This is a genomic window from Paenibacillus sp. 11B, from assembly GCF_030487755.1.
Lineage (GTDB): Bacteria > Bacillota > Bacilli > Paenibacillales > Paenibacillaceae > Paenibacillus > Paenibacillus vandeheii.
The window spans coordinates 1,787,643-1,845,313 of the sequence record NZ_JAUKNS010000001.1 but is presented as its reverse complement, the minus strand read 5'-3'; the positions used below and the strand labels follow the sequence as shown (position 1 = coordinate 1,845,313).

55 protein-coding genes (2 of these 55 cut by a window edge) are annotated in these 57,671 nt (G+C 47.4%); 46 read left to right on the top strand and 9 right to left on the bottom strand.

All coding sequences use genetic code 11. From position 1 onward, the window contains the following. The 14 genes from Q0V21_RS08105 to Q0V21_RS08040 all read left to right on the top strand — a co-directional run. A protein-coding gene (locus Q0V21_RS08105; protein ID WP_285074762.1) for a phage tail protein crosses the window boundary here: on the top strand, window positions 1-2,077 show its 3' portion. It extends 941 nt beyond the left edge of the window; 2,077 of the gene's 3,018 nt are visible here — the last part of the coding sequence; its start codon lies beyond the left edge, outside the window; its stop codon occupies window positions 2,075-2,077. Window positions 2,078-2,089: 12 nt separating this feature from the next. Further along, window positions 2,090-2,449, top strand: a complete 360-nt coding sequence (locus tag Q0V21_RS08100; RefSeq protein ID WP_285074761.1) for a DUF6711 family protein — start codon at window positions 2,090-2,092, stop codon at window positions 2,447-2,449. Window positions 2,450-2,453: 4 nt separating this feature from the next. After that, window positions 2,454-4,514, top strand: a complete 2,061-nt coding sequence (locus tag Q0V21_RS08095; protein ID WP_285074760.1) for a bactofilin family protein — start codon at window positions 2,454-2,456, stop codon at window positions 4,512-4,514. A gap of 42 nt (window positions 4,515-4,556) precedes the next feature. Continuing rightward, the gene (locus Q0V21_RS08090; RefSeq protein ID WP_285074759.1) at window positions 4,557-5,138 is read left to right on the top strand and encodes a stalk domain-containing protein; all 582 of its coding nucleotides are present in this window, start codon (window positions 4,557-4,559) and stop codon (window positions 5,136-5,138) included. Window positions 5,139-5,199: 61 nt separating this feature from the next. After that, a complete protein-coding gene (locus Q0V21_RS08085; RefSeq protein WP_285074758.1) occupies window positions 5,200-5,394 on the top strand; it encodes a YqaE/Pmp3 family membrane protein in 195 nt (64 codons plus the stop codon). Window positions 5,395-5,466: 72 nt separating this feature from the next. Beyond that, window positions 5,467-5,628 carry a hypothetical protein gene (locus tag Q0V21_RS08080; protein WP_285074757.1) on the top strand — a complete coding sequence of 54 codons (162 nt, stop codon included), beginning with the start codon at window positions 5,467-5,469 and terminating at the stop codon, window positions 5,626-5,628. Beyond that, complete coding sequence (locus tag Q0V21_RS08075; RefSeq protein WP_285074756.1) at window positions 5,618-5,836, top strand: hypothetical protein; 219 nt, start codon at window positions 5,618-5,620, stop codon at window positions 5,834-5,836. The genes Q0V21_RS08080 and Q0V21_RS08075 overlap by 11 nt, the downstream gene beginning before the upstream one ends. After that, window positions 5,790-7,559, top strand: coding sequence for a tail fiber protein (locus tag Q0V21_RS08070; RefSeq protein WP_301878327.1), 1,770 nt, complete (start codon window positions 5,790-5,792; stop codon window positions 7,557-7,559). Before Q0V21_RS08075 ends, Q0V21_RS08070 begins: the two co-directional genes overlap by 47 nt. After that, entirely contained in the window at window positions 7,556-7,870 is a 315-nt protein-coding gene (locus Q0V21_RS08065) for a hypothetical protein (RefSeq protein ID WP_301878326.1), read from the top strand. Before Q0V21_RS08070 ends, Q0V21_RS08065 begins: the two co-directional genes overlap by 4 nt. 55 nt (window positions 7,871-7,925) lie before the next feature. After that, on the top strand, window positions 7,926-8,057 hold the full coding sequence (locus tag Q0V21_RS08060) for a hypothetical protein (RefSeq protein ID WP_278294822.1): 132 nt from the start codon (window positions 7,926-7,928) through the stop codon (window positions 8,055-8,057). Between the two features lie 13 nt (window positions 8,058-8,070). Next, window positions 8,071-8,544, top strand: coding sequence for a hypothetical protein (locus tag Q0V21_RS08055; protein WP_301878325.1), 474 nt, complete (start codon window positions 8,071-8,073; stop codon window positions 8,542-8,544). 1 nt (window position 8,545) lies between these two features. Further along, a complete protein-coding gene (locus Q0V21_RS08050; protein WP_301878324.1) occupies window positions 8,546-8,815 on the top strand; it encodes a phage holin family protein in 270 nt (89 codons plus the stop codon). Further along, complete coding sequence (locus tag Q0V21_RS08045; protein WP_301878323.1) at window positions 8,812-9,573, top strand: M15 family metallopeptidase; 762 nt, start codon at window positions 8,812-8,814, stop codon at window positions 9,571-9,573. The genes Q0V21_RS08050 and Q0V21_RS08045 overlap by 4 nt, the downstream gene beginning before the upstream one ends. A 534-nt stretch (window positions 9,574-10,107) precedes the next feature. Further along, window positions 10,108-10,335 carry a helix-turn-helix domain-containing protein gene (locus Q0V21_RS08040; protein WP_301878322.1) on the top strand — a complete coding sequence of 76 codons (228 nt, stop codon included), beginning with the start codon at window positions 10,108-10,110 and terminating at the stop codon, window positions 10,333-10,335. A gap of 18 nt (window positions 10,336-10,353) precedes the next feature. On the opposite strand, the gene Q0V21_RS08035 is transcribed toward Q0V21_RS08040, so the two are convergent. Continuing rightward, on the bottom strand, window positions 10,354-10,617 hold the full coding sequence (locus Q0V21_RS08035) for a hypothetical protein (RefSeq protein WP_301878321.1): 264 nt from the start codon (window positions 10,615-10,617) through the stop codon (window positions 10,354-10,356). Between the two features lie 1,202 nt (window positions 10,618-11,819). Further along, the gene (locus tag Q0V21_RS08030) at window positions 11,820-12,131 is read right to left on the bottom strand and encodes a hypothetical protein (protein ID WP_301878320.1); all 312 of its coding nucleotides are present in this window, start codon (window positions 12,129-12,131) and stop codon (window positions 11,820-11,822) included. A 127-nt stretch (window positions 12,132-12,258) separates the two neighbouring features. On the opposite strand from Q0V21_RS08030, the gene Q0V21_RS08025 reads away from it, so the two are divergent. The 14 genes from Q0V21_RS08025 to Q0V21_RS07960 all read left to right on the top strand — a co-directional run bounded on the left by Q0V21_RS08025 (window position 12,259) and on the right by Q0V21_RS07960 (window position 28,166). Further along, window positions 12,259-13,410, top strand: a complete 1,152-nt coding sequence (locus tag Q0V21_RS08025; RefSeq protein ID WP_301878319.1) for a cysteine desulfurase family protein — start codon at window positions 12,259-12,261, stop codon at window positions 13,408-13,410. Between the two features lie 163 nt (window positions 13,411-13,573). Continuing rightward, window positions 13,574-14,095 (top strand): PRC-barrel domain-containing protein, encoded by a 522-nt coding sequence (locus Q0V21_RS08020; protein WP_024633069.1) that lies wholly within the window; start codon window positions 13,574-13,576, stop codon window positions 14,093-14,095. Window positions 14,096-14,105: 10 nt separating this feature from the next. Further along, window positions 14,106-14,315: a hypothetical protein gene (locus Q0V21_RS08015; protein ID WP_024633070.1), complete on the top strand. Its 210-nt coding sequence runs from the start codon at window positions 14,106-14,108 to the stop codon at window positions 14,313-14,315. 317 nt (window positions 14,316-14,632) lie between these two features. Next, window positions 14,633-15,700, top strand: coding sequence for an AI-2E family transporter (locus Q0V21_RS08010; protein WP_079350678.1), 1,068 nt, complete (start codon window positions 14,633-14,635; stop codon window positions 15,698-15,700). Window positions 15,701-16,122: 422 nt separating this feature from the next. After that, window positions 16,123-18,744 (top strand): alanine--tRNA ligase, encoded by a 2,622-nt coding sequence (alaS, locus tag Q0V21_RS08005; protein ID WP_079350677.1) that lies wholly within the window; start codon window positions 16,123-16,125, stop codon window positions 18,742-18,744. Window positions 18,745-18,873: 129 nt separating this feature from the next. Beyond that, window positions 18,874-19,134 carry an IreB family regulatory phosphoprotein gene (locus Q0V21_RS08000; protein WP_024633073.1) on the top strand — a complete coding sequence of 87 codons (261 nt, stop codon included), beginning with the start codon at window positions 18,874-18,876 and terminating at the stop codon, window positions 19,132-19,134. A 125-nt stretch (window positions 19,135-19,259) separates the two neighbouring features. Next, on the top strand, window positions 19,260-19,676 hold the full coding sequence (ruvX, locus tag Q0V21_RS07995; protein WP_053779129.1) for a Holliday junction resolvase RuvX: 417 nt from the start codon (window positions 19,260-19,262) through the stop codon (window positions 19,674-19,676). A gap of 12 nt (window positions 19,677-19,688) precedes the next feature. Continuing rightward, window positions 19,689-19,988 (top strand): DUF1292 domain-containing protein, encoded by a 300-nt coding sequence (locus tag Q0V21_RS07990; RefSeq protein ID WP_024633075.1) that lies wholly within the window; start codon window positions 19,689-19,691, stop codon window positions 19,986-19,988. Beyond that, window positions 19,989-20,303, top strand: a complete 315-nt coding sequence (locus Q0V21_RS07985; RefSeq protein WP_024633076.1) for a DUF1292 domain-containing protein — start codon at window positions 19,989-19,991, stop codon at window positions 20,301-20,303. Between the two features lie 79 nt (window positions 20,304-20,382). Continuing rightward, window positions 20,383-21,423 (top strand): endolytic transglycosylase MltG, encoded by a 1,041-nt coding sequence (gene mltG, locus Q0V21_RS07980; protein ID WP_301878317.1) that lies wholly within the window; start codon window positions 20,383-20,385, stop codon window positions 21,421-21,423. A gap of 15 nt (window positions 21,424-21,438) precedes the next feature. Further along, window positions 21,439-22,368, top strand: coding sequence for a peptidase U32 family protein (locus Q0V21_RS07975; protein WP_301878316.1), 930 nt, complete (start codon window positions 21,439-21,441; stop codon window positions 22,366-22,368). Between the two features lie 17 nt (window positions 22,369-22,385). Further along, window positions 22,386-23,714 (top strand): peptidase U32 family protein, encoded by a 1,329-nt coding sequence (locus tag Q0V21_RS07970; RefSeq protein WP_301878315.1) that lies wholly within the window; start codon window positions 22,386-22,388, stop codon window positions 23,712-23,714. 235 nt (window positions 23,715-23,949) lie between these two features. Next, entirely contained in the window at window positions 23,950-26,232 is a 2,283-nt protein-coding gene (locus Q0V21_RS07965) for a methyl-accepting chemotaxis protein (RefSeq protein ID WP_443145374.1), read from the top strand. Between the two features lie 125 nt (window positions 26,233-26,357). Continuing rightward, window positions 26,358-28,166, top strand: a complete 1,809-nt coding sequence (locus tag Q0V21_RS07960) for a peptidoglycan D,D-transpeptidase FtsI family protein (RefSeq protein ID WP_079350674.1) — start codon at window positions 26,358-26,360, stop codon at window positions 28,164-28,166. Here the strand turns inward: Q0V21_RS07960 and Q0V21_RS07955 are convergent. Continuing rightward, window positions 28,145-29,341: an AI-2E family transporter gene (locus tag Q0V21_RS07955; protein ID WP_301878313.1), complete on the bottom strand. Its 1,197-nt coding sequence runs from the start codon at window positions 29,339-29,341 to the stop codon at window positions 28,145-28,147. The genes Q0V21_RS07960 and Q0V21_RS07955 overlap by 22 nt on opposite strands. Window positions 29,342-29,526: 185 nt before the next feature. On the opposite strand from Q0V21_RS07955, the gene Q0V21_RS07950 reads away from it, so the two are divergent. Next, window positions 29,527-30,927, top strand: a complete 1,401-nt coding sequence (locus Q0V21_RS07950; RefSeq protein ID WP_024633083.1) for a polysaccharide deacetylase family protein — start codon at window positions 29,527-29,529, stop codon at window positions 30,925-30,927. Window positions 30,928-31,037: 110 nt separating this feature from the next. Here Q0V21_RS07950 and ilvD read toward each other — a convergent pair whose 3' ends face one another. The 3 genes from ilvD to Q0V21_RS07935 all read right to left on the bottom strand — a co-directional run bounded on the left by ilvD (window position 31,038) and on the right by Q0V21_RS07935 (window position 34,451). Then, window positions 31,038-32,723, bottom strand: a complete 1,686-nt coding sequence (gene ilvD / locus Q0V21_RS07945) for a dihydroxy-acid dehydratase (RefSeq protein ID WP_024633084.1) — start codon at window positions 32,721-32,723, stop codon at window positions 31,038-31,040. A gap of 311 nt (window positions 32,724-33,034) precedes the next feature. Further along, a complete protein-coding gene (locus Q0V21_RS07940; RefSeq protein WP_301878312.1) occupies window positions 33,035-33,286 on the bottom strand; it encodes a KGG domain-containing protein in 252 nt (83 codons plus the stop codon). 112 nt (window positions 33,287-33,398) lie between these two features. Continuing rightward, a complete protein-coding gene (locus Q0V21_RS07935; RefSeq protein WP_079350672.1) occupies window positions 33,399-34,451 on the bottom strand; it encodes an acyltransferase family protein in 1,053 nt (350 codons plus the stop codon). A 221-nt stretch (window positions 34,452-34,672) separates the two neighbouring features. Here Q0V21_RS07935 and Q0V21_RS07930 point away from each other — a divergent pair, with 221 nt between their 5' ends. The 6 genes from Q0V21_RS07930 (at window position 34,673) to mgrA (ending at window position 39,949) form a co-directional block, all read left to right on the top strand. Beyond that, window positions 34,673-35,638 carry a sugar kinase gene (locus Q0V21_RS07930; protein ID WP_079350671.1) on the top strand — a complete coding sequence of 322 codons (966 nt, stop codon included), beginning with the start codon at window positions 34,673-34,675 and terminating at the stop codon, window positions 35,636-35,638. Window positions 35,639-35,724: 86 nt separating this feature from the next. Beyond that, window positions 35,725-36,390, top strand: coding sequence for a bifunctional 2-keto-4-hydroxyglutarate aldolase/2-keto-3-deoxy-6-phosphogluconate aldolase (locus tag Q0V21_RS07925; RefSeq protein ID WP_024633088.1), 666 nt, complete (start codon window positions 35,725-35,727; stop codon window positions 36,388-36,390). Window positions 36,391-36,480: 90 nt separating this feature from the next. Continuing rightward, a complete protein-coding gene (locus Q0V21_RS07920) occupies window positions 36,481-37,245 on the top strand; it encodes an alpha/beta fold hydrolase (RefSeq protein ID WP_079350670.1) in 765 nt (254 codons plus the stop codon). Between the two features lie 61 nt (window positions 37,246-37,306). Next, on the top strand, window positions 37,307-38,092 hold the full coding sequence (locus Q0V21_RS07915; RefSeq protein ID WP_079350669.1) for an HAD family hydrolase: 786 nt from the start codon (window positions 37,307-37,309) through the stop codon (window positions 38,090-38,092). A gap of 22 nt (window positions 38,093-38,114) precedes the next feature. After that, complete coding sequence (locus Q0V21_RS07910) at window positions 38,115-38,855, top strand: NAD-dependent protein deacylase (protein ID WP_079350668.1); 741 nt, start codon at window positions 38,115-38,117, stop codon at window positions 38,853-38,855. A gap of 86 nt (window positions 38,856-38,941) precedes the next feature. After that, complete coding sequence (gene mgrA, locus Q0V21_RS07905; protein ID WP_079350667.1) at window positions 38,942-39,949, top strand: L-glyceraldehyde 3-phosphate reductase; 1,008 nt, start codon at window positions 38,942-38,944, stop codon at window positions 39,947-39,949. A gap of 106 nt (window positions 39,950-40,055) precedes the next feature. Here the strand turns inward: mgrA and Q0V21_RS07900 are convergent, their stop codons facing one another. Next, complete coding sequence (locus Q0V21_RS07900; RefSeq protein ID WP_443145377.1) at window positions 40,056-41,021, bottom strand: AraC family transcriptional regulator; 966 nt, start codon at window positions 41,019-41,021, stop codon at window positions 40,056-40,058. 156 nt (window positions 41,022-41,177) lie between these two features. Here Q0V21_RS07900 and Q0V21_RS07895 point away from each other — a divergent pair, with 156 nt between their 5' ends. The 11 genes from Q0V21_RS07895 to ptsP all read left to right on the top strand — a co-directional run bounded on the left by Q0V21_RS07895 (window position 41,178) and on the right by ptsP (window position 54,792). After that, window positions 41,178-42,359 carry a galactokinase gene (locus Q0V21_RS07895; RefSeq protein ID WP_301878311.1) on the top strand — a complete coding sequence of 394 codons (1,182 nt, stop codon included), beginning with the start codon at window positions 41,178-41,180 and terminating at the stop codon, window positions 42,357-42,359. A 1-nt stretch (window position 42,360) separates the two neighbouring features. Then, window positions 42,361-43,350, top strand: a complete 990-nt coding sequence (gene galE, locus Q0V21_RS07890) for a UDP-glucose 4-epimerase GalE (RefSeq protein WP_301878310.1) — start codon at window positions 42,361-42,363, stop codon at window positions 43,348-43,350. 15 nt (window positions 43,351-43,365) lie between these two features. Beyond that, window positions 43,366-44,964, top strand: a complete 1,599-nt coding sequence (locus tag Q0V21_RS07885; protein WP_079350663.1) for a UDP-glucose--hexose-1-phosphate uridylyltransferase — start codon at window positions 43,366-43,368, stop codon at window positions 44,962-44,964. A 157-nt stretch (window positions 44,965-45,121) separates the two neighbouring features. Continuing rightward, complete coding sequence (locus Q0V21_RS07880) at window positions 45,122-45,709, top strand: MSMEG_1061 family FMN-dependent PPOX-type flavoprotein (RefSeq protein ID WP_301878309.1); 588 nt, start codon at window positions 45,122-45,124, stop codon at window positions 45,707-45,709. A 91-nt stretch (window positions 45,710-45,800) separates the two neighbouring features. Next, entirely contained in the window at window positions 45,801-46,964 is a 1,164-nt protein-coding gene (locus tag Q0V21_RS07875; protein ID WP_301878308.1) for an iron-containing alcohol dehydrogenase, read from the top strand. A gap of 260 nt (window positions 46,965-47,224) precedes the next feature. Next, a complete protein-coding gene (locus Q0V21_RS07870; protein WP_301878307.1) occupies window positions 47,225-47,761 on the top strand; it encodes an NfeD family membrane protein in 537 nt (178 codons plus the stop codon). A gap of 54 nt (window positions 47,762-47,815) precedes the next feature. Next, entirely contained in the window at window positions 47,816-49,372 is a 1,557-nt protein-coding gene (locus Q0V21_RS07865; protein ID WP_079350660.1) for a flotillin lipid rafts scaffold protein FloT, read from the top strand. A gap of 165 nt (window positions 49,373-49,537) precedes the next feature. Continuing rightward, window positions 49,538-50,392, top strand: a complete 855-nt coding sequence (gene glcT / locus Q0V21_RS07860) for a glucose PTS transporter transcription antiterminator GlcT (RefSeq protein ID WP_301878306.1) — start codon at window positions 49,538-49,540, stop codon at window positions 50,390-50,392. A 287-nt stretch (window positions 50,393-50,679) separates the two neighbouring features. Continuing rightward, on the top strand, window positions 50,680-52,734 hold the full coding sequence (gene ptsG, locus Q0V21_RS07855) for a glucose-specific PTS transporter subunit IIBC (RefSeq protein ID WP_079350659.1): 2,055 nt from the start codon (window positions 50,680-50,682) through the stop codon (window positions 52,732-52,734). Between the two features lie 77 nt (window positions 52,735-52,811). After that, window positions 52,812-53,087, top strand: coding sequence for an HPr family phosphocarrier protein (locus Q0V21_RS07850; RefSeq protein WP_024633102.1), 276 nt, complete (start codon window positions 52,812-52,814; stop codon window positions 53,085-53,087). After that, complete coding sequence (ptsP, locus tag Q0V21_RS07845; RefSeq protein WP_285078846.1) at window positions 53,080-54,792, top strand: phosphoenolpyruvate--protein phosphotransferase; 1,713 nt, start codon at window positions 53,080-53,082, stop codon at window positions 54,790-54,792. The genes Q0V21_RS07850 and ptsP overlap by 8 nt, the downstream gene beginning before the upstream one ends. Before the next feature lie 310 nt (window positions 54,793-55,102). On the opposite strand, the gene gcvPB is transcribed toward ptsP, so the two are convergent. Beyond that, a complete protein-coding gene (gene gcvPB / locus Q0V21_RS07840; protein ID WP_301878455.1) occupies window positions 55,103-56,581 on the bottom strand; it encodes an aminomethyl-transferring glycine dehydrogenase subunit GcvPB in 1,479 nt (492 codons plus the stop codon). A 95-nt stretch (window positions 56,582-56,676) separates the two neighbouring features. Beyond that, a protein-coding gene (gcvPA, locus tag Q0V21_RS07835) for an aminomethyl-transferring glycine dehydrogenase subunit GcvPA (RefSeq protein WP_301878304.1) crosses the window boundary here: on the bottom strand, window positions 56,677-57,671 show its 3' portion. It continues 361 nt past the right edge of the window; only the last 995 of its 1,356 coding nucleotides appear in the window; its start codon lies beyond the right edge, outside the window — the gene reads right to left on this strand; the stop codon is at window positions 56,677-56,679.

Sequence of the window (57,671 nt, the reverse complement as noted above, 5' to 3'; positions counted from 1 at the left end):
TAAAGCGGCTGAGAAGGCAGGCAAGAAGGCGAAGAAAGCCGGAAAAGACATGAAGGGCAGCCTGGCCGGATTCGACCAGCTCAATACGCTGGCACAATCGGCAGCTTCTGCTTTGGATGATGCAGGGTCAAAAGCTGCAGGAGCTGGCAAAGGAATTGGCGGCCTAGGCAGTATGGCCGGGTTTGGTGACCTGGACTTGGGTACGCCTTCGATTGACGTCGATCCGATCAAACAACAGGTTGCTGCATTCCTGGAGGATATCAAATCCCGATTCTCAAAAGCTTGGGCGTATATCTCTTCTGGCTGGGGTGAGATGCGGCCAGCATTGCAACCGTTCATCGACATGATGGTTCCCATTCGGAAGTCAGTTGATAACATTGGGAAGACATTCCTGGATCTGAAAGACAAGGTTCTAGTGCCCATGGCTAAATATGTATTGGGCGATTTCATTCCATCCATCGTTACTGGCTTTGTGAAAGCTTTTGCCCCGGTTATTGCGAAGCAGATTGTTTGGGCATTTGACATGTTCGACAAGACATTCCGTAATTCCACCGATCAGGCAATTAAGCTGTGGGATACTGTATGGCTGCCTAGTCTGGAGAAGGTGAAGAACGCCTTCGTTACCAACATGCCGTTAATTGCGGCAGCTTTACAAAGCCTGCTGGATGGGACGCTTAATCCATTTACAGACTTCATGCTGAATGATTTTGCTATCCCGGTATCCACGGTGCTGGCTGAGACATTGGTACCCATCTTTACAGATACGTTGGTTTGGGCCATTGACTTGTTCACCAAGACGTTTACGAATGCGGTCAACCATATCAACGATTTGTGGTCGGGGACGTTGAATCCAGCATTGGAGAAGTTCAGGGATATGTTCTTGGACATCATTCCGCAGATCGGGAAATCATTTTCTGACTTGCTGAATGGTACGATAAAGCCGTTTGTGGATTATGCCTTGAATGACTTCATTATCCCGATTGCGGCGAAGGTTATTGATACGCTGGTACCCGTATTTACAGACACATTGGTTTGGGCTTTCAAGGAAGCAGCCAACACGTTTGAATGGGCTGTCAAACTGATCAATGACATTTACAATACGGTACTCAAGCCTGTGTTCGATCTGATCAAGAAAATCGTTCTGGACACGCTGGAGACGATTAAGGGCCTTTGGAACAAATATGGGGCCGAACTGCTTACGAAGCTGACGGAGTTCATGACCAATACACGGAATCTGTTCCAGAAGCTTTGGGATGACATCCTGAAACCGATCATAGAACCGTTCCTTAAAAAGTTGAACGAAATTTGGGACGGCACTCTCAAGGGGATCATCAAGCAAGTGGGCGAGGTTGTCATGAAGTTGGTAACGGCGGCGCTGGACATCTACAACAAGTTCATTGTGCCATTGATCAGCTATGTGATAGACAAGTTGGCCCCTGGTTTTGTGAAGGGCTTCAACATCGTTCTGAACATCGTAACCACCGTGATTGAGAGCGTAGGCGGCATCATCAAAGGGCTTCTGAAAACGCTTGGCGGGGTCATTGATTTTGTGGCTGGTGCTTTCACAGGTGACTGGAAGAAGGCATGGACAGGCGTAAAAGATATTTTTGGCGGGATATTCGATTCCTTGTATAGCCTTGTCAAAGCTCCATTGAACCTGATCATAGACGGTATCAACAAGGTTATTGAAGGGTTTAACAGCCTGAGCGTAAGCATTCCTGAGTTTGAGGTATTTGGTCAGAAGGTTGGCGGGGGCAACATTGGGGTACCGCAGATACCTAAGATACCGAAGTTGGCAAAAGGTGGTTTGGCCTACGGGCCTACGCTTGCCATGGTCGGGGATAACCGGGGAGCCTCTGTTGACCCGGAAGTTGTAACGCCGCTGTCCAAGTTGCAGGACATGATAGGCGGGAACAATCAGCCGATGGTGGAAATCTTGCTCCTGATTCTGGACGCAATCCGAAACGGAGATAAACAGACCGTCATCCAGCTTAATGGTACGGAGCTGGGGCGTGCTACTGTGACTGCCATAAACGACATCACAAGGCGTACAGGCCGTTCGCCATTAACGACATAGGAGGGATGACAATTGGAAATCAAAATTAATGGTCAAGAGATTGCTGCTTATCCCTCCACGTACCAGGTGACGGTGCTTGACTTGGATGACGCTAATTCATCGGTACGTACAGCAAACGGCACGCTGAACCGGGACCGGATAGCGGTCAAACGGCAGATCGACATGACTTGGGGGATGCTGACCTGGGCTGAAATGTCCTCCATCCTCCAATCCATGTCCAATGTGTTTTTTGACTGCACCTATCCTGATCCGATGACAGGTAAGCATGAAACCAAACGGATGTATGTCGGCAATCGGCCCGCACCGTTCAGTGTGATGAGTGGCGGCGTCATGTACTGGAACGGGCTCAAATTGACGCTGACGGAGAGGTGATTGGATGTTTCCTATATCGCCACTTTACAAGGATTATTTAAAACGGCCAGACCGGGAATTTATCGTCAAGGCTCTGGTGGGCAGTGAGGAATACAACAGCAGTAGAATCGTGGATTTCAGTATAGAAAACAGTTTGAGCCTGACCGATGGTTTTGAGATCGGAACGGCCATTCCTTCTAAACTGACTATTAAGCTACGAACAAATGAAATCATTCCAGCGAATGCCCGTATCGTGCCGTACCTGTCCCTGTCTCTGGCTGGCCTGACGTGGCTTGAAGCACAGTATCCATGGAAAGACATGAACCTAACGTGGACAGGCTCAGGGACAGACTGGTTGCCCCTGGGAGAGTTCTTTGTCGATGACCGGGAAAAGGTCAATGACGTTTGGACATTCACCTGTTATGACAAGTTGGTTATGGCTGATGTAGCTTATATATCGTCGTTGACATACCCGACTACCCAGAAAGCAGTGTTCGATGAGATTTGTAAGCGCCTGGGTTGGACGTATGATAGCAGCGTGGTCATTAATTCAGCATACCGAATTCAGGCTGGTCCAGCGGGGTACACCATGCGCCAGGTACTGGCTTATATTGCTTCTGCCAATAGCGCAAGCATTTATATCGATAAAGCGGGTACGCTCAAATTCAAACGTTTTACAGCTTCCGAAAACCCTGTGTTCGATATGACAACGGCTGATTATGTGACGGTCAAACAAACGAATCCAGTAAAGACGTATACACGGGTCGTGGTCACGTACAATACCGAGGACGAGTTGCAATATGAAGCGGGTACCGGAGATGAGAACCATACATTGTACGTAGAAAATCCATTTGCTACGCAGGCGGTCACGAATGGCCTTCTGACAACGTTGAATGGATTTTCTTATCTACCTCTTACGATGGATGCGAGAGGATACCCGCAGCTTGAACAGGGTGACGTCATCGGCTTTGAACAGCAGGAAGGCACCACATGGGATGAGACGGTTTCAACCTGGCAGAATACGAATATCCCTTGGGATGGCGTTGTCAGATACAAAACAATCATCCTGCATCAAGTATTCAATTTTGCAGGCGGCTTGAAGATGAGCCTAGAAGCTCCATCTGTATCCGAACAACGTAGTGAGTTTGTCGTTGAAGGCAGCCTGACGCAACAAGTTAATAAGCTGAATAAGGATGCCATCAAGGAAGGCAAGTCCTATTATGGGGCGACCATCACCCGTACAGAGGGATTGATCATAGAGCGCGAGGACCACAAGAGCAAAGTTATCCTGAACAGTGACAAGCTCTCTTTCCAGGCCAATGGTCAAGATCGGTTGTACTTCGATCCGGTTGCAGGCAAGTACAAATTCATTGGCACACTGGAAGCCACGGATGGAGTATTCAGCGGGAACTTGCAAGCGGCAGGTGGTACCTTTACAGGAGACCTTCGAGCGGCGGGCGGTACATTCACCGGAACATTGCAGGGTGTGAATGGGACGTTCAGCGGAACACTCCAGGCAGCTAATGGAACATTCCACGGCACGCTGATTGCTGGACGGGTTGAGGGTGGCGAGATAATTGGTTCGTACATTCAAGGTGCTGACATCCTGGGTAGTAAAATTAGGACAGCAGCTAGTGGCGACCGGATCGAGTTAGATCCGAACGGATTCACATTCTATGACTCTGGCAATGCACGCCGGGTCACTCTGGGTACCAATCCATCGGCAAACATTTCGGGACACACCTACTATAACGCAAGCGGTCAATCTCAAGGTCTGATTTACGCCAACTCAAGTGAATTAGCTGTGATTGGTAATAATGGTTTGCGTCTTGGTTCCACAGCGGGAGTAACTACACTGCAAGGTGTGGTCCAGTTCACTAATGGGAATGTAATCGGACTAAATTTGGGAATCAGCCAAATCAATGGTCTGCCGGATCAATTACAATCTCTGCAAAATCAAATTAATTCATTAAACTACACTCTCAACAACCATAGACATACTGTTACTACTGCTCATCATAATCACGGTAATAACGCAAACAATCCGAATACAGGTGGTGGAACCTTTACGACCTCGACACCGTAATGTATCATAATAGGTAAATTGCACCATTACGGAGGTTAAATAATGAAAAAGGTCGCATATATCGCAGGAGGTATTTTGATTGGAGTGGTTGTTTCGACAGCAGGAGGCGCTTTTGCAGACTCGGTTAAGAGTTTAGTTGGTAAAAAGGTGACAGGTGAATATACTGTCATTGTTGATGGAAAAAAATTGTCGGACAAGGGCGCTGTGATTGACTCCCGAGCGAACGTTCCGGCGCGAGCGTTGTCTGAGGCACTAGGAGCTGATGTCAAAGTGACGGGTAAAATTATAACCATTACATCCTCAGAAGAAAGTTCCGGTACTACGGTATCAGAAGAATCAACTCCAAGTTCTCCTTCTTCATCAAGTAATAAATATATTGGTGGATCTAAATCTAGCCTTGAGTCTTTAAGAGATAGCGTTATTAACAATACCATCAAGCCTGCAACAGAAGGCAGAGAAAGTCTGCTTAAAGAAATAGCAGCTCTTGAAGAAACAAAGGCTAGTGGAATTTCGGTTCCGGTTCTAGCGGATAAAGAAAAACAACTTGCTTCTTATGACAAAATCCTAGCAGATGCAGAGGCAGGCCTGAAGCTAATCGACGAAGCCTTGGCGATAGCGAAATAAATCACCCGCCTTAGTGAAATCATGGTAGTATATACCTATAATTTACTTAGGGGGATATAAGTTGCTATACTTTCTTTGCTTTTTACCGCCATTGGCCGTTTTGTTTTGTGGGAAACCGGGAGCATTTATCTTAAATATCATTCTTACATTTTTCGGTTATATTCCTGGTGTGATTCACGCATTCTTAGTGGTTCATACTCATAAGGCAGATAAACGGAATGAGAAGTTAATTAGGGCTATCGAGCGTAGCCGTTAATGAATTAAATAATTCAAATGAGAGTCCATACACATGGGCTCTTTTTTTGTTGCCTAAAAAGGAGTGAACACCATGGACGAACAGCGATTACGTGAGATTATCCGCGAAGAGTTAAAGGCCCATGATGAACGGATTAAAGCCGAGACAGTGACGATTCGGGTCAATGATCAGATGAAGGGCACCATGCTTGAAATCCTCAAGAATATGAATCGGGGTGTGACTGGTGAGAGTTAAAAAGGTTCTTGAATTATCCGTGGATGTAAGTGATATTTTCCGCGAGAGCCCATTAGTAATCCGTGCCATGCTGGAGACGCTGCCCACCCTCGAATCACAGGTGGCATTCCTTCGGACTATTCACCAGGACGTTGAAAATTTATTGAAGGGAGTTGTTACGAATGGCGAACCGGTTCGCGAATCTGGAGGGCAGCAAAAAGATAAGTGAGGATTTCAATAACATTAACATCGGTTTTGATCGTGTGCAGGCTGAAATGGATACCAAAGGAACGCCAGCAGACGCCCAGGCTAAAGCTGATGCAGCTAAGGCGGCAGCCATTGCCGCTGCTGCTGCTGATCTGGCAGCTCACAAGGCACGCGGGGCAGATGAGCACCCGACAGCAAAAGGCAATGCCGCGGGGTTCATGAGTGCGGCTGACAAGCTGATAGTGGATGGCCGCACCAGCACTTCAACCCCTGACACGCTTATGCAACGTGACGCCGCAGGCCGCGCCAAGGTAGCCGCTCCAGCCGCAACGGATGACATTGCCCGCAAAGCTGAAACGGACGCCGTACAAGCCAATCTGGACAGCCATGCATCGGATACGAATATCCATGTAACAGCAGCGGACCACACAAAGCTAAATGGGATTGCTGCAGGAGCCGAGGTCAACCAGAACGCCTTTGCAGTAATCAATGATGTGGAAGCTTCCAGCAAATCCGATACTGTTACCTTTGTGGGCGGTGTCGGGATTACAGTTTCCACCAATCCAACAACAAAACAGGTGACCGTAACCGCAACAGGGGAAGCAACGCCGGGGGCTCATGCGATTACTCATCTTCCGGGAGGTACAGATGTCATTCCTGACGCAGTGACAGGTGGGTTATCAGGTCTTATGAGCGGAGCTGATGCCAAGTTTGTCCGGCAAGATGGGGAGAGCAAGACGGGGGCGCAGGCCAAGGCAGACGCAGCCGAACAGGCAGCTAATGAATACACGGATCAGAAGGTTGGGGAAATCGTCATTGATGATGCGTCCCTTACACAGAAAGGGATTGTGCAGCTCTCCAACGCTACCGAATCCGAAGAGGAAGGCGAAGCTGCTACACCTAAAGCCGTGAACACTGTTCGGCAGTTAGCTGCTGAGGATGCTACGGTTAAAGCCGATGCTGTGCAGGCAGAAGCTCAAACAGCTCTAGATAATCATGCAAATACTAGTGCAGCTAATAGTGAACCTCATGGGATGCGTATCCGATCAGGAAAACTGGAGTATTATGATGGATCGATCTGGACGGCCGCTTCATCGGGTATTGATTTAACAACTACTTTTATCACTTACAATGTGAATGCTTCTACGGGAAATGACAGCAATGATGGTCTAACTACTTCAACAGCATTTAAAACAATCAACAAGGCATTATCATTAATTCCCCCTATTTTTAATAACCCTTACACGATACACATAGCAGCTGGGACTTATGTCGAGGATATAAACATAGCCCATAAACAAGGTAATGGCTATATCGACATCATAGGACCCACCACTGGGTCTCCTGCCATCTTATCTGGGCGAGTCTCGCTAATGCGGGTGAGTATATCCGTCATATATATTAGGTACTTGACTATAAATGCTCCATCTAATGTGACAGCGATAGATTTAACATATGTAAAGTTAGCAAGAATTTCGAACTGTGTAATGACGACATCTAGCACTCAGAGTGGCATTACTATATCATTTTCTAATGCGTATCTAACGGCTAATACCATATCAAACAAGCAATCAATTGCAATATATTCATCTTCAATGTCGTACGTATTTTCAGATAATAACTCAGGAAGTGGAAATGGTATCGGATTAGGTTCTTATATCGGATCGACCATTGTTAAGTTAAGTGCACAACCTGGAGGGACAACAGCAGAAGCCGTTGTTCAAGGGGGGTTGATCAGATCATGAGAAATTTAATGGTTCATGGAGAAACATTCGAGGCACAGCGAATCGTTAAAACAGCGGATAGTATCGTCGGATACAACGACCAAACAGAAGTGTTCGCTTTTCGTGGCGTTTCTGATTTTACAGCTTTTGATATCGATGGGGAGTATGACGAGCCAACACCTGATATTTCGCAGGAAGTGAACCTCTTAAAGCAGCAACTCGAAGATTCCAAGGCCGAGAACCAGAGATTGTCCGCCGAGAGCAACGCGAATCAACTTGCACTCATGGAACTACACATGCTGCTGCTTAGTGTGCTACCTGATGAGGCGTAAACTTGCTAGGCTGCTGATCCGCTGGGCCGTAGCACTCCTGAAGGGAGGTGAAACTATGTTAGCTGTATATGTAATGATGATCCATAAAGGACTGATAAAGTTGGAGTCTGTACCAGTTCAAAGCCGTGATAAAGTGGCTGAAGCGCTGGAAGCGGCGGGAATGGACCAAAACGGAAATATCGTATAACAGGCGTACCCAAGTGGTGCGCTATTTTTATGCCCTCTGGAGTGGTCAGGGGGCTTTTCAATATATTCAGATAGAGACGGGGGATTGGCGTATGGAAGCCATACCAGGAGGTGTACAGGACATGCAGGTGCAGGATGTAAATACGATTGTAGATTTGAAGGTTCAACTGGCTCGGATCGAGGAAGCGCTGAAGCCGCTGGCGGCATTGGCTCCAGGTTTGGCCGAGGTTAGAGAAATTTCCAAAGAAGCCCTACAGGCAGCCCAGCAAATGACTCTTCGGATTATTGAGCTTGAAGCTGAATTGAAGAAGACAACCGATGTAGCTCATGAAGCCAAGCGCAATGCGGCAGATGCGCTGACACGTTTAAATAAGCATGACGAGGACCAAAAGTGGCTAAAGCGTACCGTGTATGGTGCGGCATTAACTGGATTGACTGGACTTCTTATCGCGGCTGTATGGGCCGGAATTAAGTTAGGGGGAATGTAGTGTGGAATGGGACATTATTCAAGGGTTGATTGATGGCCGGCTGCTGATCGTATTGGCAGCCTGCTGGGTGATCGGGTATGTATTGAAGTCAACGCCGAAGGTACAGGATTGGACTATCATTTATATCGTTTCTAGTATAGCTATTGTATTTTCTATCCTGATGCTTGGCTTGAGCGTGGAGAGCGTTGTACAAGGCGTTCTGGTGGGCGCTGTGGCGGTTTACGGTAATCAGTTGGTGAAGCAGACGAAAAAGGGAGTTGATCAGCAATGACACTCACATTGGATTATGTAATGAGCAAGTCTGCTGCCAAGCTGACAGGTTTATTGCCTGTTGTGCGTACAGCTACGGAGCGGCTTATACAGCGCTCTTTTGCTATTGGCATCCCGATAGTCATCACGCAGGGTTTGCGGACCGTAGCAGAGCAAGACGCTTTGTATGCACAGGGTCGTAGTAAGCCGGGGAAGGTTGTAACTAACGCACGCGGTGGGTACAGTTATCACAATTTTGGTGTGGCCGTGGATTATGTGTTGCTTATGCCTGATGGCAAGTCGGTGAGTTGGGATACAGTACGGGATGGTAACGGTGACAAACGGGCTGACTGGCTCCAGGTCGCGGAGATCGGTAAGGGGTTGGGCTTTACATGGGGTGGAGATTGGGCAAGCTTCCCTGACTATCCTCACCTACAGATGGACTTTGGCTTATCAACGGCTCAATGCCGCGCTGGACAGCGTCCAACACAAATGCAGATTAATGTTGCTATGGCAAAATTACAGATCAAGGAGGACAAGCCAGTGACACAGGAGAGAGACATTAATGTGCCCAGCAAGTGGGCAGAAGCGGCATGGGCAGAGGTTACAGCCAATGGTTATTTTGACGGTACCCGTCCGGGGGCACAAATCACGAGGGAAGAAACGGCGGTAGTCATTAATCGGCTCAGGAAAAATATCCTGGCCTTGATTGCAGGGACCAATGGTGATGTTAAAGCCATGGACTTGAGATTGAAAAAGATTGAAGCAAGTCAGGAATAATTTCAGGAATATTTAACGGAATAATTTACATTGAAATTGACAAGTCTTCTCTGCAAAAATCCCAATCGCTTGGAAAGATCAAAAGCCCTACCAGTTAATCTGGCGGGGCCTTTTTTTGCGTTCATCAAAACATAGACATGCAGGATAAACCTATTGACTATAGTAAATAGATATGGTATATTATTTATGGGAGGTGAGAACAAGGATGAAGAAAAAAAGGAGAAAGAAAAAGGAACTCCCGGTGGACAAGCTGGTTACGCTTCTCACGGCCATTGTCAGCTTGCTTACCGCAGTAGTCAACCTCATCATAGTCTTACGCCGATAGGCGGGACTTGAGGGTAGCACGGTCGGTTAATCCCAAAGGCCGACCGTGTGAGTTCCTTAATCCTTCTCTTCCCTTAGTATAGCATGACAAGAAGGGAGCATGTATAATCATGAGTATGTCAAAAATAACTAAAGTGACTTTGATCATCAGTTTGCTTTCACTGGGTCTAAGTGTCGCTACAATGGTAATATTGATTACGAGGTGATTTGATGGAACGGGACGATCTGATCCGCATCATACAAGAGAACGTACTAACATCTGCTGAAACAGTGGAGCTGCTTGGCGTGTCCAAGCAAAATCTAGTGTCCTTAGTTCAGCGCGGTAAATTGCAGCCAGTCAAAGAGTCCGGGTCAGTTCGTCTCTTTCTCAAATCGGATGTTGAGGACCGTAAGCGAGAGGCGGAACAGTTGCGTGAGAAGTATAGACCATATGAATGAATATTTTAACCCACCAGCTCATTCCGGTGGGTTTTTCTCTTTTGGCTTCAACGGCTTTTTAGTCAGTGTCTTGTAATACTCCCAAGGAACACCATTGTAATTCCATCGGTTCTTCTGTTTCGCTCTCTTTTGAATAACTACCTTCATTTCAATGTTTGAAACCTTCCGTTGAAATCCAGATGCGAAGTCTTTGCATTGTTTCAATCCTCGTTCTTCTGTCTCACCATAAAATACACGAATTAAAAAACCATTCGCCATTACTTCCATCTTATACACGTTCATCTGCTGGTCCCTTTCTGGATGCGATTACTTAAATCATACCAAAAACATCCGAGAAAACCACTTCGTTAAAACAGATAAACGATATTATATAGATAATATTCGACAATAGACAATATAATACGTATTAACAAGAACGTATGTTCCGTGTATAATGACAGATATATCTTTAACACAAAGTCAATGCAAAGTTTCGTGAAGTTTTTAAATGTAAAGTTTTACCTTTGGGTCGTTCGACATATTATGACACCGAATGTCATAGGAAAAAGGTATTATTTACATAACAACATTTAAGAGCAAATTGCTCCGAAACCTCCAGGGGAGGGCGGGGAAATAACCGCCGTTTACTCAAAATCACTGATTTCAATTTTCCATTCATAAAAGTCATCCATTGGTCGCTTGAATACAATGGACGCGACTTTTAAGTCTTCGGGCTGCATCACTCTCTCATCTTGGCAGAAGTGTGATATTACTCGTGGGTGTCTACCTACTATGTCTGCATATTTCGCCTGAGTCCAGCCTTTTGAATCAATGAAATCTCCGAGTAAACACCTCCCACGGGAGACATTCACTTATTGACCTCCAGAGTAACTAAGATGCCTTGATTATAGCATTCTGTAACTCAAAGGGTAAACATGACAGTAAAGGACGTGCAAAATGCAGACTCATCAAATTGAGATTAAGCAAGCACTAGACAGAAATGCCGCGGAGGAGTTAGCGAAGATTGTAATTGAGGTTCATGAAATAAATTCACCCGTCACTGTAAAAGTGACCTCACCAAAAGACGAGTACATATTCGTAATTTGAATTGCAAAAAAGAGCTGAAGAGTCCATCGAATTGGATTCCTTAGCTCTTTTTTTCTACCCTCATTTTACCCACAAAATGAGTTGTAGATGCTTGTTTTTGCTTGTAGATATAAGTAGATATAAAATCTCGAAAACCCGCTTGCCGTATAGCATTATATAGATTAAACTAGAAGCTTGTAGGTTACATTAAATAGATGTTTTACATCTAACATAGTTGATGACGAGCATCACAGACGACACACTAAAGCCCCCATATTGGGGGCTTTAGCCGTGCAACAAGCTACATTGTGATTCTTCCAATTCTACGATAGCCTGGAATGAACAAAATTTATGTAATAATGTACTGAAGAAGGCAACGTTTTCGTGGCTGCCCTTCCGAAACGATGTAGTCAGAAGTTCTAACGATGCTTGAGTGCTTCTATATCTGCTTCCATACGCAATTGACGACGGTTCAAAATATCAATGCTGTGCTGATGGGTGTTTAATTCGGCGGTTACTTTACGTTCAAACGTGATTTGTGAAGCTTCAAGACGTTTGGTAACTTCCAGTGTCTCCAGAACGGCCTGCTGAAGCAGAGGAATGTTTTTGGTTTGTTCCTCGATAGTATCAAGCCTGTCTTCGATCTTTTCAAGACGTCCATCGATGTTGTCGAAACGCTTGTCCATTTGTTGAAGCTGATTCAGAATTTGACTGAGAACCTGATCACTCATGTCGATCTCTCCTTTTTGAATGGATATTAAACATTATACACGAAGATATGACACAATAGCATTGGTTTAAATTTTCAATTACACAACATGAAAAGATGGAAGTCCAACATATAACGGGGTGAAATCAATGAAAAGAATATATTTGGATCACGCCGCATCGACACCTATGCATCCACAAGTCGCGGAAGCGATGATGAAAGTAATGACAGGGCAATATGGCAATGCATCAAGTATCCATGCCTTTGGCCGCGAAGCCAAACGGACCGTCAGTGGAGCAAGGGATGTCATTGCGGCGTCTTTGGGTTGTTTCCCGGATGAACTCGTATTTACCGGAGGCGGCACGGAAAGTGACAATTTGGCCATATTTGGCGCAGTTTCAGCGAGGGAAGAACGGGGACGACACATCATTACAACAGCCATTGAACATCATGCGGTACTGCATACGTGCCAGGAACTGGAACGACAAGGCTATGACGTGACCTATTTGCCTGTAGATGAATACGGAAGAATACGTCTGGAAGAGCTAAAAGAGGCCATTCGCCCAGATACAGTACTGATCACCATGATGTATGCCAACAATGAAGTAGGCACCATTCAGCCCATCCGCGAGATTGGTGAACTGGCTCGTCAGCATGATATTTTGTTCCATACCGATGCAGTTCAGGCCCTTGGGACCCAGGAAATTTCCTGCAAGGAACTGCCTGTGGATCTGATCAGCTTCTCTGCTCATAAAATCAATGGGCCTCAAGGCGTGGGTGCGCTCTATGTACGGCGCGGAATTGTGCTTGAGGCGAGATCGCACGGCGGCCTTCAGGAACGGCAACGGCGGGCAGGGACCGAGAATATGGCAGGTATCGCTGGCTTTGCGGAGGCATTGAAAATAGCAGGAGAACAAGCGGCAGCTCGTCGCGAACATGATCTGGCATTGCGGTCATTGCTGCTGGAACAACTGGAGAAACAAGTAGGGGCGGAGCATTTCCACGTCAACGGACATCCTGAATATACGCTGCCCAATATCCTGAACATCAGCTTTCCGGAGGTGTCCACGGAGACGATGCTCATGAATCTGGATATGGAAGGCATCGCTGTGGCGAGCGGTTCGGCATGTACTTCCGGTTCTCTCGAAGTGTCCCATGTGCTGAAAGCAATGAACTTGCCGGAGACATTTTTGCATTCCGCGATTCGTTTTAGCTGGGGATTGGGTAATACTACGGAAGAAATCATGATAACCGCCGAAAAAATTGGAACCATTCTTGGGCGACTGCGTAATAGAGCCTAAGGGCTCATTGCACATGGAACAAAAGGAGGGAAGAAGTTCCATTTCATCGGTTGGATAGAAGCGGTTTTGATGATCGGCGTCTGATTGCCACTCATCAACTTTGGGCATACCTAGCAATAGCGCCGCGGCTATTTAATGATAAGAAGATGAGGGGGACCCTGCGATGAAGCTTCAGGAAATGATCGGACTTGCCGTGTTTGACGTTGAGGACGGGAAGCAGGTCGGCAAAATCCAGGATTTCATTGTGAATGACGATTGGAAAATTGAAGGCATTGAACTTGAAAACAAAGGCCTGTTTACCAGTCATGTCAAAATCGTGCAGTGGCAAGATATCGTTGCCTACGGCGAAGATGCCGTCATGATCCGTAATCAACAGGCTGTCCGCAAAACGGGAGCCGACGACATAAAACACACGTACCTCCTCGGCCAGTCTAAATTGAAGGAGATGTCCGTGCTCACCGAAGAAGGTTTGCTGCTTGGACGAGTCTCTGATGTTTATTTTGACCAGGAGTTGGGAAATACAATAATAGGGATTGAAATTACGGACGGTTTTGTGTCCGATTTGATTGAGGGCCGCAAATGGCTGCCATGTACAAGTGATATGTCCATTGGGGAAAGTGCCATTATGGTGCCGCCGCTGAGTGAACAGCGCTTGGAAAATGCCATTCATTCTGTTAATGGATAGGTGAATGAATATGAAATGTCCAAACTGTAGTTCCAAAGATATTGGGAAAATCGGTTCCCACCAATTTTATTGCTGGGGATGCTTTATCGAATTAACAGTGAACGGTGAGAAAATGTCTGTTTACCAGGTGGAAGAAGACGGCACGCTCAGTTCCCTCGATGATCTGTTCTTCGGGGAAGAGCTGCCGCAAGACTTCCCTCATCTTCATGCTTCTTCTTAATAAGCAGTCTAACTTCTTCTATATGCGGTTTCATGACAAAGAATGTCATTGAATGCTGTCATGAAATGATGACAGATGTATATAGCTGCGGTTACATAGTGGTTCAAGGGACTTGTATAATATATGCTACCCCGAATCACAAGATGCGTCTCCTTCATCATGAAGGGGGCGCTTTTTTTGTGTCCAAATTACGACGTCAACCGGATTGTCCATCCATGGGCGAGAATTGTTAGTCCCCACTTCTGGACGGCGATAATAAATATTCCCTTCCTTACATATACTGACTTTCAGAGCCAGTCCAAAAGGGAGAGATGCAAGTGGAGCAATTAACAAAAAACAAGATGTTCCGTTATGCCATCTGGCTGCTACTCGGATTGATTATCCTGTATTTTATCTGGCTGCTGCGGCCATTGCTGCTTCATATATATGGATTTTTGAAAACAGTGCTGGCACCTTTTATCGTGGCCCTCATCATATCTTATGTACTCAATCCGATTGTAAGCATGCTGGGAGGACGTAAAGTTCCTCGAACCATTGCCGTGCTGTTAATCTATGCTTTTTTCCTCACCTGTATCGGGGTCATCCTGATGAATGTCATTCCGGTATTGATTGAACAATTGGAGGAACTGAACGAGCATATGCCGGAGCTGTCGATGCGTGCCCAGAGTTTGATGAATAATATGGACCACAAATTAATGCCACCAAGTGTGCGCACAGGCATGAACAGCTGGTTTTTCCAGATGGAGGATCGGCTGACTCAGGGGATCACGAAGCTGATGGATAATATCGGGACAACCATTAATGTGTTATTCAATGTGTTTATTGTGCCATTTCTCATTTTCTATATGTTAAAAGATTTTGAGGTATTCGAGCGCACCATAGTGGCCTACCTGCCTCGATCACGGCGCAAAGCGATTGTTTCGGTTATGAAGGAGATTGACACGGCCTTGGGGAACTATATTCGCGGACAATTTATCGTCTGTGTGATAGTGGGCATCTTTGCCTATATCGGTTACATCGTCATTGATATGCCTTATGCGTTGCTGCTTGCCAGCATTGTCGCTGTATTTAACATCGTGCCCTATCTAGGTCCATTTCTTGGAGCTGCTCCAGCAGTGGTTATGGCGTCAACGGTATCGTTCAAAATGGTGCTCTTTGTTATCATCGTGAACACACTGTGCCAGGTGTTGGAGAGCAACGTCATCTCTCCTCAGGTGGTGGGGAGGACTCTGCATTTGCATCCGTTGTCGATTATCTTCGCGCTCCTTGTGGGAGGCGAACTGGCGGGCATTGTGGGACTCATTCTGGCAGTACCGGTCTTTGCTGTCCTCAAGGTGATCGTGCAGCACTTTTTTGCGTATTACATCAAACGAAGAACCGACTGACCCAAGCGCCGGTCTGTTCCTCAAGGGTGCGTTGACACCATATAGGCATATCGATATAATGGAGGGGTATGTTTAGAACAAGAAATCGATGATGAAATGAAGTACGCCGAGGGTTCCTTTCCTCAGAGAATAGACTTCTTCGGATCAGATGCAATCTGAGCCCGATGGCTGGAAGAGTCTTGAAAGTTGAAGCGGCGGAAAGCTGATTTCGGAGTGCAGGACAACCCTGCCGGGAGCGACCGTTATTTCGCATCAACGAGGAGATTGTTTGTTTCATCTGCGGATGAGCAGCAATAACCAGGGTGGTACCGCGATTACAATCGTCCCTGACTATCAGGGGCGTTTTTTGTGTTTGTTTTTACTTGTTAACAACCCGGAGCGAATATGCACCGGACTATTATAATTAATTGGGGGCACTCCGTATGAAAGCCAGTGAAATCCGGTCCAAATGGATAGAGTTTTTTGCAAGTAAAGGACATAAAATCGAGCCAAGCGCATCGCTTGTACCTCATAATGATCCATCCCTTCTGTGGATTAATGCAGGTATGGCTCCGTTAAAACCGTATTTTGACGGTCGGGAGAAACCGGAGAATCCACGTCTCGCCAACTCCCAAAAATGTATTCGTACGAACGATATTGAAAATGTCGGTAAAACTCGCCGTCACCATACGTTCTTCGAAATGCTCGGTAACTTTTCCATTGGAGACTATTTCAAGGAAGAAACGATTACGTGGGCATGGGAATTTCTCACAAGCAAAGAATGGATCGGTTTCGATCCGGAACGTCTCTCGGTGACGGTATACCCTGAAGACGAAGAGGCTTTCAAACTTTGGAACGAAAAAGTGGGACTGCCTGCTGAACGTATCATCAAGCTGGATGAGAACTTCTGGGATATCGGCGAAGGCCCGTGTGGACCTTGTACCGAAATTTTCTATGACCGCGGCGAAGCTTATGGCAATGACATGAATGACCCCGAGATGTATCCAGGCGGGGAAAATGAACGTTATCTGGAAGTATGGAACCTGGTATTCTCCCAGTTCAATCACAACAAGGATGGTAGCTACACGCCGCTTCCGAACAAAAATATTGATACAGGTGCAGGTCTGGAACGCTTTGCATCCATTTTGCAAAATGTGGATTCCAACTTTGACACAGATCTGTTCCAACCGATGATTCAAAGAACAGCGGCTCTTGCCGGTGTGAAATATAATGACAGCGTAGAGATTGACGTTGCACTGAAAGTTATTGCCGACCACATTCGTACGGTTGCCTTTGCTGTAGGTGATGGTGTTCTGCCAAGCAATGAAGGACGCGGATATGTCATTCGCCGTTTGCTCCGTCGTGCCGTACGTTACGGTAAAGTACTGGGACTCGACCGTCCATTCCTGTATGAACTGACAACGACTGTCGGTGAAGTGATGGGGATGTACTACTCGGAAGTGGTGGACAAGCAGGAGTTTATCGCTAAAGTGATCAAAACCGAGGAAGAACGTTTCCATGAAACACTCACGGATGGACTTGCTATTCTCGCGGACATGAGCAGCACAGCCAAATCTGAAGGTCGCACGGTTATTAGCGGGCCTGAAGCGTTCAAACTGTATGATACGTACGGTTTCCCCTTTGACCTGACCGAAGACTATGCAGCAGAGCATGGTATGACTGTTGACCGTGAAGGATTCGATGCCTCGATGCAGGAGCAGCGTGATCGTGCACGTGCAGGACGCCAGGAAAGCGAGAGCATGAAGGTTCAAGGCGGACCGCTTGCTGATCTGGAGGTTAAAAGCGAGTTTGTTGGTTATAATGACCTGTTGACGGAAGCAAAAGTGGTAGCCATCGTTGCTGGTGACGCACTGGTAGACTCCGTAAGCGAAGGACAGACTTGCCAGGTCATCCTTGACAAGACTCCATTCTATGCGGAAAGCGGCGGACAAGTAAGTGATCAGGGCTTGCTGCGTGGAGCCAGTGTAACGGCGAAAGTGCAAGGGCTTTTCAAGGCTCCGATGGGACAACATGTGCATCTGGTGACGGTAGAGTCCGGGGAATTGCGTGTGGGTGAAGTGGTTAAAGCTGAAGTGGATGCGTCCAAACGTGGCGATATTATCAAAAACCATACCGCAACCCACTTGCTGCACAAAGCGCTCAAAGATGTGCTCGGAACGCATGTCAATCAGGCAGGATCTCTCGTAGAGCCTCAACGTCTGCGCTTTGACTTCTCGCACTTCGGCAGTATTACGCCGGAAGAATTAACAGAGATCGAGCGTCAGGTGAACGAACAGATCTGGAATCGTCTGAACGTAAACATTGAACTGAAAGCCATTGATGAAGCCAAAGAAATGGGTGCGATGGCACTGTTCGGTGAAAAATACGGTGATATTGTGCGTGTGGTGCAAGTCGGAGATTATAGTTTGGAACTTTGTGGCGGTTGTCACGTAAACAATACATCAGAGATCGGTATCTTCAAGCTGGTGAGCGAGAGTGGAATCGGCTCCGGCGTACGTCGGATCGAAGCCGTTACTGGCCGTGGTGCGTATCTGTATGTAGAAAGTCAGCTTGAATTGCTCAAACAATCGGCATCCCTGCTCAAAGCGAACGTGGCCGACGTGCCTAAACGCATTGAAGGTCTGAATCAGCAATTGAAAGAAGCTGCCAGAGAGACTGAGTCACTGCAAAGCAAGCTGAGTGCCATGGAAGCAGGCGCATTGACAGATCAAGTGGTACAAGCAGGAAATACACAATTGCTTGCAGCTCGTGTAGATGCTCCGAATATGGATGCACTGCGGACAGTGGCTGATGAATTAAAAGTAAAACTGCCTGATGCAGTACTCGTACTGGGTGCTCCAGCTGATGGTAAAGTGAATTTCGTTGTAGCTGTCCCTGCTGAACAGGTAAAACAAGGGCTGCATGCAGGTAAAATTGTCAAGGAAGTTGCGGCAGTATGCGGCGGCGGAGGTGGCGGACGTCCTGATATGGCGCAAGCCGGAGGCAAGGATGCGAGCAAGCTGGATGAAGCGTTGAAACTGGCGGTTTCATTGGTTAGCCAGTAAAGGACAAGCAAAAAACACAATTGGCTCATCCTTTGTTTACTTGTAGCAGTCAGAATATGTTATTATATAAGCAGAAATCAATTCGGCAGGACATGGTCCCCATGTTCATGCAGGAGCGAGGTGTCATCAATGGACTCCATGGATAAGACGGTTAAATTTAATGTGAAAGCCGACGAGCAGGAAGCATCCTCCAAAGAGATTCTTCTCACGGTATATGATGCACTGGTGGATAAGGAGTATAATCCTATTAACCAGATTGTCGGGTATCTGATTTCTGGAGACCCCGCATACATCCCTCGTCACAACAATGCACGCAGTCTGGTCCGTAAAAAAGAACGCGATGAGCTGATTGAAGAGCTTGTTCGTTCTTATCTGGCCAATCACCGGTAATGTACATCGCTTCCGCTGTGATGCAGCTATGCAGGCAGCGGGAAATGAACCGACAGAAGACAGCCTGAAGCTTGAGAAGGCGAGTATTATTCGACCTGAGCAGGCTTGAGGATGGGAGAGCATGGATGAAAATATTAGGTTTGGACTATGGGGACCGAAGAATCGGAGTTGCCGCTAGTGACGCCTTCGGTTGGACTGCCCAGGGATTGGAAGTACTTGAACGCCGCCGGGATGAAGGTGAGTTCGCTCGAATTGCAGAACTTGTGCGTGAGCATGAGATCGGCGAGATTGTAGTCGGACTTCCCAAAAACATGAACGGCACCGTAGGACCGCGTGGTGAAATATGCATTGCTTTTGCCGAACGCCTGCGGGGCGAACTGAATTTACCTGTTCACCTTTGGGATGAACGGCTGACAACCATTGCAGCAGAACGAACGTTACTTGAAGCGGATGTCAGTCGCAAAAAACGCAAGCAGGTTGTGGACAAAATGGCCGCAAGCTTGATTTTGCAAAATTATTTGGATGCCAATAGTAAAAGGTGAGGGGGATCAACAATGGCTGAAGATCAACTGGGTATGGAAGAAGAATCGGAGATTATTTACATTGCGGATGACGAGGGTAATGAAGAGGAATTTGAAGTCATCATGAAATTCGAAGTGGACGGTTCGGAGGCCAAGTACATGATGGTTGCTCCGGTTGAACCCGAAGATGGAGAGACGGATGTGTATGCATTCCGTTATGAAGAAGAGGGCGACGATATTAAACTTTTCGTCATCCAAGATGATGCTGAATGGGATATCGTCGAGGAGACGTTTAATACATTTCTTGCAGAAGATGAAGAGGAAGCGAACTAAATGACAGAATACAGCCGCGAAGACTTGAAATGGACAGATTCGCTGCGTCTGGCTTTTGGTGCTCATGTTGAGCTGGAAGAAGAGAACGGTAAATCGCATCCGTATGACCTGCTGGCTGAGTTTGAAGTGAAGGGCCAGCAGTATGCGGTGCTCCGCAGTTCATTACGTCCTTATGACGAAGTTGAACTTCTGCGGGTTTTACCGGGAAGTGAAGGCCAGATCATGCCGGAATTAGTTACGATTGACGATGATGACGAGTGGGAGAACATCTCTGAACTGTATGATGAATGTACACTCCCCATTGACGAAGATTGATGAATCAGCTTCAAATTGAAGAAACCGGAAGGGCGGAGAAGTCCGCTCTTTTTGGTTGTGTAAAGGAGTTGTGTCTTTTTTGAAAGGAAAAGCGATTTTAGTCTTTTTGCTTATCATCCTGGTTGTTGCCGGAGGAGCAGGCGTATATGTCTGGAACATGATGCGTCCGGTACAAGCATCCGCAGAACCTATCGTTTTCGAGATCAAGAGCGGGTCAGGAACTTCCAAAATTGCGGATCAGTTAGAGCAAGAAGGTCTGATTCGAAGTGGTTTAGCCTTTAAGGGATACCTGAAGTGGAAGAAACAAGGATCGAATTTTATGGCAGGTACATATTCCTTAAATCCCGGCGTGTCATACGATGAGATAATTAATAAGCTGAATAACGGTGAAGTTGTGCCAGAATCCATGGTCAAGTTTACTATTCCTGAGGGATATACCGTATTACAAATGGCGGACAAACTATCTGCTGAGGGCATTGTGGATCGTGAGGAATTTATCAAGCTTGCCAATGATCCATCTGCTTTTGATATCGACATCATCAAGGACATTCCAGTGGATGAAGAATTGCGATATGTGCTGGAGGGATATCTGTTCCCAGAGACGTATGAGCTGAAAGAGGGTAGTTCTACGCAAGAGGTCATGCAGCGAATGCTTGAGGAATTCCAGACCAAGGTTGATTCTATCCCTGATTTGGCGTCCAAGCTCAAGGAGAGAAATCTGTCTTTGCATGAAGTGTTAACGATCGCATCGCTTGTGGAGAGAGAAGTCGTGGTGGATCAGGAACGCGCGCTTGTGGCAGGCGTAATCTATAATCGGATCAACCAGGATATGAAACTGGAGATTGACGCTACAGTACAGTATTTACTGGATAAGCCGAAGGCTAGATTGCTTTACAAGGATCTGAAGGTACAAAGTCCCTATAATACGTATCTGAACAAAGGGCTGCCACCGGGACCGATTGCGAGTCCAAGTCTGGCATCCATTGAAGCAGCGTTGAATCCAGAAGCTTCGGATTACCTGTTCTATGTGACCAAGAAGGACGGTACATTCGGACATCTGTTTGCCAAAACATATAAGGAACATCAGCAAAATATAGCCAAAAGTAAGGCTGCGCAATAAGCGGAGGGGATGTATATGAGTACGAAACATGAACTGCTCGTTACGGCGGCAAATGTGAAAGAAGCAGAGGTGCTGCTCCAGGCAGGAGCAGATGCTCTGTTAATTGGGGACGATCGCTTCGGCATGCGTCTTCCCGGCAGCTTCAGTGTGGAAGAGACAGCAGAGGTCGTTGCCGATGCAGCGAAACATCAGGCGCGTGTATACGTGTCCATGAATAATCTGATGTCCAACGAGTTGCTAAAGGAATTGCCTGAATATGTTCAGGCGCTGGGTAAAATCGGTGTTCATGGCGTGGAGTTCAACGACCCGTCTGTGCTAGCCGCAATTAAGGAGCATGCTCCTCATATCCAGCTGCACTGGAATGCTGAGATGACATCAACCAACTATGCAACGGCCAACTACTGGGGAACCAAAGGCGCGAGTCGTGTCGTGCTTGCTCGGGAGCTGAATATGGACGAGCTGACGGAGATGGTGCCATTTCTGAAGGTGGAAGCCCAGGTCCAGGTGCATGGCATGACGAATATTTATCATTCCAAACGGAGTCTGGTGCAAAGTTATATGTCCCATCAAGGGCGTCCAGTAGAGGGGCATTTGGGTAAAGAACGAGGTTTGTTTCTGATTGAGGCTGAACGTCGGGATGAGAAGTTCCCGATCTATGAAGATGTGAACGGAACTCACATCATGAGTTCGGAGGATATCTGTATTCTTGAGGATCTTCATCTGTTGATGGAAGCCGGGGTGCACAGCTTCAAAATCGAAGGCATGTTAAAACCGCTTGCGTATAACGAAGCTGTTGTACGTGCATACCGTGTAGCTCTGGATAGCTATGCGGCTGATGCCGATGCTTATGCATTTTGTGAAGAATGGCTGGACGAGGTTCGTCAACTGCAGGACCCTGAACGAGAGTTGTCGTTTGGATTTTTCTATAAAGAACAGGTGTATTAATAGACGAGGTGAACGAAATGGAAACAGTGGCGGTAAAGCGGAAGTTCTCGGGTAAACGTAACCGTCTGGACAAACCGGAGCTGCTTGCTCCGGCTGGTAATCTGGAAAAGCTTAAATTTGCAATCCATTATGGAGCAGATGCTGTGTATATCGGTGGACAGGCATACGGATTGCGTTCTAACGCGGATAACTTTACCTTTGAAGAAATGCGCGAAGGCGTGGAATTTGCCAAAAAATACGGAGCCAAAGTCTTCGTTGCCACCAATATATATGCACATAATGAAGATATCGAAGGTATTCAAGCGTATTTGCAAAACTTGTATGATGCAGGAATTGCAGCCATTATTGTGGCAGATCCAGCGATTATTGAAGTAGCTCAGCGTGCAGTGCCGGGTTTGGAAGTGCATTTGAGTACTCAACAATCGACTTTGAACTGGCAAGCTGTGAAGTTTTGGAAGGATGAAGGCCTTCCACGCGTCGTTCTCGGACGTGAGACAAGCTTTGAGGAAATTGAAGAAATCAAGGCCAATGTGGATATCGAGATCGAAGCCTTTATTCATGGAGCTATGTGCTCGTCCTATTCCGGACGGTGTGTGTTGTCCAACCATTTTACGGATCGGGATTCCAATCGGGGCGGCTGCTGCCAGTCCTGCCGTTGGAAGTATGATTTGTTTGAAGATGCCCGAGAAGGTACTGTATGGGTCAGTGAAGAAGAAATGCAAATGCAGGCCCCTGCCCCATTCAAATTGGGAGAGAACCAGCTGCCGTTATTCCAGGAGCAGGACAATTCTTTTTCCATGGGTTCGAAGGATCTGTGCATGATTGGGCATATTCCCGAGCTGATTGATGTCGGTGTGGATAGTTTCAAAATTGAAGGACGTATGAAGTCGATTCATTATGTGGCTACCGTAGTTAACGTATATCGTCAGGCTATCGATTCTTATATGGCTGACCCGGAGAACTATGTATTGAAGCCTGAATGGGTAGAGGAAATGAACAAGGCGGCAAATCGTCCATTGAATACCGGCTTTTTCTATGATACACCGGATCATGAGGATCACATCTATGAACCGGAAGAAAAAGCGGTACCTTACGACTTTGCCGGATTGGTTATCGACTATGATGCAAATACAGGGATGGCGACCATTCAACAGCGCAATCATTTCAAACCAGGACAGGAGATCGAATTTTTCGGTCCGGGGGGCCACTTTTTCAAACAGGTTGTAGGGGAATTGCAGGATGAAGAGGGCAATGTGCTCGATGCAGCTCGTCACCCGTTACAGCGTGTGAAAATGAAGGTGGATCAACCTGTTTCCTACTTTGATATGATGAGAAAAAAGAAATAGGTTCAAATGCCTAGTTTTCAACAAAATAATGCTATGATTTAACAATATAGTGTTATAAAATTTACAAATTAGACCTCCGTCTATCGGTATATGGGGGTCTTTTTTTTATAGAAAAATAGGAAAAAAGTTGTAAAAAATTTCGGGAAAACGAAAGGGGAAAGGGGAATGTTGTCGAATACTACATATTTATAGGGGAGAGAAAGAAAAATCCAACAAGTAAATTACTGGCAGGTGAATGGGATTGGTTCAAAAGAAGCAGAAAGACAGTGGGGAAGAATTGACAACACCCGAGAAGGTTAAGTCCGAGAAGGTACAGAAAGTAAAAAAAGAGAAGGTAGCAAAAAGGAAGACCGGGGATGCTCCAGACAAACAATCCTTTAAATTGGATCGGAGTAAGCTGAAGTTGGGATGGAATAAAACAAAAACCCAATTGAAAAAGCAGAACTGGAAAAATGTTGGGGGAACAACGTTTACACAGATTAAGAAGGCTAATCCGGTTAAATCGGTGGGCGTTAAACTGTTTTTGGTCTTTTTTGTAGGAATCATGTTTTTTGTCATTGGTTTAGGTCTATTATCCTATGCTAAAGCCAAAGATACGATTGAGAAGAATGCATCCCGATCGAATCAGGAAACGATTGAACAAACCAAGCAGAAAATGGACATCATTTTGGAGCGGTTTGTAGATACATCTACACAAATTTTCTTCGATCCGGAAATGCAGTCCTTGCTTCAAAAAATGTCTGATAAAAACTTGTCGGCATACGATACGTTTGTAAATTCAAGCTCCATCAACAAACAATTATCGAACATTGCTTTTACGAATAAATCTATGGAAGCGATTTATCTTGTGCCGACGGATGAAACAAGATCCACTATGGGTACAGGAAGCAGCAGTTCTTCTATGGGTGATATTCGTAAAGAGGCCTGGTATGACGAGTTGGTTCAAGCTGGTGGATACCGCTGGCTCCCAACGGAAACCAAGGAAGATGGCGGTACACCCACGTTCCGGATTGCACGTTCAATGAAGAATCTGCAAGGGACAACCCAGTCCTATGTATTAATCATTGAGTTGAAACTGGAAGTTCTGGAGCAGCAGTTGAAATCACTCGATTTGGGTGAGGGAGCTGTACTTCAACTGATCGCTCCGGACAACAAAGTTGTAGCATCGACGATAGCTGATGACACAGGGAAAGATACAGATTTGGCTTTTGTCAAAGACTTGAAAGAAAAATCGGGCAGCACGAATACGGATTATACCGTTGATGGAAATTCAACGAATATGCTGGCGTCATACAGCACCATGGACACATCCGATTGGAAACTGATCGGGATGGTTCCGACTTCTGTCTTGGTGAAAGATGCCAAGGGTATTCTGACGCTCACCTTGTGGATGGCATTGATTGATGCCGCTATTGCGATACTGATCGGTATTTGGATGGTTCGCATGATTGCCCGTCCATTGGGCAAATTGAAAGATCTGATGCAAGAAGGGGCAAAAGGTAACCTCAAGGTGCGTACACCGTATACCTCCCAGGATGAAATTGGTCAATTATCGGCCGCATTCAATCTGATGATGGAGCAAATTACGAAGCTGGTGGAGCAAACCAACCGTTCTGCACAGGAAGTATTGGATACCGCTTCTGAGCTGAGCAGTGCATCCAAGAAAACAGCAGTTTCTGCTTCCGAGATTGCAGTAGCCACTGAAGAAATTGCGGGTGGAGCAAGCAGTCTGGCAACAGAAGCAGAGCGTGGAAACGAATTGACCGACAATATCTCCCGTCAGATGGAGAGTGTGGTCGCCGCGAATGAACAAATGGGTGATTCAGCCCGTCATGTAGAGAAATCCAGTCAGACAGGTACACAGCATCTGAATCAGTTGATGACCAAAACGCAGAAGACCGAAGAAATGATCGGTGCGTTGGTAAACAAGGTAGATTCATTGAAAGAGAGTACTTCTTCTGTTCTGAAGGTGCTTGACGTCATGCAAAATATTACCAAACAAACGAACATTCTCTCCTTGAATGCAACCATTGAAGCCGCTCGTGCCGGTACAGCTGGACGTGGATTCATGGTGGTAGCGAATGAGGTCCGCCAGTTGGCTGAACAATCCAGACAATCCATTGATATGGTCGGCGACATTACGGACAAGATTATGACCGAAATGAATGAGACCGTAGATCAATTGTCTGCAGCTTATCCGCTATTCAAGGAACAGATGGATGCCGTGAAAGATACCAACGTCATATTTGCTTCAGTACAGCAGCAAATGGGTGCGTTTGTTGAGAGTCTGAGCATGGTCACTGGGTCAATTGGAGATTTGAATCAATCTCAAGGTACGTTGTCCGAAGCGATGAGTAATGTCAGCGCCGTAGCTGAACAATCTTCTGCGACGTCTCAGGAAGTTGCTTCCTTGAGCAGTGAACAGCAAAATATCAGTAACCAGCTGGTGAATTTGTCTGCAAAACTGGAGAATGTGTCGACAGAATTGAAAGATACATTGTCTCGCTTTACGGTCTAACCCAACCATTAATGGATCTATCGAGAAACCTGTCCCTTCTAGGGGACAGGTTTTCTTGGTGTTTACCGAATAATTCCAATATGAGTAACGCATACTATGCCAAAACGTTGAACGGGGGTGGCCCAATGCATGTACAACTGAAACGGCGCATTTATATTACATGTATTCTTCTGACAATTGTGTTTGGTTTGCTTATGTTTCGTTTGGCCTGGGTTCAGATGGTTCAGGTGAATCGCACGATGCCAGGGTTTCAACGCACCGTTCGTGAAATGTCTGTTTTGCAGCGTGAACGAGGTGTTATGCTGGACACGGGGCGAGGGCAGTTAACGGATTACAAGGGGGTGCCATTAACAGGCAAGCTGGAGTGGGGGGTGGTACTTTTCCCGCATACGGATCAATCCAATCATTCATACCCATCTTCTACGGCGCATTCAGGAATTAAGGAACTGGCAGCATTACTACATACAGATGTGAAGTCGTTACAAAAGGAATGGAATCAAGGAAATGCACCCCATTTCTGGACAGGAGGTACAGACCAGCCGATCACGTTGACCGATTCTCAGCTTACTCGACTGCGTGAATTGAAGGCAGACGGAGCGAGTGTGTATCCCATAATGACGCGTTATGGACAAGGCGCTACGGGCATGCAATGGTTAGGTTATCTTGCTGAACAGCCTGGATCTATCCATGGGCATCCGCGTCACAAAAATGAGGTGAAGCAGCCTTTTGCCATGAAATCTGGAGCAGCAGGGCTGGAAAAAACATTGGAACCTTTATTAATGGGAATAGGCCCCACCCTCGTTTCACGTATGGTTACAGGCTCAGGAGAGGTTATCCCCAGTATCCAGCCGCGCGTCATCGCACCCTCCAATACACACTATCCTTTGCGTGCGGAGACGACAATCAATATCGATTTACAGCAAGGGATAGAGCAGATTGTGAAGAAATCCGGGATGAAGGAAGGATCTGTCGTTGTACTGGATGCGGCCAGCGCAGACGTGCGTGCCATGGTTTCCGCGCCGTTCTATAACCCACAGCATGTAGATCCCCAACAAACAGCTTGGGCGAATCGTGCCGTACAGGGGGCTGTACCGGGTTCCATATTCAAAATCATTACAGCCGCGGCCGCGCTTGAATATCACGTTGTATCCAAAGGAGAGACTTTTCATTGTGGTGGAGAATGGGGGAAATATGGCCTGTCCTGCTGGAAGGAACATGGGCATGGCACACTGAATCTGGAGCAAGGGTTTGCCGAGTCCTGTAATATTGTATTTGCTGAAACCGCCCGTCGGCTGAGTATGGAGCAGTTGGAGCGTACGGCGGATGCTTTGGGATTGGCACGTCCGATTGGCTGGGAGGGAAAACAGGTCGCCGGAATGCCCGTGCTGCATCATTTTGATCACGAAGATGCAGGACGAGTGAGGCTGCCATCCGTTTCCCCTCAAGATGAGGGAGCGAAAGTACAGACTGCTATCGGTCAGCGCGACGTCCTGGTGACCCCGCTGCAAGCAGCCAATCTGATCGTTACGCTCTTGCATGAGGGCAAGGTGACTGCACCACGCCTCGTTCAGCGTATCCGGTATGCCGACGGTGATACGATGTTGGACATGCCGATGCATGATTCACCTTCTTCAGCAGGACGGATCTCTCCAGCTACGGCGCATCAGCTGTTGTCCTGGATGAAGAAGGTAGTCAGTGACGGAACGGGAAAATCCCTGCAACATGCACGGTGGCAAGTGGCAGGGAAGTCAGGTACAGCACAGGTACAGCAGCACGGAGAGAAACGTAACCATCAATGGTTCATTGGATATGGACCTACCGAGAAACCCCAATATGCTGTAGCTGTCCTTGTCCAAAATGTGGCTCCAAGCAGCCGTCATCAAGCAACGGCGATATTTAGGAAAGTGATGGACTATCTGGCTGAATCCTCATGATCCCCGGAAGAAGCAGGTTCCTGTACCGAAGGCTCAGCTTTCATTCCAGCGGTGGCGCTGACCGGTGTGTCCATCACTAACGGGGATGATTCGAATTCATCCTTCGGCAAGTGAATCCATTGCTGAAGATATCCTTGTTGCAGCAATTCTTTGAGCAGAATCAGCAGCACCGGAGACAACACCACACCGGCCAGACCGAAGACAGAGAGCGAGATCAGCATAAAGGAAAGCATCAAGTAAGCGGAAGAGACTCCGATTGAATTACCCGATATTTTCGGCTCCAGCAGTTGGCGTGTCAGCATGGTTACAGCAAGGACCACAATTAAGCCAATCGCAAGGCTGCTATTCCCCACAATGAACAGATACACAATCCACGGAATGAATATGACAGGAACACCTAACAAAGGCACAAGGTCAAAGACGGCACAGATGGCTGCGATGGTGAAGGCATTGGCAGTTCCCAGTATCAACAAGCCTGCATAAATCAATACAAAAGTAATCAGCATCATCAACATCTGGGCCTTCAAATACGAACGGATCGTCTTGAATACATGATCTCGCATAAATTCAAGAGCCAGCTTCAATGTTTTTGGCGTTTTGGCCCGGGCAAATTTACGCCAGGATTCAATCTCGATACTGAGAAAGAACGCCAGAATAATGGCAATCCCGAAATTGGTAATAAAGGAAGAAAACGAACTGAGAAAACCGATGACGATTTGTGCACCACTGGTTACCCATTTGGACAGGAATCCGGTCAGTGTAGCAAAATAGTCATTCACTTTCTCGGTTATTCCGTCAGGTAAAGCATCGGACTTGTCCTGAATGAAATAAACCAGATTGGTGAATTCACGCTGAATCATCTCGATATAATAAGGGAAGTTATCCTGCAAATTAGAAATTTGGGATACGATAATTAATCCCAATCCAAAAAAGGCAGCAACAATAACCGCAAGAAACAATAAAACCGAAATGGCAGCGCCCAGTGTTTTGGGCAATCCTTTGCGATGCAGGAATCTTGCCAGGGGTTCGATCATCCAATACACTATAAATGAAAGAAAAACTGGCGCAGCCAATTGATATAATCGACTGAAACCGTACATGATAAAGTACACGGTTAATACGAGCAGCGCAATGTCAAAGACGGTGCGCCCGTACTTTTTGTAAAGCGGCAGCATGGGCAGGGCTCCTTTGTAGTCGTTAAGGTAAAAATTAGGATGCATTTATTGTACACGATAGCTTTCTTTTTGGGAAAAGAGGATTCAAGAAAAGGCTGAATTATGATAAAATTAAAGGCGGTTTATTTTGGTTAGTGCTATATTATGGCACGGTAATTCAGCATGAGAAGCGGGGAGTTTGTAGCATGACAAATTTACTTCAGAGCATATTACTGTGGTTATTGTACATTTCATCGTTTTACGCCTTTATTCCGAGTTTAGTTAGCAGACTTTTCGGTTTTCGTGTGTTCAGGCGCGGGAGAAGTGAGAAGGAGTTTTCCTTAACTTTTGATGATGGGCCAGATCCGGAATACACACCTAGATTGCTTGATTTATTGCGTCAGTATGAGGCGAAGGCAACGTTTTTTGTAGTCGGGGAGCATGCTGCCCGTCATCCCGAACTGATTCAGCGCATACATGAGGAAGGTCATCTTCTCGGAATTCATAATTATATTCACAAAACCAATTGGTTAATGCGTCCGCGTACGGTTCGAGATCAGATTCAACGAACAGGGCAGATTATTCAGGAGGTAACGGGGGTAAGAACTTGTTATTATCGTCCACCTTGGGGGATTATGAACCTGTTTGATTTTTTCAGTAAAAAAGATCGCCGAATTATCCTCTGGTCATCCATGTTTGAGGATTGGAGAAGCAGTGTGGGCGTTGAGAAATTGACGGAACGAATGTTGAAGGAGCTAAGGGGCGGAGAGGTCATGCTTCTGCATGATCGAGGGACTACCCTCGGCGCTGATGCACACGCGCCGGAGCAGATGCTCCAGGCGCTCGAAGTCGTATTGCAGGAGGCCGACAGGCAGCGATTGCATAGTGTACGCATCGATACGTTGATGGGGGGCGTTACGGTGAGCGAACCTAAAAGTACAAGTCAGCCACAAACGCATTTGTCCTTTTGGAAACGGATGGTTGTTGCGCTATGGCTAGGCTGGGAGAAGTTGTTTCATTGGGTATACCATCTGCGAACAGCTTCGCCGGAAGACCCTTTGCTGCACTATCGCTCCCGTGTTTACCATGGAGCATTGGTTGAAATGAACGACGGTCATGTGATTCGTAACGGAGATCCGGTAATTGAACTTCATTTTGATAATAAAAAATTATTCGATTTGGGTATGACTTCACGCTCAAGCATGCATTTGGCCATTCGTATGATTCGGGCTATGGAGCAGCAGCTTCCTGATTTGGCCCGACAGGTAACACTTGAACCTGAACTCCGTTCAGCCAAGGCTCTATACGGTGTGAGCATGATTAACCGGGGGCCGGAGAAATTTGGATTTACGGTTCGGGAACTGGCTCCTGGGCCGTTCAGCTCTGCATCCAAAGTGTATCTGAAACTTCTGCTAAGTGTCATTCATCCGGCTGGAACGAAACGTTTGAAGCAGCGCTCCGAACAATTGGTTCCCAAAATGATTGCCATGCCGCTTGATGTGCTGCTGGATCGGTATGGACAGCACGCATTGGTGGCTGCGACGGCGGAACAGTCCTCTGAGGAATTGTTGGTTCCTGAACAGGATCTTGTACCTGAACACAACTAAAAGCGAAACGAATAAAACAAAAGGGTTGCTCTCGGCCGAAGTCGGCTGAAGAGCAACCCTTTATTTATGTTTCCCGATAAGGCAATTCATCGGATATCCTTACACTTGAATTAGATACTCAGTACGCCACCATTGCTTGCATTCGTTACCAGTTTGGAGTAACGAGCGAGGTAACCGGTTTTTACTTTTGGTTCAAAGCCTTTCCAACCTGCACGACGACGTTCGAATTCTTCGTCACTGATATGCAATTCGATGATACGGTTATTCAGATCCAGTTCAATGATGTCTCCTTCTTCGACAAAAGCGATTGGACCGCCTTCAGCAGCTTCCGGAGAGATGTGTCCGATACTGATTCCGCGAGATGCGCCAGAGAAGCGTCCGTCGGTGATCAGACCGACTTTGGCACCAAGGCCCATACCTACGATCTGGGAAGTAGGCGCGAGCATCTCAGGCATACCTGGACCGCCTTTTGGTCCTTCATAACGGATAACGACAACGTGTCCTTCTTTTACTTTGCCATTCGCAATGCCTTCAAGCGCTTGTTCCTGGGAATCAAAGCAGATAGCAGGACCTTTGTGATATCCGCCAACCGATGCGTCAACAGCACCGACTTTGATGATAGCTCCTTGTGGTGCAAGGTTACCAAACAATACAGCCAAGCCGCCTTTTTCGGAATGCGGGTTGTCCAGATGGTGGATGACATTCGTATCCTGGATTTCTTGTCCTTCAACGTTCTCACGGATCGTTTTACCGGTTACCGTAATGCAGTCACCGTGAATCGCACCTGGTTTCTTAAGCAATTCGTTGAGAACTGCACTTACGCCACCCGCATTGTGCACGTCTTCAATGTGAAGATCGGAAGCAGGAGCAAGTTTCGCCAGATGAGGAACGCGGTTGGCAACTTCGTTGATGCGCTCGATTGGGTATTCGATACCTGCTTCATGAGCCAATGCCAGCGTATGAAGTACCGTATTCGTAGATCCGCCCATAGCCATATCCAGTGCAAAAGCGTTGTCGATAGCTTCTACAGTAACGATATCACGTGGTTTCAGATCCATTTTAATGAGTTCCATCAGTTGCTTAGCAGATTGTTTAACAAACTCACGACGCTCAGGAGCAACAGCCAGGATGGTTCCGTTGCCTGGCATAGCCAGCCCCATCGCTTCAGCCAGACAGTTCATGGAGTTCGCTGTGAACATACCGGAACATGATCCACATGTCGGACAACCGAATTGTTCAAGCTCAAGAAGGCTCTTGTCATCGATTTTACCTGCTTGATAAGCACCTACGCCTTCAAATACGGAGGTCAGGGACAGAGCTTTACCATTGCTGTCACGACCTGCCTTCATAGGTCCACCGCTGACGAACACGGTTGGGATATTACAGCGAAGCGCACCCATCATCATACCTGGTGTGATTTTGTCACAGTTCGGGATACATACCATGCCGTCGAACCAGTGTGCAGATACAACCGTTTCCACGGAATCCGCGATAATGTCACGGCTTGGCAGCGAGTAACGCATACCAATGTGTCCCATGGCAATTCCGTCGTCAACTCCGATGGTGTTGAATTCGAATGGAACGCCACCGGCTTCACGAATAGCATCCTTAACAATTTTACCGAATTCCTGTAGGTGAACATGGCCGGGCACGATATCAATATAAGAGTTACATACGGCAATAAATGGTTTGCCAAAGTCCTCTTCTTTAACGCCCGCTGCGCGGAGCAAACTGCGGTGCGGTGCACGGTCAAAACCTTTTTTGATCATATCGGAACGCATCTTCTTGGCTGACATGGTGTATTTCCCCCCAAATTTATAATATTGAGCAACATGAATGGAAATATAAATGGCAGTGCATCTGTCGTTTAATTTCATCCGTACTCTTAAAAATAGACCAGTGATACTGGCTTCGAGCTTCCCGTAGTTTATGAAACTCTTTGCTGCTTTAAACCCGTGAACAACCCGGTTTTTCTATAGAGTCTATCACAACCGTCGTTATATTTCTACAATGAATAGAAAGAAGCTTCAATCCATTAGTGGAATGAAGCTTTCTTGATTTGATGCACTCTCTCGGGTGTTCTTTCGCCGCTGCCCATGGGGATAGGCTAACTGCTTCTGCCTTTGCGTCCAATCTCCCGGTAGAATTCTTTATTATGTGTTTCGGAAGTTGCTTCTCCACCTTTGCGTCCAATTTCCTTATAGAACTGAGAATCGTGCGCATCTGAAGTCGCTTCTCCACCTTTTTTACCTATCATTTGGTAGAAGCTGCGATCATGATTTTTGGAGGTGGCCTTGCCACCTAATCTACCCGCTTCCTCGCGACTCATTTTGTGTTCAGACGTCTGTGGGCGTGCCATTACAAATCACTCCTTATATCATAAGTAGATTGTTGTAGCGCGTATTCCTACTTACCACAACATTTCCAGTATGAAACAAGTTGAATCTGATGGAGAGGAGCAGGATTTCAGCTCATCTGAACCAGGATGCTGAGCGTTTCAATCCCCCCTGACGATTGAGGTGAAAGCGGGAAATATCGGGCTCTATGAGAGGACGAAAGGCATGACGGACGGCTGGATGAGCCAGCGTTATAGCGAACATTAGCGCAATGGAGACAATCACCGGAATGTACAAACTGGTTTCCATATAATTGTAAACCCCAGACCAGATGGCCAGACGAACGAGAAATCCATGTAAAAGGAACACATAAAGAGTGCGCCGTCCCAGATCGGTCAATCTGGATGTTAATGAAGGGACCCAGGCGAGAAATAATGCTCCCGATCCGATCTCAAGGGCATAGATTCCGAGTCGGTAAATTCCGGCAAACCACTCATGGTGTCCAAGCTCTGCGTAAGTCATGCTACCCAGTAACCAGCCTGGTGCAATGCTGAGTCCTCCCAGTCCGATCCAACCAAGAAGAGCAGCAGACAGCGCAGCTGCAATTTTGCGGCCCCAGCCGGATCGCAAACGGGAGCGGATGGACGCTCCGTAGTCATACCCAATAACAAAGAAAGGAAGAAATACAAACGTGCGGCTGAAGCTCAGCCAGAAACCGTCAATGGGTAAATACCCGGCACATACCCCCAGCATCACGGCACCGAGCAGTCTGTATATCGGTTTCCAGGAGAGTGTAAGACGAAGCAGCAGCCGCCAGCAGAAATGACTTGCGAGAAACCAGAGCAATAAATAAGGTGCAAAGAAAGACAAACGCATATGCGGTGTGTGGAATATGGTGAAATCCGTTAGTGCATACAGGGACTGAAACAGAAGGTACTGTAATGCAATCTGCTTAAGCACATTACGGCCAGATGCACCTTGGAGTGAATGTCTGGCAAAGTAGCCGGTTACCCATACAAACAGCGGCATGTGAAACGTATATATCCACAGAAACAGAGCCTCTGCTCCTGCAAATCGTGTAATGATCGGTTCGAGAGCATTGCCCGCAAGTACACAGACAATGAGCATAAAGCGCAAGTTGTAAAAAAAAGAATCCTGATCTTCGTGAATTATGGTCGGTTTGTTCATGGTGTAACCCCCTTGATAACCCTTGGCAATTGCAATCTGGTTCTGTAATAAGGGTAATATGGATATGCATCATTTATTGTGATATATTTCACAATAGAAAGCGCTATCCTTTCTCAAAACTGTGACAACAAAATGAACGCTCCGGGATTGACAACGGTTGCATAGAGGCTGACAATGGGGAAAGAAGATGAGAAATTGTAAATATAAGGAGGGGAGAGTTCATGTCGACGAATACCCGCCGAAGCCCTGAAATTGTTACGTTTGGCGAAAGCATGGGTTTGCTGACGGCTAAGGATACACGAGGTCTCGAATATGCGGCGACATTAGATAAGTCATTTGGCGGAGCGGAAAGTAATCTGGCAATTGGTGTATCCCGGCTTGGGCATACCAGCGGCTGGTTTGGCCGCCTGGGCAATGATCCAATGGGAAACATGATCATGAAGGCTATTCGTGGTGAAGGTGTAGATGTATCCCGAGCAAGGATGAGCGACAAAGAGCCCACCGGTTTGATGATTCGTGAGAACGCTTCCGGGAAAGCCTCGGTACACTATTATAGGAAGCTATCCGCTGCAAGCGCGATTACTCCTGAAGATCTGGACTCGGATTATATTGCAGGTGCGCAAATCCTTCACGTGACAGGCATCACCGCAGCAATAAGCGCGTCGGGACTTGCTACGGTTGAAGCTGCTATACATATAGCCAAGCAGGCTGGTGTGAAAGTGAGTTTTGATCCGAATTTGCGTCTTAAACTGTGGGCAGCTGAAGAAGCACGTCCAGTTCTGCTTCGTCTCGCTGAGCAGGCAGATTATTTCTTGCCGGGTCTGGATGAGATGAAGATTCTGTATAACGAAGAAGATGATCAAAAAGTACTTGAGCGTTTGTCCGCCATGAATGCAGTCTGTATCGTGAAGGGCGGCCCTGATTTGACCTACGTATTGGTGAATGGTACCCTAACGGAAGTTCCGTACTTCAAGGCAGATCATGTCCTGGATACAGTCGGGGCAGGAGATGGATTCTGTGCGGGCTTTTTGTCCGGCCTTATTAAAGGATATTCTCCGCAGGAAGCAACTCGTCTCGGGAATTTGACCGGTTCCATGGTTATACAGGCTGTTGGCGATTGGGAGGCGCTCCCAACGTGGGAGCAGGTCGAGGCCAAGCTGAACAATGTAGCTCATGTTGAGCGCTAGTCGCTGCTGATATCATATATGTCTCATCTTCGTTCATTAATGTAAGGCTTGTAATACACAACCACATTGACAAGGGAGAGAATGAAATGAAGAAGCTTCAGCTGCTGCAAAAAATAACGGATAGTGGGGTTGTTGCAGTTCTGCGTGCAGATTCTGCGGATCAGGTGATCGCCATGGCTGAGCAAGCCATTGCGGGTGGTATCAAGATTATCGAGATTACGATGACGGTGCCTAGTGCCCTCAAAGCCATCGAGAAATTAAGCCGTGTATACCATTGGAACACACAGGATCCAGAGAAATTTGCCATTATTGGAGCTGGAACCGTACTTGAACCCCAGACAGCGCGTGCCGCAATCATGTCAGGTGCCGAGTTTGTTGTGGGTCCTTCCCTGAACCCGGACACGGTGAAAATCTGCAATCTGTACCGGATTCCGATTCTCCCAGGAGTGATGACCATTGCCGATGTACAACGTGCACTGGAACTTGGCGTGGATATTGTAAAGTTGTTCCCGGGCAATCTCTACGATCCGTCCATTATCAAAACGATGAAGGGACCTATGCCGCAAGCGAATTTTATGCCGACTGGCGGGGTTTCCTTGTCCAATCTGGGTGACTGGATTAAGGGAGGAGCCGTTGCTGTAGGTATTGGCTCAGACCTCACAACGGAAGCAGTGAAGACGGGGGACTTGAGTCATGTTCGCCGCAAAGCGGAACAATATATGGATGCTTACCGCAAGGCCAAGGCCGAATAGCGATGAATGATGGAGAAGGGGAGCCTCAGGAATGAAGGCTCCCGTTCTGCAAGCCGCGGCACCTGCGGAAGTACAGAAAGGTGATGAACGTTGAGAAATCGATATAATACAGGGCGCAAGAAGAGGGGCATCGGGAAGTTCCTGCTCGTTCTTCTGGCGCTCATTGTTATTGGGTGTGGGTTTGTGGCATGGAAGCTGTTCACGCCTTATGGACCACAGGAGATGGCTCAGACAGCCATGGAAACTGCAGATCAGGTGACTGTAACTGAAAAAGACAACTGGATTGATTTTGTACCGGACAAATCTGCTGGGGTGAGTGTTATTTTTTATCCAGGTGGATTGGTTAAACCGGAAAGTTATGCACCTCTTGCCCATGAACTTGCGGCAGCAGGACATCATACCATTATTGCAAAAATGCCGGTCAATCTGGCGGTGCTCAAACAGAATCTCGCCGATGATATTATTAAAGCCTATCCGGATGAACCATTTGTTATGGGAGGGCATTCTCTCGGTGGATCGATGGCGGCACGTTATGCGGCTTCCCATCCGGATGCACTTCAGGGCATTTTCTTTCTCGCATCCTATCCGGATGAAAAAGGCAGTGTGAAGTCATTGGGGATACCAGCGTTGTCCATACTGGGCACGAATGATGAAGTGGTGAATGCAACAAAGTATCAGAATGGTCGGGCATATTTGCCGGAAGATACGGTGTATTACACCATTGAAGGTGGTAACCATTCGCAGTTCGGTGACTATGGCCACCAGAGCGGTGACGGCGAAGCTGGGGTCAGTGAAGAGGAACAATTGTCCCAAACGGTTAAAACGATTGTAGGCTGGCTGGATACAATCAAATAAGCTGTCAGTTCAAAGTTGAATGGGACGAATGCATAGCAGTAAGTAACTGGAGGTGATCGGGATGTCCATGCTTCAAATCCATGGTAAGCAAGTTGCCTGCCGAGGTATTCTATTTGATAAGGATGGAACGCTGCTGGATTTCTTGCAATTATGGGGGCCTTGGGCGGAGTCTTTACTGAATCAACTGGAATCACAACTGTCAGAGCTTGGGGCCTCGTTCACGGTCGAGCGTGAGCAGGTTCTGGGTACGGTCCGCAATCGTGAAGGTCATCTAATCGGATATGATGTTCAAGGGCCGCTGGCAATTGCCACGGTGGACGAGAGTAACGGACTGCTAGCTGGGCAATTGTATGCAGCAGGCATGCCATGGAATGAAGCAATCACTACGGTCCGGCGTTTTTCCAGTGTGGCCATGCGTGAGATAAAGCAGAGAAAAATGGCCGAGCCGATGCCTGGATTAAGAGCATTTTTGCAGAGCTGCCAGGAGGCATCTATCCCCATGGCAGTCGTCACTTCGGACAACACAGCTGCTGCGGAGGAACATATGGAATGGATGGGAATTCGGTCCTATTTTACATCAATTGTAGGCAGTGACCGGGTAACCAAAGGCAAACCGGATGGAGAGGCTGCGGTTCTAGCTTGCCGGGAGTTACATATTCTTCCTGAGGAAGCTGTTGTGATCGGTGACAGCAATGGGGATATGCAGATGGGACGTAACGCAGGGGCATCCTATATGATTGGTTTCTGTCCCGAAGTCGTGGGAAGTGACTATTTGCATGAAGCTGATGACGTCATTCAGGGTTATAATGAGTTAAAGATCATCTCTGAACGTTCTTTCCAGGGATGATCTCGTAAAAGGAGGAGAGAGGATGAACGCAACAGAACAACTGGCTGCCTGGATTAAGGAAAGTTCGAACATTGTTTTTTTCGGAGGGGCCGGAACTTCAACGGAAAGCGGGATTCCCGACTTCCGCTCTGCCGCTGGCTTGTACCAGACAGAGCAGCATTCACCCTATCCACCGGAAGAGCTGCTGAGCAGACGTTTCTTCGACCAGCATGCTGATATTTTTTATGATTTTTATCGAGGCAAAATGCTTCACCCCGATGCGGTGCCCAACGGCTGCCACCGACTTCTCGCCAGATTAGAGCAGGAAGGAAAACTTCAGGCTGTCATAACGCAGAATATCGACGGGTTGCACCAGAAAGCTGGCAGCAGTAATGTCCTGGAGCTTCATGGTTCAATCCATCGAAACGCTTGTATGGATTGCAAGAGGTTCTACGCGCTGGATGACATTATTACAGCCAAAGATACGGTTCCTCGTTGTCATGCATGCGGTGGCGTAATCAAGCCCGATGTCGTGTTATATGAAGAGGAACTGGATCAGACGATATTATATCGTTCGGTAGACGCTCTGTCTGCAGCAGATTTATTGCTGGTAGGTGGAACTTCACTGACCGTGTATCCTGCGGCACAATTGATTACGTATTTTCAGGGAAAACATACGGTCTTGCTTAACGCTACACCTACGGCTTACGACCGCCGAGCTGATTTGCTGATTACTGATCCTATTGGTGAGGTAATGAATAGGGTAGACCAGCTTCTTGGTTAAGTAAGTCAACATTGTCCGAATAACCGCATTCTCCGGCATACGGACCGGGTACGAAAGGCGGAACCTGGGGAAAGAAGGGATTCATGATGGTCTACGTAGCCAGCGATGCACGCTACGAAACAATGAAATACAACCGCGTTGGACGTTCAGGTTTGAAACTGCCAGCGATTTCACTTGGGTTATGGCATAATTTTGGTGGCATTAACAATGCGGAGAACGGCCGAAATATGATTACCCGTTCGTTTGATCTGGGCATTACGCATTTTGATCTTGCCAACAATTATGGTCCGCCGGCAGGTTCGGCAGAGCAGTTATTCGGTCAGGTATTGGCACAGGATCTGAAGCCATATCGAGATGAACTCGTCATCTCCACCAAGGCCGGGTACTATATGTGGCCTGGACCTTACGGGGAATGGGGTTCTCGTAAAAACCTTGTTTCCAGTCTCAATCAGAGCTTGAAGCGCATGGGTCTTGATTACGTAGACATCTTTTATTCTCATCGTTATGATCCCGAAACACCTCTGGAAGAAACGATGATGGCGCTGGACCATATTGTTCGTTCCGGCAAAGCACTGTATGTCGGCATTTCCAATTATCCTGCAGAGCAGACGAAGCAAGCGGCCGAGATTCTCAAAGGCTTGGGTACCCCTCTGTTGATTCATCAACCTAAATATTCGATGCTGGATCGCTGGATCGAGGATGGGCTGCAGGATGTACTTCATGAGAACGGAACGGGCAGTATTGCATTCTGTCCATTAGCGCAGGGTGTTCTTACGAACAAATATCTGAATGGTATCCCGGAAGATTCACGTGCCAAGGGACCATCTGTATTCCTGAATGAGAACAATATCTCGCCAGAGACATTGCGCAAAGTACGTGCTCTGAACCAGATTGCAGCATCTCGTGGTCAGAGTCTGGCTCAATTTGCACTTGCTTGGGTATTACGTGATGGCAAGGTAACTTCTGCACTGATTGGTGCCAGTCGTCCTTCGCAGATTGAAGAGAATGTGGCTGCACTCAGTCAGTTGGAATTCTCCACAGAGGAATTAGAGCGTATTGAATCGATTCTTCGTCCCGAACCGGATCATAAATAAAGTTCAAAAGGTGCATCTTAGCCATAATGGCGGGATGCACCTTTTTTATCATTACTTTTCTATATGTATGCAAAATGCAAGAAAGCATCCTTTTCGGTATAAAGAATCATCGATTGTTAGGCGGTGCTTGGCGAGTCCCTTGTGCCTGCGGCCTCTTAAGAATGTTCTCCCTGTAGAGGCTGGGGGCTTCACCGTGGAATCGCTTGAACTGTTTGGAGAAATACAGCGCATCTGGCAGCCCTACAGAGGCAGATACCTGTTCAATGGACAGGTCAGGGCGTTCCCGCAGCAGCTGGCGCGATTTGTCGATCCGCAGTTTGAGCAGGTAGGTGACTGGGGATAGTCCGGTTTCCTGTTTGAATATGCGGGATAGATACGCACGGTTATAGCCAAGACTTGATGACATTTGCTCAATCGAGACAGGGTAGGCATACTGGGTAGACATATATTGAATCATCTGTTTTACCGTTCGACGTATTGAAGATTCACCTGGTATTAAGGTTTGGCCTTGAGAAAGGTGATTTTGTGCTTCGGCTAGAATCATATATAACGTACCCAGTGATGTAAAATGAGAGCTTTCTTTCCGCTCGGCAAAAGCCATCTGCATGACAGATAACCAATCTGAAATTCCACAAGCTGGTCCGGCATGAAAGACGGATTTCTCAGGACGGAATCCGGCTTCCTCTGCATGCTTCGCAGCCTGGCTGCCAGTAAAGGCCATCCACCGGTATTGCCAGGGATGACGTGCATGGGATTGGTAGCTCACAAGCTGCCCCGGATGAATGAGGAAACAATCTCCTGCGGATAGCTCGTAGGAATGCAGTTCAGTACGGAACGTACCGGACCCTTTTTCTACATAGTGCAATAGATAATAATCGTATAGCTTTGGTCCAAGGGCGTGACCGGGGAGGGTTTGGCTTGCACCTGCAAAGAGGACATGCAATGCCCCTTTTTCATAATAGACAGGATTGGAGGCAACCGAGTAGCTGAGTGCCCCACTTTTACCCGAGGGCTCCGGCGTGGTGCGTTCGGCTGGTGAACCCGCTGCATCTTCCATACGTTGTTCAGTCATGATGACATTCCTTTCCTTCCTTGATGTTCCATTCATTATACGTCGAAAGGTCACATTTATCCATATGGAACACACATGGTTGCATTTCAAGGGGGACCGCCTTCTTGTATAATAACATTAAGAAAACCAACAACATTGAGATGGGGTGCAGCAGCAATGAACATAAATGAATTGAAACAAAAGTTTATTGACAAGTACGGAGAGAGTGGAGCGGACATCCGTGTATTCCATGCCCCTGGGCGGGTGAATCTGATCGGTGAGCACATTGACTATAATGGTGGATACGTGCTTCCGGCAGCGCTTGAATTCGGTACCACATTGATTATCCGCGAGCGTGAGGACAACAAGTTGCAGTTGGCTTCCACCAATATGCCCTATGAAGGAACGCTGGATACGTCCTCCATTGGCAAGGAGAAAACAGGGGAATGGACGGATTATCCGGTCGGCGTCATGGTTGAACTTCAAGGCAAAGGCGTGAAAGTAACCAAAGGTTATGATTTCCTCTACCATGGAGAAATTCCGAACGGCGCAGGACTTTCCTCTTCCGCATCGCTGGAGGTTCTCACCGGGTATGCCATTCAGTCCCTCGAAGGTGTAAAGGATATCGATACGGTTCAGCTGGCGCTTGTGTCTCAAAAGGCGGAGAACGAATTCGTCGGTGTTAACTGCGGCATTATGGATCAGTTTGCTGTAGCCAATGGCGCAGAGGATCATGCGATCCTGCTGATGTGTGACACCCTTGAGTATGAAAAAGTTCCATTCCGTACCGGCGCCTATAAGCTGGTCATTGGTAACACGAACAAACGCCGCGGTTTGGTGGACTCGGCTTACAATGAACGGCGTTCTCAATGCGAGCAGGCACTTGCCATTTTGAAAGAACAGCTGCCTGCGCTGAACTACCTGGCGCAACTTACACCAGAACAGTTCATCACACTCCAGGATCATATCAAGGATGAGAAGGTAAGACAGCGTGCCCAGCACGTGGTGGAAGAGAATGCACGTGTACTTGCATCGGTGGAGGCACTTCGTGATAACGATCTCGAAACCTTCGGCAAGCTGATGAATGCTTCTCATGAATCGCTTCGTTATCTCTATGAAGTGAGCTGCGAAGAGCTGGACGTGATGGTAGAGGAAGCACAACGAATTCCGGGAACTCTTGGTGCACGCATGACCGGAGCCGGATTCGGCGGATGTACGGTATCCCTTGTCCATGAGGACGATGTGGATCGTTTTGTAACTGAAGTTGGAGCAGCCTATGAAGCACGCACCAGTCTCAAAGGCGAGTTCTATGTATGCGGAGTGGGCGACGGCGTTAAAGAATTGAAGGAGGCGAAGTAAGATGGCGATTTTGGTGACAGGTGGAGCAGGATATATTGGTTCTCATACGGTAGCGGCTTTGTTGGAGCGTGGCGAAGAGGTTGTTGTTGTGGATAACTTGCAGTCAGGGCATCGTGAAGCTCTGCTGGGTGGGAAATTATATGAAGGAGATCTGCGTGACAAGGAACTTCTGGCGAAGCTGTTCGCTGAGAATACCATCGATGCAGTCATTCACTTTGCAGCCAATTCATTAGTTGGCGAGAGCATGAAAGATCCTGTGAAATACTACGACAACAATGTGTTTGGCACATTGTGTCTGCTGGAAGCGATGAATGCAGCGAATGTACGTCGCATCGTCTTCTCCTCTACAGCTGCCACTTATGGCGAGCCGGAGAAAGTGCCTATTGAAGAGAGCGACCGCACAGAGCCTACGAACGTATACGGTGAAACCAAGCTCATGATGGAGCGCATGATGTCCTGGTTCGACAAAGTACAGGACATCAAATACGTCTCCCTGCGTTACTTCAATGCAGCCGGAGCCCATGACAGTGGCAAAATTGGTGAAGATCATCAGCCAGAGAGTCATCTCATTCCACTCGTGCTGCAAACGGCTTTAAAACAACGTCCTCATATCGCCGTGTTTGGTGACGACTACGCGACTGAAGACGGAACTTGTGTACGTGATTACATCCACGTAAGTGATCTGGCGGACGCGCATCTGCGGGCCGTAGACTATCTCCGTAAAGGCGAGAACAGCAACGTGTTCAACTTGGGTAACGGTCAAGGCTTCTCAGTTAAACAGGTTATTGAGACGGCCAAGAAAGTGACCGGTCTGGACATTCCGGTTGTTCAGGAACCACGTCGTGCGGGTGATCCGGCTGTACTGGTGGCATCGTCTGCCAAAGCCAGATCCGTACTGGGCTGGAACCCGAAATGGACGAATCTTGAAGATGTCATTCAAAGCGCATGGAGCTGGCACCAGTCTCATCCTGAAGGCTACGGAAAAAACTAGGAGGCGAATATTGATATGTCACAGACTCATATTGCAGCAGGTGCCACAGAGCGGACCCCGGAGCAGCAGGAAGCACTGCATGCCATTGAACGTCTGGTAGCATTTGCCTTGCAGAACAAACTGATTGAAGAAGCGGATCTGGATTACAGTCGTAATCTGCTGCTGGAGCAGTTCGGGTTCTCTGAGCCGTATGCCGGAGTATTAAACGAGACGGTGTTGGATGGACCACAACCGTTGCTGGATACACTGATTGACTACGGATTTGAAATTGGACTTATACCCGAAAATACGGACACGTACCGTGATTTGCTCGATGCGAAAATTATGGGTCAATTAATGGCCCGTCCATCCGAGGTGGTGCGCGCATTCCGCCATACGGAGCAGACCGAAGGCATTGAGGCGGCTACTTCCCAATTTTATGAGCTCTCGATTCACTCCAACTACATTCGGATGGACCGCATCTCCAAAAATGTGTACTGGACACAGGATACAGCTTATGGCGATATGGAGATTACAATTAACCTGTCCAAGCCGGAGAAAAGCCCGAAGGAAATCGCGATGGCAAAGCTGCTTCCGCCTCCGGTGTATCCAAAGTGCCAGCTCTGTCGTGAAAATGTGGGCTATGCCGGTCGGGTCAACCACCCGGCTCGTCAAAACCTGCGTGTCATACCATTGGAATTGAACGGCGAACCTTGGTTCTTCCAGTACTCGCCATACGTGTACTACAACGAGCACTGCATTATTTTCCATCACGATCATGTGCCGATGAAATTGACCAAGGATACGCTGCGTAGGCTGCTGGCCTTCGTGGGAGAGTACCCTCATTACTTCATCGGTTCCAATGCCGATCTGCCCATCGTTGGCGGCTCCATACTGACCCATGACCATTTCCAGGGTGGACGTCATACCTTTGCGATTCAAAATGCGAAGCCAGAGGCGGTATTCCGCCATCCAGATTCGCCGGGACTTACGCTTAGCCTTGTGAAATGGCCAATGTCCGTACTGCGACTGGCTTCACATGATCCGGCTGAGCTGCTCGAAGCGGGCAATGCCGTTTATGAAGCGTGGAAGGTGTACAGTGATTCTACTGTGGAGATCGAGGCATTCAGTGAGGTTGACGGAGAGCTGATTCCGCACAACACGGTTACTCCGATCGTTCGCCGCAGTGCAGACGGTGGCTATGAGATGGACCTCGTACTGCGGAACAATCGCACAAATGATGAACATCCCGAAGGGATTTTCCACCCGCACCGCGAGATGCATCATCTGAAGAAGGAGAACATTGGACTCATCGAAGTGATGGGGCTTGCCATCCTGCCAGGTCGTTTGAAAGAAGAGCTGGACAGCATCGCGGATATTCTCGCTGGGGATATCAAGCTTGCCGAGGCAGCCAAAGCTTCCGAACATGTGTTGAACAAGCATCTGAGCTGGGCAGAGGAACTGATTGAACGTTTCGGTCCCAACCTGAACAAGGAGCAAGCTGTTACGCTTGTACAACAGGAAGTAGGTTTGAAATTCGCCGAAATTCTGGAGCATGCAGGTGTCTACAAATACGATGAGTCAGGGCGTCAGGCCTTCCGTCGTTTCTTGACCAGCATGGGATACACTGAATAACAGGTATAACGAGAAACACCAGCTCATACAAGGGCTGGTGTTTTGATTTGTTTGACTTGTAAAAATCGAAGAATACTTCTTTTCAATTCACACATGTATAATGTTAGAAGAAAAGTCATTGATACTCCTTATCATGAGAAGAAAAGGGGATACGAAAATGGAAAAAAAGGCTTTGAATTTACCATTGGTAGCCGATGCAGAGGAACAGCAAAACATGGTGGGACAACCAAGTGAACAAGTGCGCAACAAGGTGATTTCGTTTGTGGATTCACATGTCCAGCAATTTCTGTCCATGTCGCCATTATTTTTCCTGTCCACTTCAGACAGTTCAAGTAAAAGTGATGTATCCCCTCGTGGTGATGAAGCAGGCTTTGTGAAAGTTCTCGATCAATATCGGCTTGTTTATCCCGAACGTCCGGGTAATCGCCGAATCGACTCGCTGCTGAATATTCTGTCCAACCCGGGAGTTGGCATGATCTTTCTAATTCCAGGTATGAATGAAGTGCTGCGTATCAATGGGAGGGCTTCGATTACCAAGGATGAGGAATTTACCGCAAGTATGGGCTGGAGCGGTAAAACCATTGGGGCGGCTGTCATTGTGGATGTGGAAGAATGCTTCATTCATTGTCCAAGAGCGTTTAAACAGGCGGGATTATGGTCGTCTGAGACATGGGTGGATAAGGAAAGCCAGCCTTCAACCAGCGAAATGTTCCGTGCACACTTGCAGATCAACGGGTTGATATAAAGTGAGTGGCTATGGATTTGTTTTTATATAATCGGGGTACTATAATGGGAGTTGCAATAAAATATGAATCTCCATTGGAGGCGACATAGATATGAGATCTTTTCAATTTTATAATCCAACCCGATTGATTTTCGGTAAAGGTCAGCTGGAAGCACTGAAAACTGAAGTACCGAAATACGGCAAACGGGTTCTGCTTGTATATGGTGGCGGCAGTATCAAACGCAGCGGTTTGTACGATCAGGTGATCGGATTGCTCAAGGAAGTTGGAGCTGAAGTTACGGAGCTGGCTGGTGTGGAGCCGAACCCGCGTCTTTCGACTGTTCACCAAGGGGTAGACCTCTGCAAAACAAATAACATCGACTTGATTCTTGCTGTAGGCGGCGGCAGTGTACTGGATTGTGCCAAGGCAATTGCCGTAGGTGCCAAGTATGATGGCGACATGTGGGACTTTGCTCAGCGCAAAGCCGTTGCACAGGATGCTCTTCCACTCGGTACCGTGCTCACAATGGCTGCAACCGGTTCGGAAATGAACTCCGGTTCGGTTATTACGAATCAGGATACACAGGAGAAATTGGGCTGGGGCAGCGCGTATTCGTTCCCTGCGTTCTCGATCCTTGATCCGGTAAATACATATACCGTTCCTCTGGACCAAACGGTTTATGGCATGGTGGATATGATGTCCCACGTACTGGAGCATTACTTCCACCTGGATGCCAACACACCGGTTCAGCTCGGATTCTGTGAGACAATTCTGCGCACAGTTATGGATGCAGCACCTCGTCTGGTTGAAGACCTGGAGAACTATGAACTGCGTGAAACGATTCTGTACTGTGGAACGATGGCATTGAACGGCGTACTGAACATGGGTCTCGCTGGTGACTGGGCTACTCACAATATCGAACACGCGGTATCCGCAGTATATGATATCCCACATGGCGGAGGATTGGCGATTCTGTTCCCGCATTGGATGAAGCATAATCTGGACGTAAACGTGGATCGTTTCAAACGTCTGGCGATCAATGTGTTCGAAGTTAACCCTGAAGGTAAATCGGACAAACAGATTGCTGAAGAAGGCATCCAAGCGTTGAGCAAATTCTGGACATCCATTGGTGCGCCTAACCGTCTGGCTGATTATGATATCGATGACAGCCAAATTGAAGTTATGGCTGATAAAGCCATGCTCTTCGGCCCATTTGGTAACTTCAAAAAATTGCAACGTGAAGATGTTGTATCCATCTACAAGGCTTCTCTGTAAAAACAAAACATGAAGGCACAGCCATGTGTTCTGGAACCGCAAGTCTCCTTTAACGGAGATTTGCGGTTTTTTGATGTGAATAAGAGCAAATCTGAGAATGATCCAGCTAGTGGGTCATATTGCAATGAAAATAACCATTATCGGGTCTTGAATACAAATGAGGAAAGATTTTGAAACATCATGGCACCTTGCTACGTATTTATTTACATGAGGAATGCCCAGTTGGATGGAATTGCGGCAGAAGAGAGGAGGAACGGGGAATGGAGTCAATCTATTGGGGGTGTCTGATTGGAGGAGCCATATTTGCAGTCGTCAGCCTTGTGCTAGGTGACTTGATTGATGGCTTGCTGGACGGGGCCTTTGAATTGCCTGGCCTTGATTTTTTCAAACCTGTTGTGCTGGCTGGTTCCATAACGACGTTTGGCGGGGCCGGTATTATGCTGACACGTTATAGCTCGATAAGTGCGATTTCGGCACTGATACTATCCCTGCTTATAGGTATTGCTGCAGCCATGCTGGTATTCTTTGCATATATCAAGCCAATGCGTAACAGTGACGTCTCCATTGCGTTTTCCATGAAAGAGCTATCCGGGAAAATTGGAGAAATTACCATTCCGGTACCGGAAAAGGGTTTTGGAGAAGTCATGATTCGAATTGCTGCCGGTAATACAGTTCACACGGCATCCAGCTTCGAACATCGTCCCATTGCGGCGGGAGCGCGTGTTGTAGTTGTAGATGTAACCGAAGGTGTGCTGCGTGTATCGGAATGGGATGAAGATGTATTTAAAGATGTTTAAGGTAGTTTAACCGTTAGCATGTAAGCACTTATGGAATAAGGGGAGAGATGTGGAATGAGTAATTTTAATTTGGATATGGATGTATTGTTGATTCCTGCAATCGTTGTCGGTGTGATTCTGATTCTTGGTTTGGCTTTCTGGGCGAGGTACAAAACGGTTGGGCCGGATGAAGCGATGATCGTAACAGGTTCGTTCCTTGGCAGCAAAAACATTTCGGACGATGACTCCGGTCGAAAAATTAAAATTGTTCGTGGCGGCGGCGCATTTATCTTGCCGGTGTTCCAGCAATCGGAATTTATCTCACTGTTGTCCCATAAGCTGGATGTTTCCACACCGGAAGTATACACGGAACAGGGTGTACCGGTCATTGCCGATGGTGTCGCTATTATCAAGGTGGGAAGCGCTGTAGAAGACGTGGCTACCGCAGCGGAGCAATTCATTGGTAAACCAGTGGAGTCGTTAAGAGGTGAAGCACAGGAGGTTCTGGAGGGTCATTTGCGGGCCATCCTCGGAACGATGACGGTGGAGGAAGTATACCGTAACCGAGATCGCTTCGCGCAAGAGGTTCAAGGTGTAGCAGCCAGAGATCTGAAAAAAATGGGACTGCAAATTGTCTCGTTTACAATCAAAGACGTCCGTGACAAACAAGGTTATCTGGATGCTCTCGGTAAACCGAGAATAGCAGCCGTTAAGCGGGATGCTGAAATTGCGGAAGCGGAAGCGATGCGGGATGCACGTATTCAGAAGGCCAATGCGGAAGAGCAAGGGCAAAAAGCGGAGCTGCTGCGTGATACGAATATCGCTGAAGCTGCAAAAGAGAAGGAACTGAAAGTTGCGACGTTTAAGCGGGATCAGGATACAGCGAAAGCGGAAGCGGATCAGGCGTACCATATTCACGAAGCGCGTGCAAGACAAACCGTGGTAGAGGAAGAGATGAAGGTTGAACTCGTTCGTAAGGAACGTGAAATTGACCTGCAAGAGAAAGAAATTATCGTACGTGAGAAGCAATATGATGCTGAAGTGAAGAAAAAAGCAGAAGCCGATCGTTACGCGGTGGAGCAGGCTGCCGAAGCGGATAAAGCCAAAAGAATGCGTGAAGCCGATGCGATACAGTATTCCATCGAGACGCATGCTAAGGCAACAGCTGAGCAGAAGCGGCTGGAAGGGCAGGCTATGGCGGATGCAGAACTTGCCAAAGGTACAGCGGATTCAGAAGTTATTCGTCTGAGAGGTCTTGCTGAAGCAGAAGCGAAGGAGAAGCTGGCCGAAGCGTTCCAAAAGTTTGGCGAAGCAGCCGTGCTCGATATCATCGTCAAAATGCTGCCTGAACTTGCTGGTAAAATTGCCGAGCCGATTTCCGCAATTGATAAGCTGACCGTTGTGGATACAGGTAAGGGTGAAGGCGCTGCTCGTGTAAGCAATTATGTAACAGAGCTCATGGCAACGGCTCCCGAGATGCTCAAAAGTGTCTCCGGCATTGATGTGGAGCAGTTAATTAAAGGTTTCACCAAGCCTAAAACAGCAGCACCGATTGCTATTCAACAGAGTGAGCCTGTAACGACTCCCTCTATAATCGACAAGATTGTGGAAAAAGCTGGTGTTGATGAGTAAGACAACGAGTCGTAAAGCACTTATGCTCTATTGACCTTAAGACGAATTTTTGTTACTTTTTAAGCGAGACGTCCGGCGCGGTTTGCCCGCTTCCGGATGTCTTTTCGTTCTTACTATGGTGTGACTGAATCACACCTAAGATGGTGTGAAAAAGAGGTGCAAACATTGAGTAGCCTGCAAGTAGCCAAAGCTCTAAATAATAATGTAATTATTGCACAGCATCCTGAACATGGAGAAGTTGTCGTGATTGGTAAAGGCATCGGCTTCAATCGGAAAACAAATGACATTATTCCACTGATGGCTGTGGAGAAGATGTTCATTCTGAGAAACCAGCAGGAGCAAGAGCAGTATAAACAGCTTCTTCCACAAGTGGATGAAGCCTTGATTGAAATCATTAATGAAGTCATTACGTATATTGCAGAACATACGGACGTTCCTTTAAACGAACATATTCATATCGCATTGACCGATCATATTTCTTTTGCATTAAAGCGGAAAGAACAAGGCATTGTCATCCAGAATCCATTTCTATATGAAACCCGTGAAATCTATCCTGACGAATATCGCATGGGTGATTATGCGGTGCGTTTGATTAAGGAAAAGTTGGGCGTAGATTTGGGAATGGATGAGATCGGTTTTATTGCCCTTCACATCTACAGTGCCATGACCAACCAAAATATTTCTCAAGTTCGGGAGCATTCCCAACTGATTACCGATTTGGTGAGCCTGGTGTCCACCCAACTGGATTATTCGTTTGAGACGGAATCACTCGACTACTCCCGGTTGCTGACCCATCTTCGATTCGCCTTGGAGCGCGTCCGTCGGGGAGACAAAGTGGAAGAACTTCATAAATTGGATTCCCTGTTGAAGTTGGAGTATCCTGAAATGTACTCGCTTGCATGGAAGCTAACCAAGGTGATGGAAAAGAGGTTGAATCTCCCTGTATATCCTGCTGAAGTAGGCTATCTGACCATTCATTTGCAACGCTTGAATCAAAGGAAAGAAGAAGAGAACAAGTGAAATAATTCCACTAGTGGAATTCTAATTCGACAAATTTCGTGTAAAGGCTTGCATCGCTTTTAAAGTGGTGCTACAATGATTTCCGTAATCAAGCAACTGAATAAACACAAACGACGTGTTACTGATTCGATCAGGCATGAGTTATATAGAGCGTGATTGTTCTTTCCTTATACCGGGTATGCTATACCCGAAGGTTGGATCAATTTCCTTTATTAACTCGTGCCTTTTTTGTTTTCCCTTGCTTGCTTCACAACATAAAAAATTAAAAGAAAGGGTGATACGACGCAATGTTTAAAAAGCTTTTTGGTGTGTTGCAAAGAGTAGGTAAAGCTCTTATGCTACCTGTAGCCATCCTGCCAGCGGCAGGTCTACTGCTAGGAATCGGTAATATGCTTGTGAACCCGGATTTCCTACAGTATGCTACTGTGTTAGATACTCCATGGGTGAGCTCAATCGCGACGATTATGATGAATGCAGGGCAGATCGTATTTGATAATCTGGCATTGCTGTTCGCTGTCGGGGTAGCCGTCGGGCTGGCCGGAGGTGAAGGTGTCGCAGGTCTTGCGGCCATCATCGGTTACTTGGTCATGAACGTTACTCTGGGTACGGCTGTTGGTGTTACGCCTGCGATGATCGGTGAAGTACCAGGTTACGCCAGCATCTTGGGTATCCCTACATTGAGTACCGGCGTGTTCGGAGGTATTATCATAGGTATTACCGCCGCACTATGCTACAATCGATTTTTCAAAATCGAACTGCCGTCTTACCTCGGATTCTTTGCAGGTAAACGCTTTGTCCCGATTATCACTTCAGTTGTTTCCCTCTTGATCGGGTTGCTTCTGGTGGTCATCTGGCCTCCGATTCAAAATGGACTGAATGCTGTATCTCACTTCATGGTAGATACAAGTCCGACATTATCGGCGTTCATTTTCGGGGTCGTAGAACGGTCACTTATTCCGTTCGGTCTGCATCACATTTTCTACTCGCCATTCTGGTTTGAGTTCGGTGAATATGTGAACAAAGCTGGAGATGTCATTCGTGGCGACCAGCAAATCTTCTTCAATCAACTGCGTGATGGTGTGAACCTTACCGCAGGAACGTTCCAAGTTGGTAAATTCCCGTTCATGATGTTCGGTTTGCCAGCTGCGGCACTTGCGATGTACCATGAAGCAAGACCGGAACACAAAAAGTATGTTGCAGGGATCATGGGATCAGCTGCGCTGACTTCGTTCCTGACAGGGATTACAGAGCCGCTTGAGTTCTCATTCCTGTTTGTAGCACCAATCCTGTTTGCAGTACACTGTATCTTTGCAGGTTTGTCTTTCATGACAATGCAAATTCTGGGAGTCAAAATCGGGATGACGTTCTCCGGTGGATTCATTGACTTCCTGATCTTCGGGATTATCCCGAATCGCACACCTTGGTGGGATGTTATCATCGTAGGTTTGATTCTTGCAGTGATTTACTATTTCGGATTCCGATTCATCATTCGCAAATTCAACCTCAAAACACCGGGACGTGAGGATGCAACTCCTGAAACAGCATCAGGTGGAGGCTCCGGATCAACGGATGATCTGCCTCACAACATTCTTGCTGCATTCGGTGGACAAGAGAATATCAAACATCTGGATGCCTGCATTACTCGTTTGCGGATTGAAGTAAATGAGAAATCCAGTGTAAATAAAGATCGTTTGAAACAATTGGGTGCATCTGGTGTGCTTGAGGTGGGTAATAATGTACAGGCCATCTTCGGTACACGCTCAGATACGATTAAATCCCAGATGCAGGATATCATTGCAGGACGAGTACCGGCACCAACGCCAGCAGCTGAGGTCAAACCAACTCCTGAAAAGGAGAAGGAACAGGGAGCAGAGGGCGAACGTATTGTTGCCGAGGACATCGTTATGCCTGTGAATGGTGAACTGATGGACATCACAAACGTTCCTGATCCGGTCTTTGCCGAGAAAATGACAGGTGACGGCTTTGCTGTTCTGCCTCATGATGGCAAGATTACATCGCCTGTATATGGCAAAGTGTTTAACGTATTTCCAAGCAAACATGCCGTGGGCATCATGTCTGACGGAGGCAAGGAAGTGCTTGTTCATATAGGTGTCAACACGGTGAAGCTGAAAGGTCAGGGCTTTAACGTGCTCGTGCAGGAAGGTGATCTGGTATCCGCAGGACAGCCGATTATGGAAGTAGATCTGGAGTATGTCAAAGCCAACGCGCCATCGATCATCTCTCCGGTCATTTTCACCAACCTGCCAGAAGGCTCAACAGTGACGCTCAAGAAGAGCGGCGTACTGAAAATTGGCGATCAGCCAATCATTGAGATAAAATAAGAAGTGTTACGACAATGGCAAGCAAGTGTAAATAGATGCAATGCCTAAACTAAATTATTGAAAGTGAGATGATTGTAATGCAACAAACATTCAGAATTACAGACGAAGATGGTATCCACGCACGTCCGGCGACAGCCCTGGTTAATACAGCAAACAAATTCAAAGGTGCAGAATCCTTTGCAGAAGCTAACGGTAAAAAAGTAACTTTGAAATCCATCCTGGGCGTACTTTCCCTTGGTCTGGAACAAGGCGACACCATCAACATCATCGTTGAAGGTGAAGGCGAAGCAGAAGCTCTTCAAGCTCTGACAGACGTTATGGTTAACGAAGGGCTGGGCGAAATTAATGCTTAATGTTTCTGGGATCGCGGCTTCGGCGGGTATTGCTATCGCCAAGGCGTTTATCTTGGAGCATCCCAATTACTCTGTAGAAAAACGCGAAATCAACGACGTTGACGCAGAGATCGCGAAACTCGACTCAGCTCTGGGCAAGTCCCAGGCTGAGCTTGAGGCGATCAAAGAGCGTACTTTACAAGAGCTTGGCGAGAAAAAAGCTGAGATTTTTGCTTCGCATTTGCTCATTTTGAATGACCCGGAACTGATTGATCCGGTTAAAGCGAAAATTGCAGATGATAAGGTTAATGCGGAATTCGCATTGAACGAAACAGCAACGCAATTTATCGAAATGTTCGAAAACATGAAGAGTGCTTACCTGCAGGAACGTGCTGCAGATATGCGTGATGTAACCAAACGTGTGCTGAATCACTTGCTTGGTATCGAATTCATGAGTCCAGCTGAGATCAGTGAAGAAGTGATCGTGCTTGCGGAGGATCTTACGCCTTCCGACACGGCTCAACTGAACCGTCAATATGTAAAAGGTTTTGCAACGAATATTGGTGGACGTACTTCGCACTCCGCAATCATGGCTCGTTCGCTTGAAATCCCTGCTGTCGTTGGAACCAAGGACATTCTGGCTCAAGCTAAACAAGGCGATATGATTATCGTTGACGGTTTGGACGGTCATGTACTTGTTAATCCAACGGATGATGTTATTGCTGAATATCGTTCCAAACAGGAGCAATACGATGCACAACGTGCCGAGTGGAGAAAACTGCGTGATGAGCCAACGGTAACAGTGGACAACGTTCATGTGGAACTGGCAGCCAACATTGGTACTCCGAATGATGTTGCCGGTGTTCTGGAAAATGGCGGCGAGGCTGTAGGCCTGTACCGTACCGAGTTCCTGTATATGGGCAGAGACAAGCTTCCTTCCGAGGACATTCAGTATAATGCTTACAAGGCTGTACTGGAGAAAATGGAAGGTAAACCTGTTGTCGTTCGTACACTCGACATCGGTGGAGACAAAGAGCTTCCATACCTGGATCTGCCAAAAGAAATGAATCCATTCCTCGGTTTCCGCGCAATTCGTCTGTGTCTGGACCGTCAGGATATATTCCGTACGCAATTGCGTGCATTGCTGCGTGCAAGCGTACATGGTAACCTGCGTGTCATGTTCCCGATGATCGCAACACTGGGGGAATTCCGTGAAGCGAAGGCTGTCCTGCTCGAAGAGAAGGAAAAGCTGGTCGCTGAAGGTATTGCTGTTTCAGACAGCATCCAACTGGGAATCATGGTCGAAATTCCTTCGACTGCGGTTCTGGCGGATCAATTTGCCAAAGAAGTGGACTTCTTCAGTATCGGAACAAACGATCTGATTCAATACACAATGGCTGCTGACCGTATGAACGAGCGTGTATCGTATCTGTATCAACCCTATAACCCTGCCATCTTGCGTTTGGTTAAAATGGTTATCGATGCAGCGCACCGTGAAGGTAAATGGGTTGGCATGTGTGGAGAGATGGCCGGAGACGAAACAGCAATTCCATTGCTGCTCGGTCTCGGACTGGATGAGTTCAGCATGAGCGCAACATCCATTCTGCCAGCTCGTAGTCAGATCACCAAACTGTCCCGTGCAGACATGCAAGAGCTTGCTGCCAAAGCACTGGATATGCAAACGGCTGAACAAGTCGTTGAATTGGTTCAAAGCATTCAAGCGTAATTTTATGGGGTTTCCACCCGATTTTAAGGGTTTCTTTTTCCGATAAAAAAGCTGCAGTCGTGCAGCGATTTTGCCGGTATCTGTTGTTACAGCAGATACCGGCTTTTTTTGTTTTAAGCGGAACTTTCTATTCTGCGGTTATCTATCGCAAAGAAGACGAAACATCGGTGATCATCCGCTGAGCCTTCGAAGAGACATACGATCAAAATTGAAAGCACTGGACCGAAGAGAATGAGATAAAACTAACAGGTTAAAAGGAAACAGCCGCACATAAGTGCGACTGTTTTTGGTCATTTATAACGATTAGCTTTCAACTGCAAGCGCAGTTCAATACAGGCTTACGGGCTGCTGTTGTTTCATCCAGACGGGTAACCGGTGTGCCATAAGGGGCATTGAGTACCAGTTCAGGTGTCTCTTCTGCTTCCTTGGCAATGCGGATCATCGTATCAATGAACCCATCCAATGTTTCTTTGCTCTCGGTTTCCGTCGGCTCGATCATAATGCACTCCTCCACGTTCAGCGGGAAGTACACGGTTGGCGGGTGATATCCAAAATCAAGCAATCGTTTGGCGACATCCAGTGTACGTACACCATACTGCTTCAATCCCCGGCCAGACATCACGAATTCATGTTTGCACACGCCTGGATACGGAATCTCGTAGTAAGGTGCGAGACGGGCCATCATGTAGTTGGCGTTGAGCACCGCGCATTCGGATACCCGGCGCAAGCCTTCAGGTCCATAGGTGCGAATGTAGGCATAGGCACGGACTAGAATACCAAAGTTGCCGTAATACGCTTTGACCCGGCCAATGGATTGATCGCTTTCGCGATCCAATGCATATATGCCCTCATCATTTTTGATGACCATCGGTTTCGGCAGAAACGGAATTAAGCGGCTCTTCACGCCAACCGGGCCGGCACCAGGTCCACCACCGCCGTGCGGAGTGCTCATCGTTTTATGCAAGTTTAGATGTACCACGTCAAAGCCCATATCGCCAGGGCGGGTGATGCCCATAATAGCATTGGAGTTGGCACCATCATAGTACAGCAGGCCACCAGCCTCATGCACGATGGAGGCAATCTCCTGAATGTCTTTTTCAAAAAGTCCGAGTGTGTTCGGATTGGTCAGCATCAACGCTGCGGTATCCGACCCTACAGCAGCGCGGAGTACGTCCAGATCTACCAGACCGTCTGCGCGGGAAGGGATTGTTACCGTTTCGAAACCTGCAACGGTTGCACTTGCCGGGTTGGTGCCGTGAGAAGAATCCGGTACGATGACTTTCGTACGCTGTTCACCACGACCTTCGTGGTAGGCCCGGATCATCATGAGTCCGGTCCATTCGCCGTGTGCGCCAGCGGCAGGTTGCAGTGTAACGGCATCCATACCGGTTAGGCCAGCAAGGTCATTTTGTAACGTGTAGAGCAGTTCAAGTGCACCTTGAATGCTGGATTCGTGCTGATATGGATGAATTTTGGCGAATCCGTTGTAACGGGCCACATCCTCATTAATCTTCGGATTATATTTCATCGTACAAGAACCTAGCGGATAGAATCCGTTATCTATTCCGAAATTACGACGAGACAGAGCAGTGTAGTGGCGAATGACGTCAACTTCAAAAACCTCAGGCAATGCTGCTGCTTCCGATCGAAGCATTTCCCGGGGAATCAGGGAATCGGCAGCTTGCCGGGGAACGTCGCATTCTGGCAAGGAGTACGCAACCCGACCCGGGCTACTGAGTTCAAAAATCAATGATTGCTCCGGTGCTGAAGAGGCAGCTTGGGCAGAGATTTTTGTAACTGTTTCCGCATGGCCCGAAGTGGAGACTGAGGTTACTGTTTCCGGTTGTCCTGTTCCTGAAGTTGCCTTTGTTGTCGTTTCCTGAGTCACAGCGATCCCTCCAATACACGTGCGAATTCGTCTATCTCTTCCTTGCTGCGTCGTTCGGTAACGGCAATGAGCATATGTCCGGCGAGCTCGGAATACTCTCTTCCAAGTTCATACCCGCCAATGAAGCCGGCATCGAGTAATTTCAGTTGCAGGGCATCCACATTTGTTGCTTCAGGCAGTTGGATAACAAACTCATTAAACGTTGGTGCAGTAAACGTAAGAGAGACCCCTGGAATTGCGGTAAGTGTGTTCAGGGCATAATGGCTCTTTTGCAAATTCAAATCAGCGACATCGATCATACCTTGTTTACCCATGATGGACATATAGACAGAGGCACTCAGTGCGAGCAAAGCCTGGTTGGAACAGATGTTGGACGTCGCCTTTTCACGACGAATATGCTGTTCACGTGCTTGCAGCGTGAGTACAAAACCACGCTTTCCGTTGCGGTCCGTTGTCTGGCCTACAATTCGGCCAGGAATCCGGCGCATATGAGCCTGGGATACGGCGAAATATCCGCATGTCGGGCCGCCAAGTGAAGCGGCGATACCAAGGGGCTGTGCGTCGCCAACGACGATGTCAGCACCCAGCTTGCCTGGGGCTTCCAGCAGACCCAGCGATAGCGGGTTGGCGCTGACCACGAGCAGGCTTTTGTGCGCATGCGCAAGATCTGCGGCCTGTTTTACATTTTCCACGGCGCCGAAGAAGTTCGGGCTCTGGATCATGACGGCTGCGGTGTCATCGGACACAGCGGCTTGCAGGGCATCCCAGTCTGTTACACCATTTTGATACCCAATCTCAACGATCTCCAGATTGAGGCCATGTGCATAAGCTTGCAATACCTGACGGGATTCGGGATGCACGGTACGTGACACAATCAGCTGTTTGCGGCGGGTTGCCGCTGCGGCAAGATTGCCTGCTTCTGCGAATGCAGTCGCGCCATCGTACATGCTGGCATTGGCTACAGCCATGCCTGTTAACTCACAGATGTAGG

What these genes read in the sequence shown, in the direction of transcription:
- Q0V21_RS08095 (WP_285074760.1), top strand. Translation starts at nt 2,454, where the DNA reads ATGTTTCCTATATCGCCACTTTACAAGGATTATTTAAAACGGCCAGAC.
- Q0V21_RS08090 (WP_285074759.1), top strand. Translation starts at nt 4,557, where the DNA reads ATGAAAAAGGTCGCATATATCGCAGGAGGTATTTTGATTGGAGTGGTT.
- Q0V21_RS08080 (WP_285074757.1), top strand. Translation starts at nt 5,467, where the DNA reads ATGGACGAACAGCGATTACGTGAGATTATCCGCGAAGAGTTAAAGGCC.
- Q0V21_RS08070 (WP_301878327.1), top strand. Translation starts at nt 5,790, where the DNA reads ATGGCGAACCGGTTCGCGAATCTGGAGGGCAGCAAAAAGATAAGTGAG.
- Q0V21_RS08065 (WP_301878326.1), top strand. Translation starts at nt 7,556, where the DNA reads ATGAGAAATTTAATGGTTCATGGAGAAACATTCGAGGCACAGCGAATC.
- Q0V21_RS08060 (WP_278294822.1), top strand. Translation starts at nt 7,926, where the DNA reads ATGTTAGCTGTATATGTAATGATGATCCATAAAGGACTGATAAAGTTG.
- Q0V21_RS08045 (WP_301878323.1), top strand. Translation starts at nt 8,812, where the DNA reads ATGACACTCACATTGGATTATGTAATGAGCAAGTCTGCTGCCAAGCTG.
- Q0V21_RS08040 (WP_301878322.1), top strand. Translation starts at nt 10,108, where the DNA reads ATGGAACGGGACGATCTGATCCGCATCATACAAGAGAACGTACTAACA.
- Q0V21_RS08035 (WP_301878321.1), bottom strand. Translation starts at nt 10,617, where the DNA reads ATGAACGTGTATAAGATGGAAGTAATGGCGAATGGTTTTTTAATTCGT.
- Q0V21_RS08030 (WP_301878320.1), bottom strand. Translation starts at nt 12,131, where the DNA reads ATGAGTGATCAGGTTCTCAGTCAAATTCTGAATCAGCTTCAACAAATG.
- Q0V21_RS08025 (WP_301878319.1), top strand. Translation starts at nt 12,259, where the DNA reads ATGAAAAGAATATATTTGGATCACGCCGCATCGACACCTATGCATCCA.
- Q0V21_RS08020 (WP_024633069.1), top strand. Translation starts at nt 13,574, where the DNA reads ATGAAGCTTCAGGAAATGATCGGACTTGCCGTGTTTGACGTTGAGGAC.
- Q0V21_RS08015 (WP_024633070.1), top strand. Translation starts at nt 14,106, where the DNA reads ATGAAATGTCCAAACTGTAGTTCCAAAGATATTGGGAAAATCGGTTCC.
- alaS (WP_079350677.1), top strand. Translation starts at nt 16,123, where the DNA reads ATGAAAGCCAGTGAAATCCGGTCCAAATGGATAGAGTTTTTTGCAAGT.
- Q0V21_RS08000 (WP_024633073.1), top strand. Translation starts at nt 18,874, where the DNA reads ATGGACTCCATGGATAAGACGGTTAAATTTAATGTGAAAGCCGACGAG.
- ruvX (WP_053779129.1), top strand. Translation starts at nt 19,260, where the DNA reads ATGAAAATATTAGGTTTGGACTATGGGGACCGAAGAATCGGAGTTGCC.
- Q0V21_RS07990 (WP_024633075.1), top strand. Translation starts at nt 19,689, where the DNA reads ATGGCTGAAGATCAACTGGGTATGGAAGAAGAATCGGAGATTATTTAC.
- Q0V21_RS07985 (WP_024633076.1), top strand. Translation starts at nt 19,989, where the DNA reads ATGACAGAATACAGCCGCGAAGACTTGAAATGGACAGATTCGCTGCGT.
- Q0V21_RS07975 (WP_301878316.1), top strand. Translation starts at nt 21,439, where the DNA reads ATGAGTACGAAACATGAACTGCTCGTTACGGCGGCAAATGTGAAAGAA.
- Q0V21_RS07970 (WP_301878315.1), top strand. Translation starts at nt 22,386, where the DNA reads ATGGAAACAGTGGCGGTAAAGCGGAAGTTCTCGGGTAAACGTAACCGT.
- Q0V21_RS07965 (WP_443145374.1), top strand. Translation starts at nt 23,950, where the DNA reads ATGGGATTGGTTCAAAAGAAGCAGAAAGACAGTGGGGAAGAATTGACA.
- Q0V21_RS07960 (WP_079350674.1), top strand. Translation starts at nt 26,358, where the DNA reads ATGCATGTACAACTGAAACGGCGCATTTATATTACATGTATTCTTCTG.
- Q0V21_RS07955 (WP_301878313.1), bottom strand. Translation starts at nt 29,341, where the DNA reads ATGCTGCCGCTTTACAAAAAGTACGGGCGCACCGTCTTTGACATTGCG.
- Q0V21_RS07950 (WP_024633083.1), top strand. Translation starts at nt 29,527, where the DNA reads ATGACAAATTTACTTCAGAGCATATTACTGTGGTTATTGTACATTTCA.
- ilvD (WP_024633084.1), bottom strand. Translation starts at nt 32,723, where the DNA reads ATGTCAGCCAAGAAGATGCGTTCCGATATGATCAAAAAAGGTTTTGAC.
- Q0V21_RS07940 (WP_301878312.1), bottom strand. Translation starts at nt 33,286, where the DNA reads ATGGCACGCCCACAGACGTCTGAACACAAAATGAGTCGCGAGGAAGCG.
- Q0V21_RS07935 (WP_079350672.1), bottom strand. Translation starts at nt 34,451, where the DNA reads ATGAACAAACCGACCATAATTCACGAAGATCAGGATTCTTTTTTTTAC.
- Q0V21_RS07930 (WP_079350671.1), top strand. Translation starts at nt 34,673, where the DNA reads ATGTCGACGAATACCCGCCGAAGCCCTGAAATTGTTACGTTTGGCGAA.
- Q0V21_RS07925 (WP_024633088.1), top strand. Translation starts at nt 35,725, where the DNA reads ATGAAGAAGCTTCAGCTGCTGCAAAAAATAACGGATAGTGGGGTTGTT.
- Q0V21_RS07915 (WP_079350669.1), top strand. Translation starts at nt 37,307, where the DNA reads ATGTCCATGCTTCAAATCCATGGTAAGCAAGTTGCCTGCCGAGGTATT.
- Q0V21_RS07910 (WP_079350668.1), top strand. Translation starts at nt 38,115, where the DNA reads ATGAACGCAACAGAACAACTGGCTGCCTGGATTAAGGAAAGTTCGAAC.
- mgrA (WP_079350667.1), top strand. Translation starts at nt 38,942, where the DNA reads ATGGTCTACGTAGCCAGCGATGCACGCTACGAAACAATGAAATACAAC.
- Q0V21_RS07900 (WP_443145377.1), bottom strand. Translation starts at nt 41,021, where the DNA reads ATGACTGAACAACGTATGGAAGATGCAGCGGGTTCACCAGCCGAACGC.
- Q0V21_RS07895 (WP_301878311.1), top strand. Translation starts at nt 41,178, where the DNA reads ATGAACATAAATGAATTGAAACAAAAGTTTATTGACAAGTACGGAGAG.
- galE (WP_301878310.1), top strand. Translation starts at nt 42,361, where the DNA reads ATGGCGATTTTGGTGACAGGTGGAGCAGGATATATTGGTTCTCATACG.
- Q0V21_RS07885 (WP_079350663.1), top strand. Translation starts at nt 43,366, where the DNA reads ATGTCACAGACTCATATTGCAGCAGGTGCCACAGAGCGGACCCCGGAG.
- Q0V21_RS07880 (WP_301878309.1), top strand. Translation starts at nt 45,122, where the DNA reads ATGGAAAAAAAGGCTTTGAATTTACCATTGGTAGCCGATGCAGAGGAA.
- Q0V21_RS07875 (WP_301878308.1), top strand. Translation starts at nt 45,801, where the DNA reads ATGAGATCTTTTCAATTTTATAATCCAACCCGATTGATTTTCGGTAAA.
- Q0V21_RS07870 (WP_301878307.1), top strand. Translation starts at nt 47,225, where the DNA reads ATGGAGTCAATCTATTGGGGGTGTCTGATTGGAGGAGCCATATTTGCA.
- Q0V21_RS07865 (WP_079350660.1), top strand. Translation starts at nt 47,816, where the DNA reads ATGAGTAATTTTAATTTGGATATGGATGTATTGTTGATTCCTGCAATC.
- ptsG (WP_079350659.1), top strand. Translation starts at nt 50,680, where the DNA reads ATGTTTAAAAAGCTTTTTGGTGTGTTGCAAAGAGTAGGTAAAGCTCTT.
- Q0V21_RS07850 (WP_024633102.1), top strand. Translation starts at nt 52,812, where the DNA reads ATGCAACAAACATTCAGAATTACAGACGAAGATGGTATCCACGCACGT.
- ptsP (WP_285078846.1), top strand. Translation starts at nt 53,080, where the DNA reads ATGCTTAATGTTTCTGGGATCGCGGCTTCGGCGGGTATTGCTATCGCC.